A 54,944-nucleotide genomic window follows, 5' to 3' on the forward strand; every position below is an offset into this window, starting at 1 on the left:
TGAGTTCTCAAAGACCAGACACCACCCGTCACACCCAACCAAGGGAAGCTCCGAACAGCAACCTGTCATCTACCGCTGGGAGCAATACGCGCTCCAGCTGGACCGCCCTCGGGGCGTCCACCTTGCGGTGAGATCGAGTCTCTCACTTTACACGCCCGAGCCAGACTTTCGCAAGTCCTGCTCTCGGTGATCTCGAGAGAGCCGATGTCCGATTCGAATCTCGGCCGCTTTCGCGCCGTTTTCCGTTTCGCTGACAAGGGAATACATTACGGGGATCCTGGCTGCAGGGCAACTAGCGCCCACATCCCGGGCGTGTCTGCTGCGAGCGGCGCCGGATCTCGATGCCCCCGATCCCACGGCCACTCGCCCCGGGAAAAGCGAAAGGCCCCGACCTCATCGATTTCTCAATGAGGCCGGGGCCTTCAGTACTGGTGGCGGGTGAGGGATTCGAACCCCCGTAGGCGTTGCCAGCTGATTTACAGTCAGCCCCCTTTGGCCGCTCGGGTAACCCGCCATCGGTCACGCGAACGCAACCAGGAATCTACCCTAGCGGCTCCAGTGCGCGAACGGAAATCCTGGACGCACCGAGACGAGCCCGCACGCGCTGCGGACGCATGGGAGTATCGGTGCATGAGAGATCTTCCCGAGGAACTGACGCTGCAGGCCGCTCACGTCGCCGACATGTCCGCGACGACGTTCTACCGTGTCGCCGCACTTCGGCAGGAGGTCTTCGTGGTCGAGCAGGACTGCGTGTACCTCGATCTCGATGGACGCGATCTGGAGGGCGGCTCAGTTCAGATCTGGGCGGAAGAGGCCAGTGGGGCGATCGCGGCAACCGTGCGGATCCTCGTGGAAGAGCCCGGCGAGCGCGGCACCCGCAGCATCGGTCGTGTCGTCACCGCCCCGACGTGGCGGGGTCACGGTGTCGCCGCGGTGCTGCTCGAAGCGGCCATCGAACGGTGCGCCGGGCGACCGATCATGCTCCACGCGCAATCGCACCTGGTCGACTGGTACGCGCGCTTCGGTTTCATCAGCTGCGGCGCCGAGTATCTCGAGGACGGCATTCCGCACACTCCCATGCGCCTGAACTAACGCCTCACGGCTCGATCGCGTCATCGAGCCCCGGCACGGTCACCGCGAGCCCGTGCCGGTTCGCCCGCGCAGAGATTGCTTGCTCCCGAACCAGGGAGAGCAACTCGACCGGACCCGCCATCGTCACTGGCTCCGCCCAGATGGCGACGCGATCCTGCGGTCCGAGCCACTCCGCCGCCCGAACACGGTCACCGTCGATGAGGCGCACACGGAGGGCCCGGGTCCCGTCAGCGGCTACCGCCCCGGCCACCGCCAGTCGCTCGAGCCAGTCCTCATCGCGCTCGAGCGACAGCTCGATGTCGCGGTGCTCCAGGAAATCGGTGAGTTCGACGGGGAGCACCTCTCCGGTCGAGACCGTGATCGGTGCGCGGGCGAGCAGCGCGGCGGCGATGACGCGTGCGAGGGCGACGAGGGCTCCGCCTTCCGCGAGACGCACGTGCGTGGCGACGGGTCGGTGCCGGATGAGGTTCCGCTCGATCCCGAGCCCGATCGTGTCGCGATCGACGCCGAACGACGTGCGCCACGTGAAGGCGTCGGCGAGCGCGGCGCGCCTGAGCTCGTCGAACGCCTGATAGGGCAGCACGGGCTGCAGCGTCTCGATGAGCAACCGGATCTCGGGTTCGAGCCCGCGCAGATGCAGGGTCTCGCTCCGACTCCCCTCCCGAACGCGCCACGAGCCCAGGGCGATCAATCGGTTCGGCCCGCCGGCGAGGCCGGAGAGCCCCATGCCGGCATCGTTCCACCCTCCGCCCGGGTGCCGCTCCACGCGAACGTGCGTCGTCGCACGGTTGACAGACACTGCGGCCGCTTCGATGCCCTCCAGCCAGGCACCGATCTCGTCCCCGTCGTTGGAGTGGATCGCCGCCACGCCGCCGGTGCCCTCACGGTTCTGCAGCGCCAACGCCTCGGAGAGCGAATGCGCTGTGGTGATGCCGATCACGGGCACCGTCCGCGCGTCGTCCCAGAAGGTCGCATTCGCCGAGACCCCTGCCCGCACTCCCGGGCTCCACACCCGTCCCTCCGAATCGAGGGATTCGGGTTGCACGAGCCATTCCTCTCCGCGAGCGAGTTCGGAGAGCGCACGCCGCTCGGCCTCGTCGGCCGGGGCGTGCAGCGGGCCGACCCGGAGGCCCAAGACCGTGGCGTCGGACTCGCGCGCGCTGTCGCCGGCCCGGAGGGCTCGTACCGCATCGGCGAGCCCATCTCGGAAACGCCGCGATCGCGCCACGCTGCCGAGCAGGATCACGCCCCTGGCGGCGCGAAGACTGCCTCCCGAGCGGCCGAGCGCCGAGGCGACGACGTCGTCGATCGCTCGATCCAGGTCGGCGGACGGCGTGACGAGCACGAAGCCGCGCGACCGGAACTGCCCTTCGACCCGGAGGTCGGGCCGACGACGCGCGAGGTCGGTCGCGTCAGTACGGGATCCGACCACGACCGCGCGATCGACGCTTCGATGTGCCGCGAGCTCGGCAACGGTTCGGCCGACGACTGCGGCTTCGAGCCGCACCACACCGGGCGTCAGGCCACCGACCTCGCATTCTTCGATCACGGCCGACGCCGATGCCAGGAGGCGGTGCGGCACGAGCCAGAGCACCCCGCTTCCCGCTGCCAGCGCGGCGAAGACCGCTTCCGCCTGCACGGCGAGCGGGGTGGGCGCATCGGCGGTGACGAGCACGAGCCGCTCCGGGACGAACGTGGCGCCGCGCACCGCACCGAGCGCCTCGGCGAGCTGGCCGCTGTATCGGGCCGCATCCACCAGGTCGTCCACTTCGGCGTCGAGCTCGGCGATCGGGGCGCCCGTGTCGGCGGCCAGCAGCTGAATCAGTCGATCCCGTGCGGCGACCATCGCGAGTGCCGAGCGGCGCAGCCGTGACGCCCGCGTGCGGGTCGACTGGGCCGACCACGCTTCGGCTCGAGAACGCGCATCCTCCGCGACGAGTTCCGGATCGAGATCGGCTGCCGAGAGGGCAATCGTGGCGTTCGCGGCATCGTCGTCACCCGTCCGTGCACGGGCTTCCGCGAAGAGGTCTCGCGCCCACTCGCGATTCGCCGCCACGGTCGCGTCGGTGGCCGGCTCGTTCGCGAAACCGGATTCCGACACGGCGGGGATCGCGCGCGGCGGGGCGACGGCCTCGAGGGTGAACTCTCCCGTCGACCCCCTCGTCAGCCCCAGTACCGCAGCAGTGAGGCCACCGGTCTCGAATCGCGCCGGTTCGTCGGGGGCGCGGTAGAACAACGCACTGTCGCGCTCCGACGGATCCCATTCGCGCGCCCGGTTCTGGGTGCGGTGCGACGCCGGAGCCGGCTCCGCTGCCCGTGCGAGTGCGGTGCCGAACTCGGTGAACGCTTGCGACAGCGCCCGTTCGCGCGTCAGCTCAGCGGGTTCGCTCGCGATCTCTCCGGCGTCGTCCTCACCTCCCCCGGATTCGGGTTCCCGTGCGATGAGCGCCTCGAGTCTGGACAGTGCCGAGTCTGGATCGGCGGCTTCAGCTGCGATGCCGACGAGCAGATCGACGGCACCGCCGAATTCCTTCGGAGGGACGACGGGCACGACGACGCGCACATCGGGGAGGGTCTCGCGAAGCACCGATGCGAGCCCGGGGGCGACGCCGCTGCGCAACTGCACCGCGCTGAGTTCTCGCGATCCGAGCTCGTCAGCCAGGGCGACCGCGGCCGCGAGCACGAGCACGTCCTCTGTGGCGATCACGGGCCGCAGCACCGCCGCTCGTCCCGGGTGCAGCGCGAGTTCCGTCAGCCGCAGCAGCTGTGCGAGCACGTCCACGCGTTCTTCCAGCACCGGCACCGGGAGCCCCGATTCGATCGACGCGATGCGTTCGCCTCCGGCCACGCCGCCCACGCCGATGACGACTTCGGCCGGCGCCCCGCCCTCGGCGACGCGGCGCTGCGCCCAACGACTCAGACGGCCGTAGTACTCGCGCGACTCCGGCAGTTCGGCGAGCAACTGCACCCCGATGCGCGCCCGGTCGAGCGCGGGGTCGACGAGGGCACGAATCGCGATCTCGGGCAGCATGCGCGCCCACCGCACGTTTCGAGCGGACAGATGAATCGTGGTTCCGTGCTCAGCCGAGGCGCGCAGCACGGGTTCGAGTGCGGATGCGGCGCGCGCGACGTCGTCGTCGAACGTCCACTCCGTGCCGCCGGGGGCGATGCGCTCCGGTTCGACCACCAGATGCGCGACGGTTGGATGCGCTGCGAGCGCGGCGAGTCGCGCCACTTCCCCGGCAGCGCCGTCGGGCCCGTGCACGCCGTTGCCGAGCGGCCGCGTGACTGCCCGCAGTCCGGCGTCGGAGTACCTCCGATGCGCGTCGGCGAGCGCTGCTCCCGCGGCCGAGCTGAGCCAGGTCGCGGTTCCGGTTCCGCCCGCTGCGCCGGGCAGCCGAGCGGCGAGCACCAGCCCGGAGACGCGATCCCGGAGCCAGCGGCGAGCGACCGGCATGACTGCCCAGGGGAGCCCGAGAGATGTCGCTCCACCCGCCCGTACCGCGAACCGGTCACGCGCGGGCATGGAATCCGGTACTTCCTGCGACATGGCATGGAGTCCGACCGCCGAAGCGAACGCGTCTTCCGTTCCGGCGACGAGCTCGAGCAGCCTCCGTGTGAATTCGAAACTCTCGGGATCGCGGCGCAGCCCCTCGAGCAGGTGCCCGGATCCGCGGGGGTCCACCGTCTCATCCGGCGCCCGATCGCGCAGGGCTGAGATCCAAGCGTGCGCCAGCGCTTCGGATCGTTCGGACACGGCGTCCCACACCGACGCCGGGGCGATGGGTTCAGCTGCCATGACCCCACTGTATGAGTGGTCGCGCATGTTTGGCGGGAGCGCGCGCCGAAGCCGAGATGTCCCGGCTGTCTCGGCCGTCGGAGATCCCGCAGGAGACCCTGTCGGCGATGCGCCTCAGGCCAGCAGGGCGCGATCGTCGAGCTGCGCGCCCTTGATCTTCGCGAACTCCTCGAGCAGGCGCGGCACGGTGAGCTCGCGCTTCTGCTCCGCCGACGCCTCGAACACGATGTTGCCCTCGTGCATCATGATGAGGCGGTTGCCGAGTCGCAGCGCCTGCTCCATGTTGTGCGTCACCATCAGCGTCGTGAGCGCGCCCTGGGAGACGATTCGGTCGGTCAGCTCGGTGACGAGTGCCGCGCGCTGCGGGTCGAGTGCGGCGGTGTGCTCGTCGAGCAGCAGGATGCTGGGACGCGTGAATCCGGCCATGAGCAGCGACAACGCCTGCCGCTGGCCGCCGGAGAGCAGGCCGACCTTGGCGGTGAGCCGGTGCTCGAGTCCGAGTTCGAGCGCGGTGAGCTCTTCACGGAAGCGCTCGCGGAGCGTACGGCTGAGCGCGAGCCCGAGCCCGCGGCTCTTGCCCCGACGCTCGGCGAGCGCAAGGTTCTGCTCGATCGTCAGATCGGGAGCGGTGCCCGCCATGGGGTCCTGGAACACGCGGCCGATGAACTTGGCGCGCTGGTACTCCTTGAGCTTGTTGACGCGCTGGCCGTCGATCTCGATCCTGCCGGAGTCGACGCTGTAGCGACCCGAGATGGCGTTCAGCAATGTCGATTTGCCGGCGCCGTTGGAGCCGATGACGGTGACGAAGTCGCCTTCGTCGAGGCGCAGGCTGAGGCCGCCGAGTGCGCGGCGCTCGTTGACGGTGCCGGGGAAGAACGTCTTCTCGATGCGTTCAATGGTGAGCATGCGGCTACCTTCCGGCCTGGATGTCGGGTTCGGGCGTAGTGCCGGCCGCGGGCGACGCGGGATCAGCGCCGACGCGCGCGGTCGTGGCGCCGGCGGGCGCAGCACCGCTCGGCGAGGCGTCGGCGGAGGCCGGGGCGGTGACTTCCTCGAGCACCACGCGGCCGTCCTTGCGTCGCAGCATCGGGATCTTGCGCAGGAACCCCCACCGCGGCAGCAGGAGCGCCGCGATCACGAGGAGCGCGGTGATGAGCTTCATGTCGTTCGGATCGAGACCGGCGCGCAGAGCGAAGAAGATGATGAGGCGGTAGATGACCGCGCCGAGCACGACCGCGAGGCTCGCGAGCCAGATGAAGCGCTGGCCGAAGATGGCCTGGCCGAGGATGACGGATGCGAGCCCGACGAGAATCAGGCCGACGCCCATGCTGATGTCGGCGAAGCCCTGATACTGCGCGACGAGCGCCCCGCAAAGCCCCACGGATCCGTTCGAGATGGCGAGGGTGAGAATCGTCGTGCGATCGGTGTTCACGCCGAAGCTGCGGATCATCGGCCCGTTGTCTCCGGTCGCCTGAATGGCGAGCCCGAGGTTGGTCGAGAGGAACCAGTCGACCACGACCTTCAGCACGAGCACGGCGAGGAGAATGATGGCGACGCCGCCCCAGGTGCCGAGGAGCTCTCCTTCGCGCAGCGGGGTGAAGACCGTGTCGGCCCGCAGCAGCGGGAGGTTGGCGGCGACCGCGGTGCCCTCCTTCGCGGTGCCCATGATTCGCAGGTTGATCGACCAGAGGGCGATCATCGTCAGGATTCCGGAGAGGAGGCCGTCGATGCGGCCCTTCGTGTGCAGCAGGCCGGTGATGATGCCCGCGATGATCCCCGCCCCGCCACCGGCGAGGGTGGCGAGGACGGGGTTGTGACCGTTCGTGATCAGCGCGGCCGCGACAGCAGCGCCGGTGGTGAAGCTGCCGTCGACCGTGAGGTCCGGGAAGTTGAGCACTCGGAACGTCAGGTAGACGCCCAGTGCCATCACCCCGTAGATGAGGCCGAGTTCGAGCGCGCCGATCATGCGATGGTCATCCTGTTCGTGTCGTGTGCTGGAGAAACCGTGCGGGCCGGGGGCCCGGGGTTACTCGACGGTTTCCGCCTGGTCGAGGATATCCTTCGGGATCTCGACGCCCATGCGCTCTGCGGCGCCCGGGTTCACCACGTACGTGAAGCTCTTGGAGACCTCGACTGCCATCTCTGCAGGGTCGGCTCCGTCTTCCAGGATCTTGATGGCCATCTCACCGGTCTGATGCCCCAGATCCGTGTAGTCGATGCCGAGCGTCGCGACCGCGCCGCCCTCGACGGTGCCGGCCTCGGCCCCGATGACGGGGATCTGCTTCTCCTCCGCGACCTGCACGAGCGAGGCGATGCCCGAGACGACGAGGTTGTCGGTCGGCACGTAGATCGCGTCGACGGCTCCGAGCGCTTCGGTCGCCTGAGCGATGTCGTTGGCAGTGGTCACGGTCTTCGTGACGATCTCGAGGTCGAGGTCGCTCGCGGCCTCCTCGGCCGCCGAGACCTGCACCTCGGAGTTCACCTCGCCCGATGCGTAGACGATGCCGACCTTCTTCGCGTCGGGAACGATCTCCTGCAGCATTTTCAGCTGCTCGTCGAGCGGGGCCAGGTCGCTGGTTCCGGTCACGTTGCCACCGGGGGTCTCGTTGGAGTCGACGAGCTCTGCTGACACCGCGTCGGTCACCGCGGTGAAGAGGATCGGCTTGTCGGTGATCGCCTGAGCGGCCGCCTGCGCTGCCGGTGTCGCCACTGCCAGCACGAGATCGTTGTCGGAGGTCGCGAAGCCCTGCGCGATGGTGACGGCCGTGGCCTGCTCTGCGTTCGCGTTCTGCTCGTCGAAGTTCACCGTCTCGCCATCGACGTATCCCGCGTCGATGAACGCCTGCTTGAAGCCCTCGGTCGCGGAGTCGAGTGCCGGGTGCTGCACGAACTGGCTGATGCCGATGTTGAAGGTCTCCGCTGATCCTCCCTCGCCTGACGAGTCGGGTGAGGAGCAGGCGCTGAGGGTGAGTGCTGCCGCTGCGGTGACGCCGGCGATGGTGAGGGCGCGGCGGCGGAACGAGGTCTGTCGCATGGGTATCGAATCCTTTGTGGGGGACGTCGCCGGGTCAGTGCTTCGGCGAACTGAGCGAGTCGGCGAGAACTTACGCCGATTCAAGCATCGTAGACCGCGATCCCCCCGCGGGAGCAACTCGGGGCCCTCTTCGTGACCGAGGCGTTGTAATTCCTGACCGATCGATCGGTCAGTCGGCCTGGCCGAACTCTCCGGTCGCGACGATGACTGCCCTGGCCAGTACGGCATCGCGCATCATGAACCCCATGACCGCCGGCGTGAGATCCGGGTCGATGTCGAGGTGCTCGACGCCGAGCGCGTGCACGACGAACCAGTAGTGATGCACGCCGGTGCCCTCCGGCGGCGCAGCACCGGTGAACGCGCGCTCGCGCCGTTCATTCGGCATCGTCGTCGCAGCGGCCGGCAGCAGCGCGCCGCCCGGCGTGCCTGCGAGAGCGCCGGCACCGGCCGGGAGCTCGAGCGTACTCGCCGGCAGGTTCGCAACGGCCCAGTGCCAGAACCCCGACCCCGTCGGCGCGTCCGGGTCGAAGCAGGTGACGGCGAAGCTCTTCGTGCCCGCCGGGAAGTCGGCCCAGCTCAACTGCGGCGAGCGATTGGATCCCCCTGCCGCCTCGGCGTACTGCTCGGCAGGCAGTGGCTCGCCGTCTTGAATGTCGGCACTCCGCAACGTGAAGCCGGGTACCTGCCGCATGCGCGCATACGGGTCGATGTCGCCGCGGCTCGGATTCTTGTTCGTCATGGCACCCCCCTGATGTTCTGACCTCCAGACTACGGTCAGCGGCTGGCCGCTCCAATGGCCTCCGCGAACCGATCTTTCGCGCCCCGACGCCCTCGAAGACGCTCGATATACTGAGTTCTCGGCATCGGCGCACACGGCGCCCGACGAATCGGAGTGATCATGGCAGCGACCACAGGGTCAGATCGAGCACGCGCGACGCTCGCCTACCTGCGTCGCAAGATCACCACCGGCGAATGGCCGGTCGGCGGGCGCATTCCCATCGAGCCCGAGCTCGCGGAGCAGACCGGCGTCGGTCGGTCGACCGTGCGCGAAGCCGTGCGGTCGCTCGCGAGCATCGGGATGCTCGAGACGCTGCCCGGTCGCGGCACGTTCGTGCGCTCGGCCGCGCCGACGAGCACCCTCCTCAACGAGTTCCTCACCGACTTCACCCTCGAAGAGATCCTCAGCTATCGCCGGGCCCTCGAGATCGAAGCCGCGCAGCAGGCCGCCCTGCACCGCACCGATGAAGACATCGCGGCGCTCGAACGAGCCGCGATCGAAGAGGTCGGATGCACCCGCTGCCCCGTGCTCGGGTTCGCGGGCGACGTCGACACGGCCTTCGACAGCCGCTTCCACCGTCTCGTGTTCGACGCCGCGAAGAACCGTCTGCTCGCCGCGCTCTACGCCGGAATCAACGATCGCCTGCGCACTCCGGAGCACCGCGGTCGTCTCGCGAACGTCGCGACCGGCGCGGAGATGGAGCGCGACCACGCCCGCGTGCTCGACGCGATTCGACGCCAGGACTTCATCGACGCCGTCCATGCGATGGTGAACCACGTCGACCACGATGTCGTGATCGTGAACGATCAGCACGAGGTCATCCCTCCGCTCGCCCGCACGCCAGAGCAGCAGCAGCGCATCAATGAAGCGCAGATGGCGCAGGATCACGTGCTCGCGCGGGCGGAAGCCCAGTCGCGACTCTGACTCGTCCGGTGAAGACCGTCAGCGATCGCGCGTCGCGCCCCGTCGTGCGGACAGCCGCCGGAGCGGTTCGGGGGACCTGGGAGCCGTGCAGTCCGGGCGCGGCAGAGGGGTCGAGCGCCGCGGTATTCCGAGGCATCCCGTACGCGGCTGCGCCCGTGGGCGCCCTGCGATTCGCACCTCCGCAGCCGTGCGAGGCGTGGGACGGGATCCGGGACGCATCGGCGTTCGGGCCCACCCCGCAGCGCGGCGATACGGGTATCACGCTGATCCCCGAGCACTCGATTCCGGGCGACGACACACTGAACGTGAACGTGTGGACACCTGCGCCGGAGGCATCGGCGAAACTGCCCGTGATCGTCTGGATCCACGGCGGCGGCTTCATCTCAGGCTCTCCGGCGAGCCCGTGGTACGACGGCCGCGCGTTCGCCCGCGACGGAGTGGTGCTCGTGACGATCTCGTACCGGTTGGGCTTCATCGGGTTCGGCGCCGTCGACGGCGCTCCGGCCAACCGCGGGGTACTCGATTGGGTGCGCGCGCTGGAATGGGTGCAGCAGAACGTCGCAGGGTTCGGGGGTGATCCGGATCGCGTCACCATCGCGGGGCAATCCGCCGGAGGCGGCGCGGTGCTCACGTTGCTCGGCGTTCCAGCGACTGAGGGGCTCTTCGCCGCTGGCTACGCCATGTCGGCGGCCGTCGCAGCGCCGTCGCTCGACGCCGCTGCGGCTCGCACCCGGCACCTGGCCCGTCTGGGCGGAGTGACTCCCGATCTCGCCGGTCTCGGGTCGCTGCCCGAGGCGAGAATCATCGAGTTGCAGCGCCGGATCACGGCGCCTGCCGCGCCCCGCATCCTTCGCGACGTGCACGGCATGCTCCGGGACGGGCTCATGATCGGCCCGCTCCCGGACGGTGACGTGGTGCCGCTCGACGCGTTGCAGGGCACAGCGCACGGGCCCAGCGCGCACGTGCCCCTGGCGCTGAGCACCGCAGACGACGAGCTCATGGGAATGTTCACACCGCGCCCCATCCTCGACCGTGCGCCGCGCCGCGCCGTGCTGCGCGCCCTCGGAGCGTCCGCGGCGGTTGCGGATCGCTGGCTCGAGACGCCGGAGGTCCAGGCGACCGCGAGCAGCGTCGCGCTCGTCGGGCGGTACGCCACGGACGCCGTGTTCCGCTCATGGGTGCCCCGTGTCGCCCGTGCCCGCGGAGCGTCTGCAGTTGCGGGCACCACCTGGACGTCTCGCTACTCCTGGCACGCACCCGATACCGAGGCCGGCGCACCGCACTTCGCGGGGCACTGCAGTGATGTGCCGTTCGTCTTCGACCGCCTCGATGCCGTGGGCGTCGAGCGCGTCGCGGGCACCGCCCCTCCGCAAGCTCTCGCGGACGCCGTGCACGGCGCCCTGGTGCGCTTCGCGCGCGACGGGGACCCGGGGTGGGAAGCCGACCGCGACGGAACCGGCCCCGCACGGATCTTCGATGTTCCGGTGCGTGAGCAGCGCGATGCGTACGCGTCAGCCGTGGCCCTGCTCGAAGCGAGTCACTCGCGCGACGCGAGCGCGCACCCCTCGCGCTGACGCGCGCGAGATCACCGCGCGCCGCTCGCGCCCTCTGCGCGATCGTGGGCGATGTATTGCACCAGCGCGTCCCGCACGAACCCCGCCCCTGTCGCTCCGCCGTAGTTCGCGGCGAAGCGCTCGTCCGTGACGTACAACTCGCCGAGCCCGCGCACGTATCCGGCGAGATCACCCGCGGGGTCGGCGGCGGGGGTCCCAGGTATCCCCCGCAACCAGGCCACGTGCTGGGCGGCGAGTTCCTGCCCCTCGGTTCCCGCCGGGTCGAGCTCGCGTTCGGCGGCCATGCGCCACGCTGCGGCGAGGTCGGCGCTGCGGCGCTGCCACGCCTCGCGCGCACCGCTGCCGAGCCCCTGCCACCAATGGTCGCCCTCCGCGTACGCGCGGTCTCCCCAGCGCCGCTCCACCTCCTCACGGTGCTGTGCGTGGTCGAATCCGTCGAAGATGTTCTCAGTCATCAGTGCTCCTGCTGGTGCGGTGTCGGTCATGCCCGGGAGGGCGGCGATGGTGCGCTCCACGGCGCGGATCTGGCGGGTGATGCGCTCTCGCTCGCGGTGGAGGATCGCGAGGTGCGACCGCAGGATCTCGGTCTCGGCGGTCTGCGCCGTGCGATCCGACAGCGCACTGCGGCTGCTGGCATCCTGCGACGCGAGCACCCGGGCGATGGCGTCGAGGCCCAGACCGAGATCGCGCAGCAGCAGGATGCGCTGCAGGCGGAGCAGCGCCCGGTCGTCGTAGTAGCGATACCCGTTCGAGCCGATGCACGTGGGCGGCAGCAGACCGATGCGGTCGTAGTGCCGCAGCGTGCGCGAGGTCGTGCTCGCCGCGCGAGCCACCGCCTGCACACTGTGCAACGCACGCGTATTCGTGGTCGTCATGGTGTTCTCCGTTCCAGATGTCACGCTACGCGTTGACGCTGCGTCAATGTCAAGCGTTGGGCTGGTGCGGTTCGCTGCGCGCCTCCCGCGTACCATTGACGGGTGAGCGAGCCCAAGATCCTGCTGTACTACGTCTTCGCCCCCGTGGCCGATCCCGAGGCCGTGCGCTTGTGGCAGCGGCAGCTCTGCGAATCGTTGGGCCTGCGAGGACGCATCATCATCTCGCACCACGGCATCAACGGCACGGTCGGCGGCGAGCTCGACGCCTGCAAGCAGTATGTGCGGCGCACTCGCGAGTACGCCCCGTTCGCCGGGCTCGAGCCGAAGTGGAGCATGGGAACGGCACTGGTCGATGCCCCGGATGAGCGACTGCACGGCACCGAGCGCGGGCCGCGATGGCGGCGCATCAGCGACTTCCCGAAGCTCAGCGTGAAGGTGCGCGACGAGCTCGTGGCATTCGGAATCCCCGACGAAACCCGCGTCGACGACGACGGCGTCGTCGGCGGCGGCGTGCATCTCTCCCCGCATGAGGTGAACGAACTCGTGGCCGAGCGCGGTGACGATGTGGTGTTCTTCGACGGGCGCAACGCGTGGGAGGCGGAGATCGGTCGGTTCCGGGGCGCGGTGGTCCCCGATACGCGCACGACGCACGATTTCATCGCGCAGATCGACGCCGGTGACTTCGACGCGCTCAAGAACCGGCCCGTCGTCACCTACTGCACCGGCGGCATCCGCTGCGAGATCCTCTCTGCCGCGATGCGGGATCGCGGCTTCGACGAGGTGTACCAGGTCGACGGCGGCATCGTGAAATACGGCGAGGCCTTCGGCAACGACGGACTGTGGGAAGGATCGCTTGCCGTATTCGACGGCCGCGAAGCGCTCGACTTCGCGCCCGGCGCAGCTGTCGTCGGCAGGTGCCGTGTGTGCGACGCCCCCTCGAACACCGTGGCGAATTGCGCCGACCCTGCGTGCAAGCACCGCTTCGTGGTGTGCGACGAGCACGCCGGGGCCCCCTGCGAGGAGCACGCAGCGGTGTGAGGGAGCGCCCCGCCCCCTCCCCCACCTGCGAGCGAGTGAGTGGCGGACGGGCGCGACGGACGGGCGCGTCTGACGGGTCAGTCCGTCGGAAGGCGCGGGATCGCCGAGATCAGGCGCTGCGTGTACGCCTCTCGCGGCCTCGCCAGCAGATCACCGGTGGCGCCCGTCTCGACCACGCGGCCGCCTTCGAGCACCGCGGTGCGCTCGCAGGTCGCCGCAACGGCGCCGAGGTCGTGGGAGACCATGACGAGCGCGAGCCCGTGTTCGGCGCGCAGCTCGTTGATGAGCTCGATCACCTGCGTGCGGGTGCTGACGTCGAGCGCGCTGACGGGCTCGTCGGCGACGAGCACGCGCGGCCGAACGACGGTCGCGCGAGCGATCGCGATGCGTTGACGCTGGCCCCCCGAGAACTCGTGCGGGTAGCGGGAAGCGGCGTCTGCTGGCAGCCCGACGGATGCGAGCGCGGCGCGCACGCGTGCGCCCGCTTCCGCCCCCCGGGCGAGGCCGAGGGATTCGAGCGGTTCTGCGATGATGCGATCGACCCGCTGCCGTGGATCGAGCGACGAGTACGGATCCTGGAAGACGGCTTGGACGCCGCTGCGGAACCGGCGCATGAGCGTGCGATCCCGCAGGCGCAGCGGAGCGCCGTCGAAGCGGATCTCGCCGCGCGCTGGTGCCGCGAGCCCGAGCAGGAGTGAGAGCAGCGTTGACTTGCCCGCCCCCGACTCTCCGACGATGCCGACGGAGTCACCCGCAGCCACTGCGAGGTCGACGCCGGTCAGAATTCGCCGGGCGCCGTACGAGAAGTCGACGCCGCTCGCTTCGAGTACCGTCATCGCCTGCCCTCCACATCGGTCGGGCCAGAACCGTCGAGCGCCGCGTCGAGGACGCGCGCGTGCGCGACGAGCTGGGCCGTATAGGGGTGCTGCGGCGCGCGCAGGATCTGACGCACCGCGCCTTCCTCGACGACCGCGCCCCGCTGCAGCACGAGCACACGGTCGGTCATGCGCGATACGACGGCCAGGTCGTGGCTCACGAACAGCAGCCCCATGTCGCGCTCGGCCACCAGCCGGTCGAGCAGATCGAGCACCTCGGACTGCACGGTCACGTCGAGCGCGGTGGTCGGCTCGTCGGCGATGAGCAGTCGGGGGCGCGCAGCCAGCGCGATGGCGATCGCGACCCGCTGCCGTTGACCGCCGGAGAGTTCGTGGGGGAACGCACGAGCGAACCGCTGCTCGCCGAGCCGCACCTCGTCGAGCGCCTCGGCGACCGCACGGTCGAGTGCGCTGCCCCGAAGCCCGAGGTGGCGCCGGATCGGCTCCGCGATCTGCCTGCCGACGCGCATGAGCGGGTCGAGCGCCGTGAGCGGCTCTTGGAACACGACGCCGGCGGCCGGCCCTCGGAGCGGACGCACGCTCTGCTCGTCGGCGCCCACCGTCTCGACTCCGGCGAGCCGCACCGATCCCGTTGCGCGGAGGCCGTCGGGGAGCAGCGCGGTGATCGCGAGCGAGGTCAACGACTTGCCGGATCCTGACTCCCCGATGAGCCCGAGACGCTCACCGGCGGCGACCTCGAAATCGATTCCATCGACGAGCGCGGCGTCTCGTGAGCGCACGCGCAGTGCGCTCACGCGCAGCAGTGCTTCGGTCATGCGCTCCTCCCGCGTCGAGTCGGGTCGGCCGCATCGCGCAGACCATCGGCGACGAAGTTCACGCCGAGCACCAGCACGACGAGTGCGACGCCAGGGGCGATGGCGCCGATCGGAGCCGTGAGCACGGTGCCCTGCGCTTCCTGGAGCAAGCGCCCCCACGAGGCGTTGGGAGGCGGGGCCCCCAGGCCGAGGTACGAGAGACTCGCCTCCGCGAGTACCGCGGCGCCGAACTGCAGCGCCAGGGTGACCGCCAGCGTGGGAGCCATGTTCGGCAGCAGGTGACGGCGAATGATGCCGAGGGTGCGCGTACCGCTCGTGCGCGCAGCGATCACGTACTGCGATCCGACCGCGCGCTTGGCGAGGATCCGCGACACCCGCGCCACGATCGCCGACATGGCGAGCCCGATGGCGAGGATCGCCGACCCGAGCGACGGCGGCTGCAGCGCCACGATGAGCATCGCCGTGAGCAGCACGGGAAACGCGATCGCCACGTCGATGAAGGCCGAGATCGCATCGTCGAGCCAGGGCGCGGCGAGCGCGGCGAGCAGGCCGATGGCGACCCCGAGCACGGCGGCGATCAGCACGGATCCGGCCCCCACCAGGAGCGCGATGCGCGCGCCGACCATGAGTTGGCTGAGCAGGTCGCGCCCGAGCTTGTCGGTGCCGAGCAGGTGCTCGCCGCTCGGGCCGGAGAGCCGCCCGCCCGAAGTGTCGTCGAGCGGATACGGCAGCCAGACGAGGGAGACCAGCGCCATCAGCACCACGATGCCGACGAGCACGAGTCCGGCCGTGAGCGTCGCACTGCGCCGAACGCTCCGGCCCCCGCGCCGACGAGTCGGAGCCGTCTCGGAACCCGGATCCGCGGATCCGGGTGCGACCGTGCCGCTGAGCTCGCTCATGCCCCCACCCCTACCGTTCGCCTCAACCGAGGATCGACGATGCGCTGCGCGACATCGGCGACGAAGCCGACCAGCAGCACCAGCAGCGTGGTCACCACGAGCACACCCTGAATCGCGGAGAAGTCATGGCGCGAGATGCCGTCGACGAGGTAGCTCCCCAGGCCGGGAAGCGCGAAGACGCTCTCCACGACCACGGCGCCGAGCAGCGTCGACGCCAGTTCGATCCCGAGCACCGAGATGACCGGCACGGAGCCGTTGCGCAGCCCGTGACGCCAGAGCGCCTCGCCGAATCCAGATCCGTGCGCGCGGGCCGTGCGCAGATAGTCGCTGCCGAGCACATCGAGCGTCGCCGAGCGCACGTAACGAGTGAGCGATGCACCCATGACGCAGGCGATCGCGATCGCGGGGAGCGCGAGCGACGAGACCGCGCCCGCCGGGTCGTTCCAGTCGTCGATCGGGAAGCCGCCGGTCGGGAACCATCCGAGCAGCAGGCCGAACACCCACACGAGGATGATGCCGACCCAGAACACGGGCACCGCGATCCCGAGCTGCGCCACCCCGGAGAGCACCACGCCGTACCAGCGATCCGCGCGCACGGCGGCGGTGACGCCGGCGAGCAGCGAGCCGACGACCGCCAGTGCGAAGGCGAACACCGTGAGCGGGAGGGTGACGGCCAGGCGCGCGGAGATCTCATCGCCGACCGAAGCGCCCGTGATGAGCGATTCGCCGAGGTCGAGCCGAAGCATCTGCGCGACCCACGCACCGAACTGCACCAGAATCGGCTGATCCGACCCCACCTGCGCGCGCGCTGCGGCGATCTGCTCCGGCGTCGCGTTCACCGAGAGCAGCGCATTCGCCGGGTCACCGGGAAGCAGCCGGAGCAGCACGAAGATGAGCACCATCGCGATGGCGAACGAGGCGATGAGCAGCAGGCCGCGCCGGATCACATATCCGGTCATCGGCCCTCCCCTTGCAGTGTCTGTAACGGCGGTGCGCGGCGTGCCGCGTCGATCGCGGGTGCGCGCGGCGCCCGGCCGACGTGCCGGGCGCCGACGCCACTACTCCTTGACGATGTTATAGGCGAAGAACTGCGAGTTGAGCCCATTGACCGGGTAGCCCGACACGGTATCGGCCGCGACCACGATCTGCGGGTACAGGTAGAGCCACGCGCTCGCGGCATCTCCGGCGATCTGACGGTTGGCCTGCTTCAGCAGCTCGGTCTGCTCGGCCTCGGTCTCCGCCTGCTCCGCCTGGTCGATCCACTGCGCGACCTGCGGGTTGTCGTAGCCCCAGTAGAAGTCTGGGTTGCCGTACCAGACGACGTCGCGGTCGTTGACGTGCTCCTGGAGCGTGGCCTCGAAATCATGCTCCTGGAAGACCTTGGTGTACCACTCGTCGGCGCTGATCGTGTTGATGTCGACCGTGACGCCGACCTTCTTCAGCTCCGACTGCAAGAACTCGGCGACGGCGGGGTGCGGATCGTAGCTCGGCGTATCGAGGGTGAACTCGAATCCGTCGCCGAGGCCGGCCTCCTCCAGCAGGCTCTTCGTGCGGTCGGGATCGTAGGCGTTGAGGTCGTTCAGGTCTTCGTACCACGGGTCGGTCGGGGGCACCATGGAGCCGATCACGGTGCCGTAATCGCCCCAGATCGCGCCCAGCAGCTTCTCGCGGTCGATGGCGGAGTAGATCGCCTGGCGCACCTTCACATCGTCGAACGGCGCCACGCGGTCGTTGAATGCGAGCAGTTCCTTCGTCGTCGACTGGCCGTCGGTGATGGTGAAGTTGCCCGAGTCTTCGAACTGGGGCAGCGAGTCGGGGTTCTGCACGCTCGTGATGAGATCGATGCGGCCGCTCTGCAGCGCCGTGTCCTCTGCGGTCGCGTCGGTGAAGTAGTTGTAGACGACCTCGGCGTTCTTCGCCGCGTCGCCCCAGTAGTCGTCCCAGCGCTCGAGCGTCAGGGTGCTGCCGCGCTTCCACTCGCCGAGGGTGTACGGCCCCGTGCCGTCTTCCGAGTTCTCGAGGTCGGTCGCCTCCGAGTTCACGATCCAGATGTACGTGAGCAGGTAGGGGAAGGAGATCGAGCGCTCGTTCAGCGTGAAGACCACCGTCTGGTCGTCCGGCGTGGCGATATCGGCGACGACCTCGAGACTCGACTTGCGCGCCGACTGCGACTCCGGTGCGACGACGGCCTCGACGCTCGATTTCACATCGGCCGAGGTGAGCGCCTTGCCCGAGTGGAAGGTCACGTCGTCGCGCAGGGTGAACGTGTAGGTGAGCCCGTCATCGCTCACCTCGTACCCGGTCGCGAGCAGCGGCTCGGTCGTGCCGTCGTCATTCAGGCGGTACAGCGCTTCGTACACGTTGCCGGTGAGCGCCTCGGTCACTCCCTGCCCGCCGCCCGCGGTGTTGCTGAGGTTGACGGGCTCGTACAGCGACCCGATGCGGATCGTGGCGTCGGCGCCGCCGGCGGAGGCGCCGCCGTTCGAGGCGCACCCGGTGAGCGCCAGCGCAGTGACAGCGAGCGCGCCGATCGCTGCGAGCGCTGATTTCTTGAGGGAGGGCATGGGTTTCCTTCGAGTGGTGGGGTGGAGCTTCGGGTCTGGCGTCGTCAGATCGTGTAGATGTCGAAGCCATCGGTGAAACGCGGCAAGCGCTCCCCCGCGTGCACGGGCCAGGGCAGGCGGTTCTGAGGTGGCGGCATCGGGCAGTTGTACTGGGCGGAGAAGCCGCACGGCGGCACGAACGCCCGATTGAAGTCGAGGCGCACGTGCCCCGCTTCTCCGAACTCGGCAGCGTCGCGCTCGACGAAGAGGAAACGACCGGACCCGTACGTGCCGGTGTCGTCCGTCAGCCCGTTCGTGGGGTCGCCGAACACGAGCAGCAGCTGGCCGGCGTCGTCGAACGCAGCGAGGGTGAACCGCTGCCCGTCGCGCTCGAACGTGATGTCGCCCGGCACGACGAGGTCGCGGCTGCCACCGGCGTCGCGGATGTGCTCGAATGGCACGGTGCGGTCGGACGAGACCGGCGTGAACTCGGCCTCGATGATCCAGCTCGGATCGAACGGGAACGTCTCGATCTCCTCGAAGGCGCGGATCGCCGGTGCGTTCGCATCCCATACGCGCAGACCGTGCTCGGCACGGCCGCTCGCGATGTTCTTCCGCTCGACGGAGGTGACCGTGACGCCCTCGGGCGCGGCATCGCGTTCGGCTGCGACGAGGCGCGCGGCCGCTTCTTCGTCGACGTCGCCGGGGAACCATCGCGTTTCGATCAGACTCAGATTGCCCGTGGCGGAGGTCACCGACGCGCGCCGACCCGCCCGCCAGGCCTCGTGCGCCGACTCGGGCGTCGGAACCGCGGCGGGCTGCGAGGCTGCGTTCATGGTGTCTCTCCTTCTGACGTCGACGGTCGTGCGCTCCGCAATGAAGCTCCCCGAATGCGACGCATTCACAATCCGCAAGTATCTCGCATTCGCGCGAGGCGCGCGAACGCTTGTGCAGTCGAACGACACATGGTGCGGAGGTATTCCAGCCCGCCGGCTCCCCCTGAGTGCTCCGGGCCGACCGGGCCGGCCGGCACCGGGTGCGCTGGCGCAAGCCCTGTTCGCTTCTGGCATGCGCATGCGCCGATCGCGCAGGGTGGTGCTCTACGATTCCCGCATGAGCAGACCTCCCCGGCGCGAACGCATGATCACGCGCTTCACCCAGCCGCGCACGAGCGCGAGCGGCGAACCGCGCCCCGTCGTCGAACGCTCACTCGACCGACTGCTCGCGGTCCAGCGCCCGCCCGTGCTCGCCCATCTCCGCCGCATCCGCAAGAAGTACCCGCAGGCCACGCCGGAGCAGATCATCCACGTGCTCGAAACGCGCTACATCGCGACCGTCACCGCAGGCGGTGCTGGAGTCGGAGCCGCCGCGGTGATCCCGGCCGTCGGCACCGGCATCGCCCTGGGGCTGGCCGGCGCCGAGACGCTCGGCTTCGTCGAGGCGACGGCGCTGTTCGCGCACTCCGTCGCCGAGGTGCACGGCATCACGATGACCGACCGCGAGCGCACCAGAGCGCTGGTGCTCGCGCTCATGCTCGGCAACGAGGGAGCCGACCTCGTGCGCCAGGTCACCATGCAGGCCGTCGGAGGCGGCGGCACACGCCGGGACTACTGGGGCAAGATGCTCACCTCCGCGATTCCGCGGTACGCGATGGGGCCGTTGCTCGATCGCCTGAAGACCTCGTTCATGCACCGGCTCGCCGGAGTCGGCGGCGCCTCCGTGGTCGGCAAGGCGCTTCCGTTCGGCATCGGCGCGGTCGTCGGCGGCACCGGCAATCATCTCCTGGCGCGACGCGTCACCAAGGCGGCCCGTCAGGCGTTCGGCCCCGCGCCGTTCGCGCTGCCGATCGAACTCGAGTTCGTGCCCGGCCCGCTCGCAGCGGGTCCGGACGCGGGCGCGAGCCCGGCACCGGCCGCACCCAGGTACGCGCCGCCCCTGCCGCATCCGGAGCCCGCCAGTGCGAGCGCCGACCACTACGACATCACGTCGTTGCCGCCCGGCAGGTGACGAGAGCCGGGCTGAGCGCTACCAGATCGAGACGCGCTCCGCCGGATCGAGCCACAGGCCATCGCCCGCCCGCGTGTCGAACGCCTCATGGAACGCATCGAGGTTGCGCACGATCTGATTGCAGCGGAACTCGTTCGGCGAGTGCGGGTCGATGGTGAGGAGCCGGACGGTCTCCTCGGGGCGCGACTTCTGCTGCCACGCCTGCGCCCAGGCGAGGAAGAAGCGCTGGGCGCCGGTCAGCCCGTCGATCACGGGAGGCTCGGCGCCCTCGAGTGACCGGAGGTACGCCTTCCAGGCGATCTCGAGGCCCGACAGGTCGCCGATGTTCTCGCCGATCGTGAGCTCGCCGTTCACGGTCTGGCCGTCCGCCCCCTCCGGCGACAGCTCGTTGTACTGCCCGATCAACGCACCGGTGAGCGCCTCGAACGCCGCTCGGTCGTCTTCCGTCCACCAGTCCGTGAGGCGGCCGTCGCCGTCGTAGCGCGAGCCTTGATCGTCGAAGCCGTGGCCGATCTCGTGGCCGATGACGGCGCCGATCGCACCGAAATTCGCCGCGGCGTCCCAGCTCACGTCGAAGAACGGCGGCTGCAGAATCGCGGCGGGGAACACGATCTCGTTGAAGCCCGGGTTGTAATAGGCGTTCACGGTCTGCGGGGTCATGAACCACTCGTCGCGATCGATGGGCTTGCCGACCTTCCCGATCTCCCGGGCGAACTCGACCTCTGACACGCGGCGGGAGTTCCCCACCAGATCGCCCGCGTCGACGGCGAGCGCGGAGTAGTCGCGCCACTTCGTCGGGTATCCGATCTTGGGTGTGAACCGGTCGAGCTTGTCGAGTGCCCGGGCGCGGGTCTCCGGGCTCATCCACCCGAGCTGCTCGATGGAGTCGCGGTACGCCTCGATGAGATGCTCGACGAGCCCGTCCATCGCGGCCTTGGCGCGCTCGTCGAAGTGCTGCTCGACGTACAGACGCCCGACCGCCTCCCCCATCGCGCCCTCGACGAAGGAGACGCCGCGACGCCAGCGCTCGCGCTGCTGAGGCGCACCCGTGAGTGCCGTGCCGTAGAAGTCGAAGTTGGCGCGGGAGATCTCCTGCGAGAGCAGCGCGGCCGACGAGCGCACGAGGCTCCAGATCAGCCACGCCCGCCAGGCGTCGAGCTCTGCGTCGACCAAGAGCGCGGCGAGCCCCTCGATCGCGTCGGGCTGCGCGGCGACGACCTCTGCGAACGCGGATTCTGGCGCGCCCATCGCAGCGAGGTACGCCTTCCAGTCGAGCTGCGGCGTCAGCTCCTGCAGCTCGGCGAACGTGCGCAGGTTGTAGAGCTTCTGGATGTCGCGGCTCGCCACCTTGTCCCAGTGCGTCGCGGCTATGCGGCGCTCGAGGTCGTAGGCGAGACCGGCGAGGCGATCGGCATCGGCGACGCCCGCGAGCCCGAGCATGCGCGCGATGTGCGCCTGGTACTGCTGGCGGATCTCGGCGAACTGCTCTTCGCGATAGTACGACTCGTCGGGCAGTCCCAGGCCCCCCTGCATGACGAAGACGATGTACCGAGCCGGGTCGCCCGGGTCGTTGTCGATGTACATGCCGTAGAACCCGCCGAGACCCTGTCGTTCGAACTGCGCGACGACGGTGAGCAGCTCGCCGACGGAGCCGATCTCCCGCACCCGCTCGATGTCTGCGGCGATGGGATCCGCCCCTTGGGCATCAGCGCGCTCGACGTCCATGAAGCTCGCGTAGAGGGCTGCGACCTTGTCCGCCTCGGTCGCCGCCTCCGCGCCCGCCTCGGGAGGCTCCGTCCCGGTGATGATGTCGCGCACGGCCTCTTCGGCGTTCTCGGCGAGCACAGCGAACGAGCCGTATCGCGCCTTATCCGAAGGGATCTCGGTACGGTCGATCCACTTGCCGTTCACATGACGATAGAGGTCGTCCTGCGGCCGAACCGCAGGATCGAGTTCGGAGATGTCGATGCCGGAGACGGGCGCTGCGTTGCTCATGCGACCACCCTACTGGTGGTGTCCGCGGTGGGGGCTACCGTTGTCGCATGACCGCAAACGGCCCACGAATGCAGCGCAGGAGCGTCGATCGCAGTATCGCGCATCTCGCCATACCGGCGCTGGGTGCGCTCATCGCGGAGCCGATGTTCCTGATCGTCGACTCCGCGCTCGTCGGCCACCTCGGCGCCGTCCCGCTCGCAGGTCTCGCCGTCGCCAGCGCGGTGCTCCAGACGACCGTGGGGCTCATGATCTTCCTCGCCTACGCGACGACGCCTCTCGTCGCCCGTACGCGGGGCGCCGGCGACCTGCGCGGCGCCGTGCAGTTCGGCGTGGACGGCCTGTGGCTCGCCCTCGGCATCGGCGTCGCGGTCGGCGGAGCGCTCTGGCTCGCGAGCGGCCCCGTCGTCGCCGCCTTCGGGGCCACCGAGGCGGCGACGCGGCAGGCCCTCGCCTACCTCACGGTCTCCTGCCTCGGCATTCCGGCGATGCTGGTGGTCTTCGCCGCCAGCGGACTGCTGCGCGGATTGCAGGACACGCGCACCCCGCTCGCGGTGGCCGCGGTCGGGTTCGCGTTGAACGCACTGCTCAACTGGTGGTTCATCTACGGTCTGGGCTTCGGCATCGCCGGGAGCGCATGGGGCACCGTCATCGCGCAGTGGTCGATGGTCGCCGTCTATCTGGTCGTCGTATTGCGCCACGCGACGCGTGCGGGAGCGCGTCTCCTCCCGCGCCGCGAGGGCCTGGGCCGGGCGGGGCAGAGCGGCGGGTGGCTCTTCGTGCGCACCGTCGGCCTGCGCGCCGCACTCCTCGCGACGGTCTTCGCAGCGACGAGTCACGGCACGGCGGCGACGGCGGGGTACCAGGTCGTCTTCACGATCTTCTCCACTGCCGCGTTCGCGCTCGATGCGCTGGCCATCGCGGCTCAGGCACTCATCGGCGACGCGCTCGGCGCGGGCGACTCGCGTCGTGCTCGGCTGATCGTGCGGCGCAGCGTGTTCTGGGGCATCGGCTGCGGCGTCGTCTTCGGCGGCGCACTGGCTGCGGCAAGCCCCGTGGTGGGGCGGGTGTTCACGGACGACGCAACGGTGCTGTCGATCCTGCCAGCTGCGATTCTCGTACTCGGACTCTCGCTGCCGCTCGCCGGGTTCGTCTTCGTGCTCGACGGCGTGCTCATGGGCGCCGGTGACGCACGGTACCTCGCGTGGACCAGTCTCGTGAACCTCGCCGCCTACCTGCCGGTGCTCTGGATGCTCACGGTGCTCGTCCCGACGGGCACGGGCGGCCTCATCGCACTCACCGTCGCCTTCACAATCGTGTTCATGGCGGCGCGCGCCGTGACGCTGGGCGTTCGCGCCAGGGGCGACAGCTGGGTGCGGCTCGGCGTGTAGCGGGTGGAACCGCACGTGCAGTGCCCCGCAATTGATAATCTGAGATTTTCACCCCCTCATCTCGCACAGGAGCAGCTTGCCTCGTTCGTTCGACAATCGTTTCGCGGTGCGCTGGACCTCCGGCGTGCTCGTCATCTTCGCGCTGCTCGGCTTCGGCTTCGGCAGCTGGCTGGGGCGCATCCCGGCGCTTCGCGACCATCTCGGCGCGAGCACGCTCGAGATGAGCTGGTTCGGCCTCTCACTCGCACTGGGCTCGCTCACCGGCCTCGTCTTCTCAGGCCGCACCGTCTCCTGGCTCGGGCCCCGTCGCACGCTGGTCATCGGGATCATCGGTCAGACACTCATGCTGCCCGCCGCGGCGACCCTCTTCTGGGTCGACGCCACCGCTCCGGCGATCGCGTGCCTGGTGGTCTACGGCCTGATGTTCGGCACGTCCGACGTCGCGATGAATGTCAGTGGCGCTGGGGCCGAGCGCGCGCTCGGAAAGCCGCGCATGCCCTTGCTGCACGCCGCATACAGCCTGGGCAGTGTCAGCGCGATGGGTGTCTCCGCGATCTCGGAATCGGCCGGGATCATCGTTCCGGTGCACCTCGGAGCGACGTACGCACTGATCCTGATCGTGTCGATCTTCGCGCTGCCGAACCTGCCTCGGGGCAACTTCGAGGACTCGGCATCCGAGAGCCTGCCGAACGTGCACACCGGTCCGATCCCCGTGACTCCGGCGACGGGCGGCGTTCCCACCCCGGGCGCGCGCTACTCGCCCTGGCGAGAGCCGCGCATCCTCGTGATCGGTCTCATCGCCATGTCCATGGCGCTGGCCGAGGGCACGGCGAGCGACTGGCTGCCTCTCGCGCTCGCGGACGGGCGCGGATTCGCGAACGAATCGGCGGCGCTCACGCTGGGCGTCTTCTTCGTCTCGATGACGCTCGTGCGCATCGCCGGCTCCTGGCTCCTCATCCGGTTCGGGCGTGTACGCGTGCTTCGCGGCGGCGCAATCCTCGTCATCGTCGGGCTCGTCTTCGTCATCCTCGTCCCATTCGCCTGGGCGTCGGTGGTCGGCGCCGTGCTCTGGGGCGTCGGATGCTCGCTCGGATTCCCGGTCGGCATCTCGGCGGCCGCCGACAACCAGGCGACCGCGACCCGTGACGTCGCGGCCGTGTCGGCGATCGCCTACACCGCGTTCCTGCTCGGCCCGATGGGCATCGGTTTCCTCGGCGAGCACCTCGGTCTGCTGCAGGCCTTCTGGCCTCTCGCGGCGTTCTCCGTGTTCGTCTTCATCATGGCCCGCGCCGCTCGCGAGCCGCGTCAGGGGTCCGGGTCCACGCACTAAGCCCGACCCGGTAAACTCCTGCGGGTGCGAATCGTTGTTGCAGACTGCTCAGTCGACTATGCAGGCCGCCTCTCGGCGCACCTGCCGCGTGCGAAGCGCGTGCTCATGTTGAAAAACGATGGAAGCATCCTCGTGCACTCGGACGGCGGGTCGTACAAGCCGCTCAACTGGATGAGCCCGCCGTGCTCGCACGCGCAGCTCGAACTCGACGAGACGCAGACGAGTGCTGGAATCGTCGAGGCCTGGCAGGTCACCCACAAGAAGACCGCCGACAAGCTGATCGTCTCGATCTTCGAGATCCTCCACGACAGCGCGCACGATCTCGGTGTCGATCCCGGCCTCATCAAGGACGGCGTCGAAGCGCACCTGCAAGAGCTGCTCGCCGATCAGATCGAGCTCGCCGGCGCCGGCCACACCCTCGTGCGCCGCGAGTACATGACCCCGATCGGTCCCGTCGACATCCTGGCGAAAGACGCCGCCGGCGGATCAGTCGCCATCGAGATCAAGCGACGGGGCGGCATCGACGGCGTCGAACAGCTCACCCGCTACCTCGAGCTCATGAATCGGGACCCGAAGCTCGCTCCCGTGACCGGGGTCTTCGCGGCGCAGGAGATCAAGCCGCAGGCGCGAACGCTCGCAGAGGATCGCGGGATCCGGTGCCTGCTCCTCGATTACGACGCGATGCGCGGCATGGAAGACCAGAACACCCTGTTCTGAGCCACGCCGCGCGCGGGTGCCGCGTCAGGGGACGCGTGACCTCAGGCGCAGTTCGTGCACTCTCGTTGTTCGTTCATCAGGTAGCGGCATTTCGGGCACGGCGTGCGCATCCATGAGGGCTTCTTCTCCCGCGCGCCGGCTCTGACGGCACCGCCGTTGCCGGCCCGCTCCGGGAGTTCCACTGACCAGGATCCGGGTCGCGACTTGCTCAGCACCGCATGCGGCGCACCGGAGAGCCGCAGAGCTTCCTTCTCCGTCGAGTAGCCGCAGATGATGCTGCGATAGATCCGCAGATCCGCTCCGTGCCCGCGGACGACTTTCACGTAGGACCGTGTTTCGACGATCTCGATGACCTCGACATCGTCGAAGGCATGAGCGATGAAGTCGCGGTTGGCCGCGGGCGTGTTGCGGGCTTGGAACATCTCCGCCAGCGTCGAGAACGTGCGCTTGTCTTCGTGGTCAGTTTTCATGTGTTTCCATCCGGGGGCGCGAGCCCGCCTGTTCCATGGTCGTATCCCCAGTGGGCGTCGGTAGCACGGGACCTCGGTGCGCTAACGAACGTTGCAGGGTGCTTCTCGTGAATGAATCCGTGCGCCGCAGCGATCGCTGACTTCGTCGTGCAGAGAACATGTCACGGCGCCGGATAGAGGAGGCGTTCCCACGCCTGGGGACAACTCTACCCGTCGCCGCGCTCACTCCTGGGCTGGCGACAGAAACCGCGCAAGGGGTATCCCATCGGCTTCACGCACGAGTACGCTTTCGTCCATGAGGAACCTCTGGACTGTCGTCGTCATCCTTCTCGTCCTCTGGGCGATTCTCTCCGTGATCGGTTTCGTGTTCAAGGGGCTGCTCTGGCTCGCGATCATCGGCATCATCCTCTTCCTGGGGACATTGATCGTCGGCGCCATCAAGGGTCGCGTCAAGAAGCCCTGATCGCCCGAGCGCTGTCGACGCGCGCCAGGTATCCACCCCGATCTCCCCCAGGGACTGCATGTTCCAGCATGGAGACCACTAGCTGACCCTCGAGTTTGACTGAACTCCGGCCTCCCCGCGTCGGGATATGCAATGCTTCGGGCATGGGGTATTTGATTTTCGGGGGACAAGAGTTCGAATTCGAAGACCGATTGCTACTGCATCTGAAGTTCGTGATCGGGCAGAAGCTGAGAAAGCAGGAGTGCTTCTTCCTGAGCTGGCATCGGGGCGCCGATGACGGCAGCGGCAGATTCTCCCTCTGGATGTCGCCCTACGCCGAACTCGCCTTCCGCTTCTCGGGCGGCCGCGAACCGGAGTACAACCAGCGATGGTTGAAGGTGCTGAACGCCCTCTCGCACACGCCTCGCGGCCTGGTCGTCATCTCCGAGGAGGAGGCCGAGAAGTACGCGAAGAAGAATCCCGACCTCAGCTGAGCGGTGAGCGGTGACCCACACGCGCTCGCCCTCTCCGCCGGATTATTCGGCGAAGAGGGCGAGCGCGTTCCACCTCGCGTCAGCGCGGTTTCGTGCGACTACTCGGATTCGGTTGCCGCGCCCGGGTCCTGCTGATCGGGCACCCCCGGAGCAACCGGGCTGTCCAAGCCGGTGCCCTCCTCGTGCTCTTGCGCGAGCGGCTGCTCGGGGGAATCAGGATCGACCAGCGGCCCGTTGCCCTCGGCTCCCAGGTGGGCGCCCTCGGCGTCCGCGCGGTCCGGATCATTCAGATTCGTCGACATGATGCTGCTCCTCTCCAGAAACGGACGATCGATGAGGATCTGTGCTCAGTCGGTCGTCGTCTCGGACTCGGCGTCCCGCGGGGACTCCCCGGGCTGAACGCCCTGGTCCTTCTTCCGGTCCTCCGCGGCTTCGTTCCGTGCGTGCTTCACGGCGTTCTTGGTGTCGTCCGCAGCGTCATCGAGCATGCTCATAGTGAACTCCTTTCCGGTTGGAGTTCCAGCCTCCGTCGCCCGGCGCGTTTCGAACAGGGGGTTGCGTCGCCGGTGCTGGCAGGGGATCGGCGAACGGGGGCGGCCTCGACGACCATGACCGCGAGTTCTTGGTGCCGTTGTCGCAGAGCGGCCCAGAGGCTCACCTCGCGAGGCGCTCCGCGATCCAACGCACCCCGTCGCGTCTCACTGCGAGCTCGACGCGCTCTGCCCCGCCGTCGCGCCGCACCGTGCATCGCCACCCTGTGTGCCGCTCGGCGACGTGCGTGATCAGGGGGTGGATGTGCTCGTCGGGTACCTCGACGATCGGGCGAGGTTCGCCCTCCACCCGCCATCGCGCGCGCTCGAACACGAGGCGAGCCGGCCTGCCGTCGACCATCCAGACGACCACCGTGTCGTCGTGAAGCGGCATCTTCGGGCCGATGACTGATTCGAACATATGTTCGATTGTAGACGATGTCAGCGGGAGCCGTGCGCGGGCGTTCGGCGAGCGTTCGACGGCGGCAGGCCGGGCAGTTGCGGCGAGCGCGACGGCCACGGCACAGCCGCTTCGGCCTCCTCCCGCGAGCTGTAGATGCCGACCATTCGTTGCCGATGACGCACCGGATGCCACGCCAGGAGCAGGTATCGCGCTTCTCCCGAGGTGTCGCGAATTCCGCGAATGACGGCCTTCGGATACTGCGCGAACTCTCGCATGACGATCCACTCGTCGCTCGCCACTTGGATCAGATTCGACCGTTCCCCCACGGGCAGCAGCGTACGAGCAACCTCCGACGTTGTGATTATTCGCGCTCGGGGCACCGGCTCCGCACGAAATCGAGGATCATCGACGCCACAGGCTCTGGACTGCGGATGATCGCCTCATGCCCTCGCTTCGGGATCGGCTCGAACGTGCCGGCGGGGAGGGCGGACGCGACCTGACGCGCCCACTCGCGCGGGCTCACGCAATCGGTCTCTCCGCTGAGCACGAGCGCCGGCGCCTCGATGTCGGGGCAGATCTCCTCGAGGCGATGGGCGAGCATGAATCGGAGCTTGTTGAGGAACCAGCGGGGACTCGTCTTCACATACTCGCGAAGCCCGAGCAGCAGCACCCTGGGCGATTCCCCCACCAGATCCTGAGCCATGCGCAGGCCCTGCCGGATCGCGCTGCGCTCGCGCGGATTCACCGTTGGCGCGATGAGCACGAGGGCTTCGACGAGTTCGGGATGACGATAGGCCACTTCCGCGACGATCTGCGTGCCCATCGAGTGCCCGACGAGCACAGCGGGGCCGGTGGCGCGATCTCGCACGAACTGCGCGACGACTTCCGCGGTCTGCTCGAGCGTCGCTGCCGTGCCCGGCTCGGGCGAGTTGCCGAAGCCAGGAAGGTCGACCGCGAGCACCCGCCCTTCGGCAGCGAGCTTTCCGCTGATTCCATCGAAGACGACCCGCCCCATCCCGATGCCGTGCACGAGAACGAACGTGCGGTGCATGGAGTCGGAGGGCGCGGTTGTCTCGCCGTACGACATCGCCACCGGGTCGAGGTCGTACGTGAGGTCGCGCGAGGTCATCAGAGCAGAATACCGTTCGTCGGCGCCCCGGTTGCTCGGTGCTCCGATTCGAGTCCGGTGAGGATGATGTCGAGCCCGCGTTCGAACGATGCGTCGAGTTCGAGCACCGGATCCGATGGCGCTCCGTTCGTTCCGCTCCGCTGACCGGCGCGCCCGCTCTCCGGCCCGATGAGCGCTCCCAGCGATGCCGCATGCCGATGGGTCTGCGTCGACTGCGCTTGCCCGAAGGTGTAGAAGAGCAGCGTGCGGGCCCCGTCGGCCCCAACCCACTCGGCGAGCCGCTGCTCGACCGCGGACGCGCCGAGCCTGAAGGCGGCTGCCGTCGCGACCACGTCTGCCCCGTCTCGCACGGCGAGCATCGCACTGCGCATCGCGAGGCATGCGTTCCGCGCGAGGGCCATTCCCGAGTGCCCTCCGCCGTCCTCGCCCGGGACGCCAGCGTCCCGCTCGCCCACCCCGTCGACGATGACATCGGCCATGAGCGCCAGCAGGCTCTGCTTGTTGGGCACGTGATGGTACAGAGCGCTCGGCTGCACGTCGAGCTCGGCTGCGACGCGGCGCATCGAGCATCCCTCGAGCCCGTGCTCGTCGAGTACGCGCAGTGCCGCGGAGACGACGTCGGCGAGCGTGTTGCGCATCCGCTCAGCCTAGCGCTAACCTGAACAGCGTTCACCAGAACACTGTTCAGGTTCGACCGCCGGCGCGATATCCGGGTCGCGCCGACATCGACACCGCCGCAAGACGGCCAGACCACGGAGGCATCGTGACCGCTGCAGACCTCACCGCCGCACGACAGGAATCACCCAACGCCCCGCGTCGCCACGTCGCCACCGATCTCGCGCTCATCGCCACATTCGCGGCCCTCATCGCCGTGTGCTCGATCATCCCGGGCATCAGCCTCGGACCCGCGTCGATCACGCTGCAGACACTTGCGGTGATGCTCGCGGGCGCCGTACTCGGGGCGAACCGCGGCCTGCTCGCCGTGCTGCTCTTCATGGCGGTCGGCGCCGCCGGCCTTCCTGTGTTCAGCGGAGGATCAGCAGGGCTCGCGCCGTTCGCCGGCCCCACCGTCGGCTACCTCGTGAGCTTCCCGCTCGCAGCGTGGCTCATCGGCTTCATCGTCGAGCGGCTGCCGCGCCGCAAGGTCGCCACGAGCATCCCGCTCATCTTCGTCGCCGGACTGATCGCGAACCTCGTCTTCGTGCACACCCTCGGCCCGCTCGGCCTCGCTTGGCGCGCCGAAATGGGCATCGGGGCCGCGTTCGTCTTCGATCTCGCGTTCTGGCCGGGCGACCTCGTGAAAACGCTCATCGTCGCGATCGTCGCGACCGCCGTGCACCGGGCGTTCCCCGCCCTCCTCCCGCGACGATGACCGCCCTGGGAACGGGCTCCATCGCGAGCAGTTCGATCGAACTGCGGAACGTCGTCGTCTCGGCGCCGACCGCGAACGATGACGTCACGATCCTCCACCCCACCTCGCTCTCGCTCGGCGAGCACCGCGTCTCCGTCATCGGCGGCAACGGTTCAGGCAAGTCGACGCTCGCGCGGCTCGTGAACGGGCTCGTCGCGCCGAGCGCCGGCACCGTGGGCATCGAGCTCGCCGAGGGCGGTGCCCGGCGCTCCCTCGACACGCGTCGCGACGGGGCAGCCGTGCGGCGAAACGTCGGCTTCGTCTTCACCGACCCTTCCGCGCAGCTCATCATGCCGACCGCCATCGAAGACGTCTCGCTCTCGCTCCGTCGCAGCCACCGAGACCGAGCGGCCCGGCAGGCGGCGGCATCGGCCGCCCTCGAGCGGTTCGGACTGCAGCACCTCGCCGACCACAGCGTGCACACCCTCTCCGGCGGCCAGAAGCAGCTGCTCGCCGTCGCTTCGGTCCTCGCGACCGACCCGGCGATCCTCGTCGCCGACGAGCCCACGACCCTGCTCGACCTGCGCAATGCGCGAATGATCGGCGATCTCCTGATGTCACTGCCGCAACAGGTCGTCGTGGTGACCCACGACCTCGATCTCGCGGCTCGCGCCGACCGCACGCTCGTGGTCGACGACGGCCGCATCGTCTTCGACGGTCACCCGGCAGCGGCGATCGCGCACTACCGGGACACGGTCTCGCAGTGACCGCGTCGTCGCCGCTGGGCGAATACATCGCCCGCGAGGGGCCCCTGCACCGCGTGCGACCCGGCCTGAAACTCATCGGCCTCTTCGTCTTCGCGTGCGTCGTCATGGCGACGGGCGGCCCGATCTCGACCACGCTCGGCCTGCTCGCCGCCGTCGCGCTCGCGCTCATCGCGGGCCTGCGCGGACGGGAGTTCTGGCGAGCGGCACGGCGATTCTCGCTCATCGCCGTTCCACTGCTCGTATTCACCGCGGCGAGCGCGGCGTTCGGTCAGGACGGCGGCTGGGGGCCGGGAGGCGTCGAGCTGCCGAACGCCGCTGCGTGGGCGTCGGGTTTCGCGCGGGGGTACTCCGTCATCGGCGACCTCTTCGCCCTCGTGCTCGTCGCGAGCGCGGTGACGGCGAGCACGGCGGTCGAGGACATGCTCGACACGATCACCCGGGCCCTCGGCCCGCTGCAACGCTTCGGCGCCAAACCGGAGCGCGCCGCACTCGCGTTCTCCCTGGTGATCCGCGCCATCCCCAGCATTCTCGGCATCGCCCGGGAAACGGCGTTCGCGGCTCGGGCGCGCGGCCTGGAACGGGATCCGCGGGCCCGCGTCGTGCCGCTCGTGCTGCGAACGGTGGCGCATGCGCAATCGACCGGGGAGGCCCTCGCCGCGCGGGGCATCGGCGAGGAATGAGCCCGTAGGCTAGAGCACATGACCGAGCAGTCGCCGATTCCTGATGACGTGCACGCCGACTATGCGAACGAAGCGGTGCGCGAAACGCTGACCGCGCTGCAGCAGCAGCCCGACTATGCGCACCTCGCGTCGTTCTTGACCGCTTTGCGCGACGGGTACCTGGTGGTCGACGTCACAGGTGCACCGTCGAAGAAGAAGGGGCACCGCGTGCGCATGATCCGGTCGACGACGGGTCAGCCCGTGCTGCCGATCTTCACCTCGATGGCCGAACTGCGCGCCGTGGCTCCGACGAGCCGCGGCGACCAGGTGAAGGGCGCGGTCATGCCGGCCCGCGATGCGCTCGCCCTCATCTCCAGCGACCGGTTCGTCGCAGCTGAGTTCGACAAGGCTTCGGCGTCACTCGTGCTGCTGCGCAAGTACGTCGCGCTCGCCGCCGGCGACGAGGAGATCACCGCCGAGCTGCTCGAGGGCATGAGATAAGGCGCCCCGACGTCACACCGCGGGCTTCATGCCGAAGGCGCGCACGGCCTGCACGATGCCGAGCACGAGCATCGAGATGCCGAGCAGGAGCCAGAGCGTCACAGCGGCGAGCAGCGGGGTGACGATGAGCGTCGCACCCGCGAGGACGCTGATCACACCGTGAATGATGCTCCACGCGCGGTTCGGCGACTGCTTCACCGTGCTGAACGCGAGCACCCCCTCGAACAGCCAGAGCGCGCCGATGGTGACCGACAGGAAGATCGCGAGCAGAGCGGCCGTCGCACCGAGGTTCACGAGCATCACGACGCCGCCGATGACGTAGAGCAGGCCGAGCACGATGCGGCCCGTCCTCGCCCATCCGCTGATCATCCGGGTGAACACCGCCGTAGCGATGTACACGACGCCGACGACGAGGGCGTAGGCGGCCGCGAGTGCCGCGACGATCTGCATGGTCACGGCACCCGACTTCGCCGGGAAGAAGATGATGAGCAGGCCGAGCACGATGGCGATGAGCCCGCCGATGCCGAGCGCGGTTCGGATTCCGTCGCCCGGTGCGTGCCTGGCGGAAGTTTCAGTGGACATAGCGGCCTCCCCTACCCGAGGTGCGGGAACGCCGATCAGCGCTCCCTGAGCCCATTGTGGCCGAACATCACCTCGAGCACGAGCGTGCACCGAGCCGGATCTCGGCCCGGGCACGCCCATTCACCGCGTGTCGCCGTTGAATGTCCACTGCTCCCTCGGCACGCCTTCGACGGTCACCCACGTATCCGGCCGCTTGCCGTCGGGCCCGGTGCAGTACTCGGCCACCACGTCGTCGATGGCGACGGCGAGCCGCCTCGCCAGGTCCGGGTCCTGCTGCAGGCGGTGCTCGAACATTTTCACGTTCACGAGTGGCATCGTGCGCTCCTCACTCCCAGACCCGCGCGAAGCGGGCGTTCCGTTCGGCTCGAGCCGCGAGCGCCTCGTCCATCGTGACGGCCACGAAGCGCACTTTCGTACCCGGAGCCATGCGCGCGAAAAGGTCCATGTCGGCGCTGATCACCGTCGCCGCTTGCGCGTACCCGCCGCCCGAAACGGCATCGCAGTGCAGCACGATCGGCTGCGTGCCGCCGGGGATCTGGATCGAGCCGACCGCGTACCCCGCATCGGTGATGTTCGACGGGTCCTGCCCGGCGCCGAACGGCTGCTCCTCGCGCTTCCACTCCGCCCCCGGGCCGTCGAAGCGGAGCCCCATGCGGTCGGCGACCGGAGTCAGCGTCCAGTCCGCCCCCGTGAGATTGGCGAGCCCCTCCTCCGTGAGCTTGTGGTCGTACAGCCCGAGCATGATGCGGACGGCCACCTCGCGGTCGTACGTCGGCAGCAGATCCTCGGGAATCGATTCCATCACGGCCAGTTCGCGAGGCATCGCTTCGCCGACCGGCAGCACGTCTCCCGCCTGCACGGCGCGCCCCTCGAACCCGCCCAGCTTGCCGATGGGATAGGTGGATCGAGAGCCCAGCACGCGGGGAACGTCGATGCCTCCGGCCACCGAGACGAAGAACTTCGAACCACCGCGGAGCATGCCGAAGGAGAGCTCGTCTCCCGCTTCGAGCACGAGACGCGCGTTCTGCCGCGCGGGTTCACCGTTGACGAGCACCTCGACGGGCGCACCGGTGACGGCGATCACCACCCGGGCATCTGTCTTGAGCTGGGGTCCCAGGTAGGTGCATTCGAGCACGGCGGCATCAGCGGTGTTGCCGACGAGGCGGTTGCCGAGTGCCGCCGCGTACTGGTCCATCGCGCCGCCCTGCGGGATCCCGAAGCGGTAGTAGCCGAAGCGACCGCGATCCTGCACGGTCGTTGCGAGTCCGGGGGAAAGTACCTCAAGCGACATCGAGAGCCTCCAGGAGAGTGCGGTTGTACGCGTCGGGATCGGCGAGCGCTTCGGCCAGGGTGAAGCGCACCGGCGCCTGCTTGTAACGGTAGGTTCCGGCCTCGACCTCGGCCTGGATCTCGGTGTACTCGGCTTCGTCGATCGGACGGTACTTCACGATGTCTCCGGTGCGGAACAGCACCATGAAGTCGGCGAAGTCGGCGAGCTTCTGCTCCGGGTCGAAGATCGGGCTGGGGGTGATGCCGAGCATCTGGTATCCGCCGGCTCCGCGGACGGAGTAGTGCGCGGTGAAGCAGCCGCCGTACCCCAGTGTGAGCGGCGGCGTGTCGGTGCGCGGGCTCAGGTACTTTGGCACCTGCAGCTGCCGCTCCCTCGGGGTCAGCTGGAAGAGGAACGGGAGGCCGGCGACGAAGCCGACCATGGAGACCAGCCAGGGCGTCTCGTGGTGGCGCTGAATGAACTCGGCCGCGTTCGCGAGTCCGTTCACCTCGGCGCTGTAGTCGAGGTCGGACCCCTCCGGTCGTTGGTGGTAGCCCTCGCGGAACCGGGTCTCGGTCTCGCTCGTGAACGGGTCGTCGTACCAGACGGGAACCTCGATGATGCGGGTTTCCAGCTCCTGCACCGTCGCCTGCTTGACCTCCGCTTCGAGAGCTCGCACAGCGCGCTCGAGGTCGGCGTGCGGCAGTTCGTCCGGGTTGAAGCGGATGAGCAGTGATGCGTTCGCGGGGCAGATGTCGACGATGCCGTCGAGCTCCTGCTCTTCGAGTCCCGCTGCCATGGCGTTCGCGACGAAGTTCGCCTCGAGCGACATGTCGGGGGCGATTTCGACGAGCAGGAACTCGTCGCCGCCCCAGCTGTATCGCGCGTGCTCGGTGAGCGTCATGCGGATTCTCCTAACAGGCCGGGAACCGATTCGATGGTCGTCGTGTGATGCATGGCCGAGCGGAAGTCGTCGAGGGCGACCAGCCGGCGCATGAGGGGCACCGTCGTGTTGATTCCTGCGATCTCCGTTTCATCGAGCACCCGAGCGGCGCGCGCGAGCGCGTGGTCGCGGTCGACGTCCCACACGATCAGCTTGCCGAGCAACGAGTCATAGAACGGCACGACGGTCTGGCCCGCCCGGAATCCGAAGTCGGCGCGCACGCCCGGCCCGCCCGAGAGATCGAGCGATTCGATGCGGCCGGGGCTCGGCATGAAGTTGTTGTTCGGATCTTCGGCGTTGATGCGGAACTCGAAGGCGTGTCCGTCGAGACGGATATCCGCCTGGGTGTACCCGAGCTTCTCACCCGCCGCGATGCGCAGTTGCTCGCGCACGAGATCGATGCCGGTGATGGCCTCGCTGATCGGGTGCTCCACCTGCAGTCGCGTGTTCATCTCGATGAAGGCGATCTCCTGACGCTCGGGATCGTACAGGAACTCGACGGTGCCGGCGCCGGTGTAGGCCGTCTGACGCGCGAGCTGGACCGAGGTCGCGCGCATCAGCTCGCGCAGATCGTCCGGGAGCCCGGGGGCCGGAGCCTCTTCGATGACTTTCTGCTGCCGACGCTGCATCGAGCAGTCGCGATCGCCGAGGTGCACCCAGCTCTCGCCGTCGCCGAAGATCTGCACCTCGACGTGCCGCGCGTGCGTCACGAAGCGTTCGAAGTACACGTCGCTCGAGTTGAATGCTGCGAGCGCCTCGGCCTGCGCGACCTCCACCGTGCTCCGGAGATCGGCGCGGGCATTGATGCGACGGATCCCCCGGCCCCCTCCGCCCGCGGATGCCTTCACGACCAGCGGATAGCCGATGCCCTCTGCGAGCGCTTCGAGATCCCCTGAGACGTCGAGCACTCCGTCCGTGCCGGCGAGCACGGGCACCCCGGCCTCGATGGCGGCCTGGCGTGCGCGCGCCTTGTCTCCCATCAGGTCGATCGAATCCGGGTTCGGGCCGACCCAGATGAGGCCCGCCTCCTGCACCTTGCGCGCGAATCCCGCGTTCTCGGAGAGGAACCCGTATCCGGGGTGCACTGCGTCGGCGCCGGTGTCGACGGCGGCGGCGATCACCGCGTCCTGGTTGAGGTAGCTGAGCCCGGCGGGAGCGGGGCCGATGACCACGCATGCGTCGGCGTACCGTGCCGCGTCCGACTCCCGGTCGGCCTCGCTCGCCACCGCGACGGTCGCGATGCCCATCTCCTTCGCCGCTCGGATGATCCGCACAGCAATCTCGCCGCGGTTCGCGATCAACAGTTTCTTCAAGGTGTGTCCTTCACTCGATTCGGAGGTCTTCGGTGGACGAGCGGCGGCTGTCAGTCGATCGTCGCGATGACGTCGCCCGGGCCGACCATGCCGAGATCCTCGACCGCGAAGGATGCCAGCACGCCGGCGGTGTCGCTGCGCACCTCGGTGAACTGCTTCATGATCTCGATGACGCCGACGGTCTGACCGGCTTCGACCGAGTCGCCCTCCTCGACGAACGGATCCTTGTCGGGGGCGGGGCGGCGATAGAAGATGCCGGGAATGGGGGCGATGATCTGTGAACTCATGGAATCTGCTTTCTTCAGGGGGTCGAGGAGGGGTCGCGGCGGAACCGTGGGGTCGCGGCGTCGCCGGTGGGCGGCGGCCGAGTGGCGGCGCGCGGCTACCCGTCGACCACGGCGCGCACGGCCGTCGCCACTTCGACGGCGTTCGGGGTGTCCGAGTGCACGCAGATGCTGCCGAACGAGATCGGAAGCTCGGTGCCGTCGATCGCCAGGATGGTTCCGGTATCGAGCGCGCGGCGTGCCCGTTCCGACGCCGCGACGATGTTCGTCTCGTGCGGCTGCCGCAGGATGATCAGCCCTCCGTCGGCGTTGTAGTCGAGGTCGACGTACAACTCGCCGACGAATTCGACGCCCTCGCGCTCCGCGACGCGCTGATGCGCGGAACCCGCGATCCCGAACACGGGAACGCCGAAGTCGCGCGCGACCTTGACGGCGCCGAGCATGAGCGCCTCATCGCGCGCGAGCATCCCGTAGAGCGACCCATGAGGCTTGATGTGGTTGAGAGGCAGGTCGTACTTCCGCAGGAATCCGGCGAGGGCGCCGACCTGGTACCGAATGAGGCTCTCCACCTCGTCGGGCGTGAGCTTCATCTCCCGGCGTCCGAACCCGACGAGATCGGGGAGCCCGGGGTGGGCGCCGACGCGAACGCCGTGCTGCTGCGCGAGCGCCACCGTCGCATCCATGGTTCCCGGATCGCCCGAGTGGAAGCCGCACGCGACGTTCGCGACGTCGATGAGCGACATGAGGGCCGGGTCGTTGCCGAAGGTGTGGAGACCGAAGGCCTCGCCCATATCCGAGTTCACCGAAACCGAGTCACTTCGCTGTGATGTCATAGCCCCCAAGCTACGCGGAGCGTCAAGCGAACGTTATTATGCAGTTGCAAGAAATTTCTGATGTGATTTGTGCAAGCGCGAGAGGATGCCCGATGCGCGTCGCCGACCTGCTGACTGAGCACTCCCTGCAACTGCGGCTGGAGACGCCGACCGGACCCGACCGACTGAGCCAGGAGATCGTGCGCTGCGCGCCGACCGAGCACCTGGATCCGACCCCGTTTCTCGACGCCAACGTGCTGCTCCTGACCTCGGGGATCGGCATGAACTTCTCGGAGGAGAGCATCTGGGACGGCTACGTGGAGCGGCTCACCCGCGTGCCGGTCGCCGCACTGGCGTTCGCGGTCGGCGCCGCGCACGATTCGCTGCCCAAAGGCCTGATCACGGCCTGCACGGCTCACGACCTGCCGCTGCTCGAAGTGCCGACCACCGTCCCCCTCCTCAAGATCGATCAGCACGTCGAGGGCATGCTGCAGGCGGAGCGCATCGCCCTGCTCGACCGCGGCTGGCTGCTCGCCGACGAATGCGCGCGCCTCGCCAGCCAGGGCGCGGAGATCTCGACGCTGCTCGCGGCCATGTACGCCGCGCTCGAGCTCCCCATCGCCGTGTACGACGCGTTCGATTCGCTCATCGCGCAATACCCGGAGACGGTGACGTGGCGCACGGGCGCCGCACGAGCGTCGCAGCCGGACACCATCACCGTGCCGCTGCCGATGGGCCTCAGCAACTCCTGCCAGCTCGCGGTGCGGCTCTACGGCTCATCCGCGGAGGTCGAGGCGCTCCTCGCCCCGGTCACCTCGATCCTCGCCCTGCAGCTGAACCGTTCGGTCGTGGTCGATGCGAGCAGCCACCAGGACATGCTGCGTTTCGTGAACCGGTGCGTCGCCTGGTCGGAGTCGACGCGGAGCGACGTGGCGAACGCGTTCCACGAACTCGGGCTGAGCCGACGCGCCGAGACGACGCTGCTCGTCGCCGACATGAGCGGTGAGCATGCCGCAGCAGCCTGGAAGCTCCGCGTCGCACTGCACGACACGTTCCACGACGTTCGCGTCGCCGAACTCGATGAGCAGCTCATCGCCTTGGCCCAGTTCCCGCGGGAGGCGTTCGACGAGGTCTCGAAACGACTGCTCGGAATCGAGCCGGTGCTGCCGCTCGTGCTGCGCGGGCCGGCCCGCACGATCGACGAGCTGCGGATCGCACTCGTCCATGCGCTCAACCTGATCCGGCACGTGTCGGCTCCCGTGCTGGCGCCCGTGCTCGGCCTCAGCGCGGTCGTGGCCGCCGCAGCCGGGCGGGGGGCCCGTGAGGCGGCGGAGCGATTTCTCGCCCCCCTGCTCGATCACGACGAGCACCGCGCGACCGAGTTGCTGCCGACGCTGCGGATCTGGCTGCGCAACGACGCTCAGCCGTCGCGAACCTGCGAGGAGCTCTACATCCATCGCAATTCGCTGAGCTACCGGCTGCGCCGCATCGAGGAGCTGCTCGGCATCTCGCTCGACACGCTCGACGGCCGCGCCACGTGCCTCATGGCGCTGCGGCTGGTGGAGATCGAGCCGTACTAGCCGCTCCTTCCGGACGCACACGGGAGCGCGTGCCGCACTGCGCATCTCTGTCGCAGCACGGCACGCGCTCTCCGAGTCGAACTCCCGGGAGTCAGGATCCCGCGATGCTCAGGCTCCGACCACCTTGATCAGGCCGGTGCGGCTCACCGGGTTGGTCTTCCACAGGATCCCGTAGACGAGCGCCGCGGAGACCGCCGTGAGGATCGGCCCCCAGGTCGCGCCGATGCCGGCGAGGTCTGGGTTGAACGTGCCGAGTTGCAGCATCACGATGCCGACGAGCGTCGCCACCACCCAGGCGATCAGACCGTTGTTGTTGAACGCCTTGTAGTGCTGGTCACCGATCGCCGAGTGCTCCTCGTTCTGCCAGCGACCGAGCAGGATGTGGGTCAGCGCGATCGCGACCCAGGCCGTGACGAGCACGCCCTGCCAGGCGAGTGCGATGAGCAGGTACTCCACGACGGGCAGCAGCATGAAGAGGAAGATGATGACGGAGGACAGCAGCACCCACACGATGTTCGGCATGTTGATCTTGAACACCTTCTCCCCGAACGCCCGCAGGTTCGCGGCGCCGAGGAAGTAGTTCGCGGTGTTGATGCGGGTCTGCGTCGCGATCACGACGATCAGGCCCAGGATGCCCATGAGGCTCACGAGGCCGCCGGCGAGACCGGTTTCCGAGGCTTCGAGCCCGGGGATCGTGAAGGTCAGGAAGATGCCGACGAACGCCGAGAATCCGTAGGCGAGCACGTAGAACAACGGGCCGAAGGTGACGCGCTGGTGGTACGCGATGTCCTTGCGCTTGCCGAGCGAGGCGAAGTCCATGGTGAACATCATCATGATCCAGACGCCCATGTACCCGGCGAAGGTCGCCAGCCAGCCAGGGCCGCCCATCGACAGCGGGACGGGAACGTCGGGCGCCTGCGTGAGCCACGTATCCGTGAACCCGTACTGCACCCCCGCCCAGATCACGGCGGCCACGAGCCCGAAGAAGTAGATCGGCATCAGAATGCCGTTGATCTTGTCGAGGAAGCGTCGCACTCCGCCGATGATGAGCGGTGTCGAGTAGACGACGACGACGAGGCTCCACACCCACATCTCGCCGCCGAACGCGGTCATGAACGCGTAGGCCACGATGGAGCCCTCGAAGACCGCGTAGTAGATCGCGATGAGCGCGAAGATGATCATCGCGATGGCCGACCCGGCGTTGCCGAGGATCGTCCGCGAGAACTGGGCGACCGTTGTGCGGTTGTTGATCGCGTAGCGCGACAGCACGCTGTTGATGAGGCCGTAGGCGATGATCGTCAGCACGATGCCGATGATGGCGTTCACCGTGCCGTACGCCGAAGCCATCGCGGCGCCGATGTAGACGAAGAAGAAGGCGCTCGCCGTGCCGTACCACGCCATCGTCAATCGGCCACGGCTCATCTGGTCTTGGTCGTCGCCTGTTCGGGCGAGTGCATCGGTCGCTTCGACGTCGTCGTTGCTCCCGGTGAGGTTGATTGTCACGGTCCGTACCTCCATTGGTATTGGGTGTGAGTGGGCGTCGCCATCTCATTGTGATAAGTCGAGACCCGATGAAGTACTGTGCAGGAGCCGGAAGGGCCGGGACATTCTCTGGCATTTGCACAAACCGCAACGAGCGGCGTGCCCCATCGAATACCGGCCCTTCCCTCCCCTCCGGGATCAGACGCGCCGCAGCAGCGCGCTAGGCAGCCCAGTGCGAGGCGGATCGCCGCACCATCTGCTCCCGGTGCTGTCGCGTGGTCTCGACGAAGAGCTCGCCGGTGCCCCAGTCGAGAATCACGCCGTGCCGCCGAATGACATCGAGCAGATCGATCTCCCCGGCGCGGTACTGCTCGGCGATGCGCTCGGGGTCCTCCTCGAGCCACCCCCGGCGATGCGTGCGGATGTGCGCTCGCTGCTCGGCGGTGCGCTCCCGATCGATCTCGTACTGGTCGAGATCGGGATCGATCGGGATGACGACGACGCCGTAATCGGCCGCTGCCCGCTCGATCGAGACGTAGTCGTCGATCACGTCTTCCAGCACCTCATCCGGCGTGCGATCGAGGGGATCTCCGAAGCCGCCCCCGCCCGCCGAAGGCCGGTAGAAGGTGTCGCCCGGCTGCACCGGGACCGAGGAGAAGATGGAGCCGAGGAACCGTTCGTTCTCGGTGTCGCGATTGAGCCAGACGCCGTGCGGGATCGATGGCAGGCCGCCCTCGATGCCCCACGTGATGGAGCGTGCGCGGTCGCAGCAGTAGCTCATCACCGAGGCGTCAGCATCCGTGAGCGTTCCGCCCTTCTCGACGCCGCACCCGCCGCGGAACCGGCCTGGGCCGCCTGAATCGGTGCCGATGCGGTGCATGGTGGTGAGGACCGGGGTGAGTCGTTCCTGACCCTCGCACGCCTGCACCGCGAGCCCGACGCCGAACACTGGCGCCGTCGCCGTCGAACCGTCTTTGGAAGAGCGGCCGCCCCAGCCGCCGGCCATCCAGTCGTACCACATGAAGTACGGGTTCTCCTCGCGTCGGGAGTCGCGCCCGCCCACGAGCAGATACTCGAGGTTGAAGGCGCACGCCATCGCCCGCTCCGGCATGATCTGCGACCAGATCTCGAAGATCCCGTTCATCAGCTTCTCGTACGGCCCGGAGCAGAAGCCGGTCACGGCGTGCGGCCAGCCGGCGTTCACCACCGTGCCCTCCGGCCCGATCTCCGCCGTGACCGCCGCGTAGAAACCGGAGTTCAGCGGCACATCGGGAAAGAACGTCTTCGTGCCGGCGTAGATCGCGGAGAATGTCGTGCCGTAGCCGGAGTTCAAGAAGGTGTCGACGACGCCGGCGCTGCCCTCCAGGTCGTAGTGGATCCCTTCGCCATCGAGCGTCATGACGATCTTCACCGGCACGAGCCCCTCGGCTTTGCCGGGATCGAGGTCGAGGTAGTCGACGGTCTCCCACCGGCCGCGGGGCAGGTCGGCCAGACGGCGCCGCACGGTCCGCTCCACGTAGTCCTGCGTCTCCTGCATCGCGAGTTCGACGGTCTCGGTGCCGTACCGTTCGACGAGCCGCAGCACCTCCCGTTCGCAGACCGCCGTGGCCTCCGATTGAGCGTGCAGGTCGCCGAGCGCCTGCTCGGGCGCGCGGGTGTTCGCGACGAGCAGCTGCGCGACATCGTGCAGGAAGACGCCCTTCGACCACACGCGGATCGGGGGGATGCGCAGCCCCTCCCCGAAGTGCTCGGACGCCGAGACGTCGAAGGAGCCCGGCACCTTCCCGCCGATGTCGGCCCAGTGACCCTTGTTCTGCGCGAAGGCGATGATGCGCCCCTGGGAGAACACGGGACGCACGAAGGAGACGTCGTTGAAGTGCGTGCCGCCGCGATAGGGGTCGTTGATCGCGAACACATCGCCGGGGTGGATGTCTCCGTCGAACTGCTCGATCACCGCCTTCGCCTGGAAGTGAAGGGTGCCGACATGCACAGCGATGTCGCCGGAGCCCTGCATCACGGTGTTGCCGCGCGCATCGCAGAGCGCGGAGGAGAAGTCCCGCGAGTAGATGACGAACGAATAGCACGTGCGGAGGATCTGCTCGCTCATCAAGTCGACGCTGGTGGCGAAGGCGTTCTTCAGCACCTCGAAGGTCACCGGGTCGAGGGTGGTGCTCCGGGCGGGAGCGGCGCCCGTCGCCGGCGCCTGGATCAGGGTGTCGCTCATGAGTTGATCTCCTCGAGGTGGATGCGGATGTTGAGCCATTCGTCGATCTCCGCGTTCGTATGCGGGGGCACGACGGTGGTCGAGTCGAGCTGGTTGATGATGGCGGGCCCGCTGAACACGGTGCCTGCGGCGAGCGCGTCGCGATCGTAGACCGGCGTATCGAGCCAGCCGTCGGACCCGAAGTAGACGTCGCGGCGATCCTCCGGCTCACCCGGAGCCTGTTCGACCACCTCCGCCGGCCTGAACGACGGCTTCGGGATCTTGCCGACGGCCGTCAGGTGGAGTTGATAGACCTCGACCGGCGCGTCATCCTGCCGGAACGCGAACTCCCGCTCGTACTGCTCGTGGAACGTGCGCACCGCCTGCTCAACGGCGCCCGGACCCGAGCCCATCGGCACCTGGAGCGACCGCCATTGCCCCTGGTACCGCATCGAGATCTTGCGCTGCAGCAGCCCGTCCGCTTCGGCGACGCCCTCGTGGCGCAGGCGGGCCGACGCCTCGTTCTCGAGTGCGACGAACTCCTGCTCGATGCCCTCCTCATCAGCCCCCGAGGCGAGACCGGTGTACATATGCGCGAAGTCGTGCTGAATGTCGACGAGCAGGCACCCCATGGCGGAGGTCACACCGGGACTGGGCGGGACGACGACCGTCGGGATCCCGAGCTCTCTGGCCACGTCGGCACCGTGCAGCGCTCCGGCGCCGCCGAAGGCGAGCAGGGCGAAGTCGCGGGGGTCGTACCCGCGTCGGATCGAGACCAACCGCACCGCGTCGGCCATATTGGCGTTCGCAACAGCGACGATCGCGTGGGCCGCCTCTGCGAGCTCCATGCCCAGCGGCTCGGCGATCGCGCGGGTGATCGCGGCCTCGGCGAGCGATTTCTGCAGGTGCTTCGCGCCACCGGCGAGCGACGTGCCGAGCCGGCCGAGTACAACGTTGGCGTCCGTGTTCGTGGGTGCGTCGCCGCCCGTGTCGTAGCACGCCGGGCCGGGGTCGGCCCCAGCGGACTGCGGGCCGTTGCGCAGCGAGCCGGCGATGTCGATGTGCGCGAGCGAGCCGCCGCCCGCGCCGATGGTGAGCACCTCGATCGAGGGGAAGATGATCGGGTGGCCGTACTCGACCTGCCACTCCTGGGAGACGCGCAGTTCGCCGTCCGCGACGAGCGCGATGTCGGTGGACGTTCCGCCCATGTCGAGGCTCACCGCGTTGTCGTACCCGCACTGCTGCGCGATGTGCTTCGCCGAGATCGCTCCGGCTGCGATGCCGGAGGCGGCGAGCCGCACCGGGAATTTCTCGACGAGTCGAGGCGTCATGGAGCCGCCGCCCGAGTGGAGGAGCAGGAGATCGCCCCGGTAGCCGCCGTCGGTGAGGCGCGCGGCCAGGCGGTTCACGTACCCCGAGACGAGGGGGGCCAGCACGGCGTTCGCGACGGCGGTGTTGAACCTCGGGTATTCGAAGATCTCGGGGAGCACCTCGGCCGATGTTGAGACGGTCGCATCGGGAATGGTCTCCTCGATGATCTCCCGCATGCGGGTCTCGTGAGCGGCGTTCGCGTAGGAGTTGAGGAAGCACACGGCGATGGTCTTCACCCCGCGGCGATGCAGCAGCTCGGCGAGTGCGCGCGCCTCGCCCTCGTCGAGGGCGGTGATGGTGTGGCCGTTGTAGTCGATGCGTTCTGTGACCTCGAAGCGATCCCGGCGCCTGATGTACGGTTCCGAGACGTCGTTGTACGCATCCCAGAGATCGTCTTTCGTGCCGTCCCGGATTTCGAGTACGTCGCGGAACCCGCGGGTGGTGACGAGAGCGGCGGCCGGGAAGTTCCGGGTGATGAGGGCGTTCGTCGCGACGGTCGTGCCGTGCGAGAACTGGACGACCTGCGACAGATCGATCTCTCCGCGAGCGACGCCGTGCATCACCGCCTCCATCGGATCGCTCGGCGTCGAGGGGACCTTCGTGATGCGCATCTGCTGCGTATCGTCATCGAAGATGCACACATCGGTGAACGTGCCTCCGACGTCGACTGCGACACGGACATGGTTCATGGGCTCCTCCTGGAGTTCATCGTTGAGTTCCGGATGCCTCAACCTTGCTGCGCCTCGTCGCCGGGGTCACTAGAGAATACGAAGCTTTCAGAGCGCCCTCTTGTAGAATCTCCAAAAATCGCATCGAAACTCTCCCTGAAATCTCCCGTTCACACAATGCTCGGAGTACCGCATGACGACGCCGTCCGTTCCGATCACCGAGATCGATCGCCTCCGCACCACGCTCGACATCACGAACGCCCTGCTCTCCGCGGTCGCCTCCACCGACCCGGTGCACGCCCTGACGTCCCGCATCGCGACGCTCTGCAAGGGCACCGCCGTCATCTACGATTTCGAGGGCACGATCGTCGCGAGCACCGGCGAGGCACCCACCCAGCTCATTTGGAACGAGGTGGCGGCGACGCACCGCCGCGAGCTCCAGCTGTCGATCGGGCGGTGGGCGGTGCGCACGCGGCGGGTCGCGCTCAGGGACGGCGTGCACGTCATCGCGATCGCCAGCCGGGGCGCCGACACGCTCGACCAGCTCGGCGAACTCCTCCTCGACACCTCCGAGCGATTGCTCGGCGCCGTCCACGGCATCCAGTACGGCGCGACCCAGCGCGATCGGCGGGACAACGAGCAGCTCATCTCATCGCTCTACGACGGGGTGCTCCCCGCTCGCGAGCACCGCTTCTGGAGTCGGCTCGCGCAATTCCGGTTCCCCGCATACGCCGCCATCCGCACGATCGAGGCGGCGCCGATCGACGGCACGACCGCCACGGAGGGGCACGTCACCCAGTTCCACGCCCGGGCGAGGTCGGAGGAGCTGCCGCTCCTCGCGATGCTGCGACGGGTCGGAATGGACGCCCCGGCGACGCTCTCCGCGATCGTGCCGGATACGCCGGCGAGCGAGCGGTGGCTCGCAGACATCTCACGCCAGTATCTCGTCGGCGTCTCCGCGCCGTTCTCCGCGCTCTCCCGCATCTCCGAGTGCGTGCGCGAAGCGGAGACGGGTCTCGGCATCGCACGTCAATGGGCCGCAGCGGCCACCGCCCCGGAAGGGCTGGGCCCCGTGCTCATCGACCGCATCGACCTCGCCACCTGGCTGCTCTCGCACGTCGACGCGCGCCAGCTGGAGGAGCGGATCCGCAGCACGCTTGCCCCCGTCGCCGCGCCGCAGCTGCGGGAGACTCTCGTCACGTACCTGGCCACCGAGCAGAACGTCACCCGCACCGCTGCAGCACTCTTCGTGCACCCCAACACCGTCCGGTATCGCCTGTCGCGCGTCGAGCAGGCGCTCGGGCAGCCCATCACGTCGTCGTTCGTGCTCTCGAACGTGATCCTCGCCCTGTATCCCGAACTCATCGGACTCCGATCCAGTCTCGGCGACGCCGAGCGGGCGTAGGCTGAGGAGCAGGTTCTGCGGTGCCGGCCTCCCGGCGAAGACCGCACCACGTTCGAGGAGGATGCATGAGCAGCGACGCACACGGCACGGGATCACAGGGCGAGGTGCAGCTCGAGAACGAGTTCTTCAGAGTCACGCGATGGACGATCCAGCCCGGGGGCGCGATCCCCATGCACCGGCACGACTTCGAGTACGTCGTCGTGCCGCTCGTCACCGACACGATGCACGTCGTCGCGGCGGACGGCAGCGAGATCGTCGCTGAACTGGTATTCGGGCAGAGCTACACGCGACCCGCCGGTTCCGAGCACCGCGTCGAGAATCGCGGCGACGGCGCGCCGATCGTCTTCGTCGAGACGGAGCGCCTCGCATGAGCGACGGGGCGACCGCCGGCCGCGTCCGCGTGCGCGATGTCGCACCCGACGACCGGGAGACGTGGGCGGAGCTGTACCGCGGCTATCGCGACTTCTACGAGAAACCGCACGACCCAGCGGTGTACGACACGGTCTGGGGGTGGCTCACCGACCCGGCCCACCAGACGCGCGGGCTCATCGCCGAGGTCGACGGCACGCCGGTCGGGCTCGCCCATTACCGCGCCTACGCCCGCCCGATCTACGGCGACAGCGGCCTCTACCTCGACGACCTGTTCACCGCGCCGGATGCGCGCGGCACGGGAGCGGGCACCGCGATCCTGCACCGCCTGGCCGAGATCGCGCGAGACGAGGGCGCATCGCTCGTGCGGTGGATCACCGACGAGAGCAATACGACCGCCCGCAGCCTCTACGATCGGGTCGCGACGCTGACGCCGTGGGTCACCTACGACCTGCGACCCGCCGAGTAGTCGGCGTCACTTCGACGACTCGCGGAGGCGCTCAGTGCCCGGCGTCGGGGCGGTGCGCCCGTGCACGACCGGAGCGCCCGTCGCATCGACCGCGACGAAGACGATGCGCTCGAGCGTGAGGATCTCGGCACCGGTGACCGCGTTCTCCACACGGCACGCCAAGGTGACCGAGGTGCGGCCGTAGGCGACGATCGAGTAGACGAGCTCGAGCAGGTCGCCCCGGTCGGCGCGCGCCGAGAAGTCGATCGCCGACATGTGCCTGGTCACGACGTCGATGGTGCCGAGCTGCGCGACGGCGACGATCGCCGCCTCCTCGTCGACCCACTGGAGCAGGCGGCCGCCGAACAGCGCCCCGTGCTGATTGAGGTCTTCCGGCTTCACCCATTTGCGGACGATCTGGCGGTACTCGTTCATGCCGTCAGCCTAATGGGGGCGCTCAGGCGTGACGCGGCTGGTACGCCGGGAACACCGGCGGGAAGAGCTCGGCCTCGCTCGACCCGTGCGGCCCGGCGAGTGCGTCGCGCTCGGGATACGCGGCTCGCAACTGCTCGAAGACGCGCTGGCCCTCGCGTCGCAGCGCATCGAGATCGATCCCCGGAATCGCCGCGTCCCGCATCACGACGCGGCCCGCCACCATGCTGAAGTGCGCATCGCGACCCGACCCCGCGAGCACGAGCGTACGAATCGGATCGTCGACCGCTCCCATCCGAACGTCGTCGAGCGCGAAGGCGACGAGATCGGCAGCTGCGCCCCGTGCGATGCGTCCGAGGTCGGGCCGGTGCAGCGCCCTGGCCCCGCCATCGACCATGCTGCCGGTGCCGAAGGGGCTCCACGAATCGCGGACTCCGTCGGAGCCGGCGACCAGTCGAACGCCGTGGCGCTCGAAGCGGTCGAGCTCGGGCACCGGATCCGGCCCCAGTGCGCAGGTCGCGATCCAGATACCGGCTTCTGCGACGAGATCGAGCGTCTCGCCGAGGCTCGGCAGCTCGGTGTCGCAGAGCGCGAAGGCGTGCCCGATCGTCACGCGACCGTGACGCCCGGCGGCTGTCGTCCGGCGGGCGATCTCGCGGATCTGCGCGAGGCCGTCTTCACCGCCGTCGTGCAGGTGGATGTCGATGTCGCGCCCCGCGCGGTCGGCCAGACCGAACACGGCATCGAGATGCCCGTGCAGATCTCCCTCGATACCGCCCGGGTCGATGCCTCCGACGAGATCGGCGCCGGTGTCGAGCGATGCAGCCATCGCCTCCAGCGTGCCGGGGTTGGTGACCAGGCCGAATTGGGGGAACGCGACGATCTGCACTGTGAGGCCGGGGAGCCGCTCGGCCGCGGCGCGCACGCCCTCGACGTTCGCGGTGCCGAGCTCGGAGGAGACATCGACGTGCGCACGCATGCCGAGCGTGCCGTTGGCGAGCGCGTGAGACAGCAGGGCGTACGCGCGCTCCTCGACGCTCCGCGCGTACGAGAACTGCGTCGCCCGGTCGTTCTCGATGAGCTCCGCGAGCGTCGAGGCCGGCCGGCGCGACATCCACGGAGCGCCCCACGACGATTTGTCCGGGTGGACGTGGCCATCGACGAGGCCGGGGGTGCGGAGCCGGGTCGGAGTGGGGGTCGCCGTCATTGGAGAGCCTTTCATGCGTCCGTGCAGGTTCGGGATAGCGCCGGTTAAACGTAAGACAGATGATAACCAGACAAGTACCCGAATCTGCAAGGATGGTGACGTGCGACATATTCAACGGCGCTCACTCGTCGACACGGTGGTCGATGAGCTGAAGCGCGAGATCAGCGAGGGGCGCTGGGTGCTCGGCACCCGCATCCCCTCGGAAGCCGAGCTCACCGTGGTGCTCGGCGTCAGTCGCCCCTCGGTGCGGGAGGGGGTTCGCGCCCTCGTGCAGCTCGGCCTGCTCGAAACCCGGCAGGGCGACGGCACCTACGTCATCGCGACCGATCCGACGCAGGTGGCCCTGCGCCGGGCGCTCCACTCGGCCGACAGCCGCGAAGTCATCCGCGTGCGCCGCGCCCTCGACGCCCTCGCAGCATCGGAGGCGGCGACCTCGCGCACCGACGAGGATCTCGCGCGCCTCACAGAGCTGCTCGAGCAGCGCCGTGCAGCGATCGCGGCGCGCGATTCGGAGGCGTTCACCGAGGCAGACGTGGCGTACCACCTCGCCATCGCATCGGCCTCCGGCAATCAGCTGCTCTTCGACATCTACGCGAGCTTCGACACTTCCCTGCGCGAATCCGTTTCGGATGCCTCGTGCCTCGCCGCAGGCGGGGATCCGGATCGCGCGGATCAGCACGAGTCCCTGCTTCGGGCGATCGCCGCCGGTGATCCCGAACAGGCGCGCGACGCCGCGCTCGGCGTGCTCGCCCAGCAGGAACGTCTGCTCGATGAGCGGCCCTAGCCGCAGTCAGGGGATCGCAGCAGGAATACTCGTCGTCGCCGTCGGGCTGAGCGTACGCTACCCGATCACCAGCGTGTCGCCGCTCCTCGGCGAGATCGGCGACGCGTACCGGCTGTCGCACACGGCGATCGCGGTGCTGACCTCGATTCCGGTGCTGCTCTTCGGCATCGCCTCGCCCCTCGCACCGGTCCTGGTGTCGCGCCTCGGCCTGACGCGGGCGATCTCACTGCTCCTCGCCGTGCTCGCCGTCGCAACGCTGCTGCGGCCGCTGGTTCCGGCGTCCCTGTTCATCGGCACCGTCGCCGTCGGAGCGTCCATCGCACTCCTCGGGATCCTGGCCCCTCAGATCATCCGCCACTCCCTCTCCGCGCGAGGCGGATTCTGGACCGGGGTGTACACCACCTCCTTCGGCGTCAGCGCCGCAACGGGTGCCGCACTCTCCATTCCGCTGTTCCACGCGCTCGGCGAGCACGTCGGCCCGGCGCTCGCAGCAGGGGCGGTACCGCTCCTCATCGCCTGCGCCCTCGCCATCGCGTTCGGGCGTCGCGTCGACGGCGGCGGGCGCTCTGGAACGGTCGTCACCGCGCAGCCGCGCGAGTCGATCTTCGCGGCACGCGGACTGTGGCCGGTCACCGGGTTCTTCGAATGCCAGGCTCTGATCTACTTCTCGCTCACCGCCTGGCTGCCGACCATCGCGATCGCACGCGGCGCGGATCCGGCTCAAGCGGGCCTCCTCCTCGCGTGGATGAGCATCGCCGGCCTCCCCGCATCGCTGATCGCCCCCAGCCTCGCCTCGCGTGCGCGCTGGCGCATCGGCCTGATCGTCGCGGCTGCGCTCCTCGCCATCGTTGGCCTCGTCGGCCTCGGGTTCGCACCGGTGGCGCTCATGCCGGTGGCCATCGCGATTCTCGGCGTCGCGCTGAGCTCCGCATTCGGTCTCTCGATCGCGCTCATCGTGTTCACCTCCCCGAACGTCGCGCAGACCGCCGCCTTCTCCGCGGTCAGCCAGGGCATCGGGTACGGCGGTGCGGCGGCCGGTCCGCTCGTACCCGGGCTTCTCGTCGAAGCCGGAGTGACCTGGCCGGCGGTGCTGCTCATGCTGGCGGCCGTCGCCCTCTGCGAACTCGGGTTCGGGATCGCGAGCGCCCGCGCCTCCCGCCCCCCGAGCGCGTGAATGCTGCCCGCGTGCGCGACGATGCACGCGCGCCCGCGGGCATTTACACTGATCAGATGGTCGTCTTCGCCGGAATCCTGCTGCTCGTCAACGCCTTCTACAACGTGGTGGTGTGGCCGCGGTTCTGGACGCGCATCGCGAAGGATCCGCGCGCACGCGACGAGCAGGGCCGGGCCACCACATTCTTGACGGTGCACGCCGTGCTCATCGGCATCGCTTTGCTCATCGCGATCGCCTCGGCGATCGCGGGGGTCTGGGTGCTCGTCGCCTGAGTCCTCGCCGACGCCGCGAACCGTACACTGGGAGGATGAAGCGGATCCTGACCTATGGCACGTTCGACCTGCTGCACTGGGGCCACATTCGACTCCTGCGCCGGGCCAGAGCGCTCGGCGACTACCTCGTCGTCGCGGCATCATCCGAAGCGTTCAACGCCGGCAAGGGCAAGCAGACGTACCACGACTTCGAGACGCGCAAGAACATGCTCGAGGCTGTGCGCTACGTCGACCTCGTGATCCCGGAGGAAGCGTGGGATCAGAAGATCCGCGACGTGCAGAAGTACGAGATCGACACCGTCGTGATGGGCGGCGACTGGGAGGGCGACCCGCGCTTCGAGATCCTGCGCGACTACTGCGAGGTCGTCTACCTCGATCGCACCGAGGGCGTCTCCACCACCAAGATCAAGAACGACCTCGGCGAGGGCGCGTAACGCGCAGTGCGGGGGCGGAAGACCAGCTCCCGCCCCCGCACTGACCCTGCCAGCCGGTTAGGCGCCGGTCTCCTGTGCGAGACGCTTGCGACGCGCTACCAGCACTGCTCCGCCACCGAGCACCAGCAGCAGTGCGAGCGCGATTCCACCGGTGAGCTCCATGCCGCCGGTGTTGCTGAGCTCGCCGCGGCCGCCGTCAGCGGCACCATTCGCCGATGCGGCGTCGGCCGATGCCGATGCCCCGCCGGCCGATGCTCCACCGGCGGACGCGCTGCCGTCGGCCGCACCAGCGGCCGCGCCGCTCGCGCCGCCGTCGGCTGCACCGGCAGCACCGCCTGCCGCGGCGCCGTCGGCTTCAGCACCCGGGTCTCCGCCCGGAACCTCGGCAGCGACCGCGACCGTGTCGTCCCAGCCGATGAGCACGGCGCCCGCGTCCCGCGTCGCCGCGATCCGCAGCTCACCGGGCTCGATGCCCTCTGGCAGCGCATCGACGGTGAGCGTGTTGCCGGTGACGGTGCCCATCGCGAGGAGTGACATCGCGGCCGGTTCCGTCGAGTCCGAGGCCGGCACGCCTGCACCGAAGTAGCTCAGCGCGACTTCGGTGCCGTCGGCGATGTCCGCGAAGGTCACGTCGAACGATGCGCCGATCTCGATCTCATCGGGCACCTGCACGCCACCGCGGGTGTCGTCGGTGAGGTGCTCCTCGCCGAGCGTCACCGGGACCGCGGTGCCGACGTTCGCATTCACCTCGAAGAGCGCGCGAGCGATCCACGGGTAGCTGCCGACCGGGTGCGTGCGGTAGTTGACCGACGTGCCGAACATCACGAGCTCGCTGCCCGACTCGGCGACCGCCGATACCGCGGACGCCTGGCCTGCGGCCGCTGCACGGCCGGTGCCCTCGCCATCTGCCCAGTGCCCCGAGACGAAGAGGTTCTCCGCCGCGTAGCTCTGCTCGATCACGGCGTTCTCGGCCAACCCGGTGTACCAGACCGCCGGAGTGACGAAGGCCGTGTCCTGCGGATAGGTCGAGAGCAGGCCGCCCTCGGTGTTGTCCACGCGGACGATGCCGTTCGAGCTGTTCGTTCCGGCCGTCGCGGTCACCTGGGTCAGACCGAAAGCGTTCGCGACATTCGCGACCGCCGTGCCGCGGCCCGCGACGCCGTTGCCGGCCGCGATGAACGCGGCCACGGCGTCGGCTCCCGCCGTCTGGGCAGCGGTGAAGGCGAGGTTGCCGCCGACCCACAGCACGTCGACGTCGTCGAGCAGCGACGGGTCGGCCGTGAGCGACGCCGCGTCGACGCGCACCTGGTCGGTGAACCCGAGCCGGTTCAACGTCACGCGGTCATCCTGGTTGCCGGTGTAGGCGACCCGCAGCGGCTTCAATGCGGTGCTCGTCTCGGTGAGGAGTCGCACCCCCGTCGTCGCGGTGAACTGCACACCGTAGGCGTCGGCCACGGCCAGCGCTGCGGCGCGTGTCGCCTCGTCGCCGCCGATGATCACGGATCCGTCGGCGAACGACGACACGGCGACGCCCTGCTCGAGCAGCACGTTGATCGCCTGGTACTCGGCGGCTCCGGGAGTTTCGAGTTCGAGGTAGCCGGCTGCATCTGGCAGCACGCCCGTCGGTACGGCCGCCGCGACGGCCTCCAGCCCGACTCCGTCCAGCGAGGCGTCCTGCGACGCGCCGACGGGGAAGACGTCAGCGCCCCACAGCAGAGACAGGCTCCACGCCGACATGTCGTACATGTCGGGCACGCGCTCCGTGATGTCCGAGCCGTCTGCGAGCAGCACATTCGCCATTCCTCGGAGCGGCTGGTGCATGTCGACCACATAGCTCCCGGCCGGATACGTCGTGTCTCCGGCGGTCAGCGGCGAGGTCGCGCGCGACACCTCGACCCCGTTGGCGATGAGTTGGTCGACCAGTCGCGCAGCGTCGGTCACCGACCGCTGCTGATCCGTGTTCTCCGGGATCACGTAGGCGCGCGGGAACTCCGCGCCGTACACGTCGGTCTCGTCCCAGACTTCGATCCACTCGTGCGGCATACCGGGGTAGTCCGCGGGATTCGGGTCGGCCGGAATCGACTTCAGCGGCTCGCCCGCGTCGCCCCGGCGGAAGATCTCCATCTGGTTCTGCAGCAGGGCTGCCGAGTTCGTGGCGAAGTAATCCGTCGCGCTCTCGACCGTGACCATGCCGACCTCGACATTCACGTCGGTGCGGCGCTGGCTCTCGGCCTGATCCGGGTTGCCGCCGCGTCCGAGAGGCAACTCGACCGTGTTGGTGACGGCGCCCTGGTATGCGAGGAACTGGGGCGTGAAGAGCGGGGGCCAGTCATCCCAGCCCGAACGGATGTCGCGGTACGGAATCAGGATCTTGCCCGTGTTCTCCGTCGTCGCGTTGCCGTCGGCGCCCACGTAGGTGTTGCCCTCGATGTTCGCTCCGACCACGGCTTGCTCGATCGCGAGCGCTGCCGAGTAGGCGTGCGGCAGGAAGAGGTCGTACTCGTAGTTCTCACCGTGCGGCGGGCCGCAGGGCTCGATCTGGAGCACGTCGGTGTACCCGTGGAGGTCGACGTAGAAGGTCGGCTGGATGATCCCTGCGAGGTCGCGGATCACGCGGGACTCGGGGGTGACGCCGGTGATCATGTCGCGGTTCGCGTCGAAGCCGTCGGCGTTCGCGCGGGTGCCGTTGACGCGCCCGTCGGGGTTGTTGGTCACGGTGAAGTAGAACCGGTACTGCTCGAGCATCTCGACGATCGCGGGATCCTCGGAAGTGGCGAGCTTCTCGATGTACTCGAGAATGATGTCCGCGCCCTCCCACTCGTTGCCGTGGATGTTGCCGTTGAACCAGATCGGCACCTTGTAGCCCTCGGTGAGGGCGGTATCGGCCGAGGCTCCGGCGGGGTCCTGCTTGATCCGCTCCTTCCAGGCGCGCTGCTGCGCGGTCTGCTCGGCCGTCTCCGGCGACGTCAGCGTGACGAGCTGAATGTCGCGCCCCTGCACGGAGCTGCCCACGACCTGCGCGGAGACACGATCGCTCTCGGTCATCAGGCGGTTCACCGCGCGGGCCACCTCCGCGTACGGCACGGCACCGCGCGCGATGGAGCGATCGTTCGCATCATCGGGCGCTTCGGGCAGCGGCGACTGCACCGGATAGCTGGCCGGCCCCTGCACGCGGTCGGAGATCTCATAGGTGATGGGAGTGGGCGCATCGCCCGGAGCTGCAGTGGCCGCGGTGGGAATCCCCCCCACGAACAACGCCGCGACCAGTGCTCCCGCACCGATCATGGCCGTTGATGACCGTTTCGTAACCATCGTTGCCTTTCTGTTCAGTCGTCATTGACTCCAACCGCGTCGGAAGACTTCTCCGATGCGGCCGGGTATTGCACACGTGGCGGGGGCCCGAACGGGCCCCCGCCACGATCCCGCGCCGACGCCGCGGCGTCGAGCACTGAGGTTCTCGGCGTCTACAGCACCTTCGACAGGAAGGCCTTGGTGCGCTCGCGCTTCGGATTCGCGAGCAC

General features: G+C 68.8%; 56 protein-coding genes and 1 tRNA gene (1 of these 57 running past the window's edge). 22 read left to right on the forward strand and 35 right to left on the reverse strand.

Annotation, left to right across the window (positions count from 1 at the left end):
* Positions 1–429 precede the first annotated feature (429 nt).
* Positions 430–514 (reverse strand) — tRNA-Tyr (locus tag ABFX18_RS01550).
* A 116-nt stretch (positions 515–630) separates the two neighbouring features.
* Between ABFX18_RS01550 and ABFX18_RS01555 the strand changes: the two genes are divergently transcribed.
* Entirely contained in the window at positions 631–1,092 is a 462-nt protein-coding gene (locus tag ABFX18_RS01555; RefSeq protein ID WP_090147226.1) for a GNAT family N-acetyltransferase, read from the forward strand.
* 4 nt (positions 1,093–1,096) lie between these two features.
* Here the strand turns inward: ABFX18_RS01555 and ABFX18_RS01560 are convergent, their stop codons facing one another.
* The 5 genes from ABFX18_RS01560 to ABFX18_RS01580 all read right to left on the reverse strand — a co-directional run bounded on the left by ABFX18_RS01560 (position 1,097) and on the right by ABFX18_RS01580 (position 8,664).
* Positions 1,097–4,891: an aldehyde dehydrogenase family protein gene (locus ABFX18_RS01560; protein WP_346057154.1), complete on the reverse strand. Its 3,795-nt coding sequence runs from the start codon at positions 4,889–4,891 to the stop codon at positions 1,097–1,099.
* A gap of 114 nt (positions 4,892–5,005) precedes the next feature.
* Positions 5,006–5,797 carry an ABC transporter ATP-binding protein gene (locus ABFX18_RS01565; RefSeq protein WP_346057155.1) on the reverse strand — a complete coding sequence of 264 codons (792 nt, stop codon included), beginning with the start codon at positions 5,795–5,797 and terminating at the stop codon, positions 5,006–5,008.
* Between the two features lie 4 nt (positions 5,798–5,801).
* Positions 5,802–6,857 carry an ABC transporter permease gene (locus tag ABFX18_RS01570; protein WP_346057156.1) on the reverse strand — a complete coding sequence of 352 codons (1,056 nt, stop codon included), beginning with the start codon at positions 6,855–6,857 and terminating at the stop codon, positions 5,802–5,804.
* Positions 6,858–6,917: 60 nt separating this feature from the next.
* Entirely contained in the window at positions 6,918–7,925 is a 1,008-nt protein-coding gene (locus ABFX18_RS01575; protein ID WP_346057157.1) for an ABC transporter substrate-binding protein, read from the reverse strand.
* Between the two features lie 169 nt (positions 7,926–8,094).
* Entirely contained in the window at positions 8,095–8,664 is a 570-nt protein-coding gene (locus ABFX18_RS01580) for a YbhB/YbcL family Raf kinase inhibitor-like protein (protein WP_346057158.1), read from the reverse strand.
* A gap of 159 nt (positions 8,665–8,823) precedes the next feature.
* Between ABFX18_RS01580 and ABFX18_RS01585 the strand changes: the two genes are divergently transcribed.
* Both ABFX18_RS01585 and ABFX18_RS01590 read left to right on the forward strand, forming a co-directional pair.
* On the forward strand, positions 8,824–9,627 hold the full coding sequence (locus ABFX18_RS01585; protein ID WP_090147232.1) for a FadR/GntR family transcriptional regulator: 804 nt from the start codon (positions 8,824–8,826) through the stop codon (positions 9,625–9,627).
* A gap of 8 nt (positions 9,628–9,635) precedes the next feature.
* A complete protein-coding gene (locus ABFX18_RS01590) occupies positions 9,636–11,201 on the forward strand; it encodes a carboxylesterase/lipase family protein (RefSeq protein WP_346057159.1) in 1,566 nt (521 codons plus the stop codon).
* Positions 11,202–11,212: 11 nt separating this feature from the next.
* On the opposite strand, the gene ABFX18_RS01595 is transcribed toward ABFX18_RS01590, so the two are convergent.
* On the reverse strand, positions 11,213–12,076 hold the full coding sequence (locus tag ABFX18_RS01595) for a MerR family transcriptional regulator (RefSeq protein WP_346057160.1): 864 nt from the start codon (positions 12,074–12,076) through the stop codon (positions 11,213–11,215).
* Between the two features lie 102 nt (positions 12,077–12,178).
* Here ABFX18_RS01595 and ABFX18_RS01600 point away from each other — a divergent pair, with 102 nt between their 5' ends.
* Positions 12,179–13,114 (forward strand): tRNA uridine(34) hydroxylase, encoded by a 936-nt coding sequence (locus tag ABFX18_RS01600; protein WP_346057161.1) that lies wholly within the window; start codon positions 12,179–12,181, stop codon positions 13,112–13,114.
* A gap of 77 nt (positions 13,115–13,191) precedes the next feature.
* Here ABFX18_RS01600 and ABFX18_RS01605 read toward each other — a convergent pair whose 3' ends face one another.
* From ABFX18_RS01605 to ABFX18_RS01630, 6 genes are all read right to left on the reverse strand, one after another.
* Positions 13,192–13,950 carry an ABC transporter ATP-binding protein gene (locus tag ABFX18_RS01605; RefSeq protein ID WP_200330914.1) on the reverse strand — a complete coding sequence of 253 codons (759 nt, stop codon included), beginning with the start codon at positions 13,948–13,950 and terminating at the stop codon, positions 13,192–13,194.
* Positions 13,947–14,765: an ATP-binding cassette domain-containing protein gene (locus ABFX18_RS01610; protein ID WP_346057162.1), complete on the reverse strand. Its 819-nt coding sequence runs from the start codon at positions 14,763–14,765 to the stop codon at positions 13,947–13,949. Before ABFX18_RS01610 ends, ABFX18_RS01605 begins: the two co-directional genes overlap by 4 nt.
* Positions 14,762–15,664, reverse strand: a complete 903-nt coding sequence (locus ABFX18_RS01615; protein WP_200330910.1) for an ABC transporter permease — start codon at positions 15,662–15,664, stop codon at positions 14,762–14,764. Before ABFX18_RS01615 ends, ABFX18_RS01610 begins: the two co-directional genes overlap by 4 nt.
* Entirely contained in the window at positions 15,661–16,623 is a 963-nt protein-coding gene (locus ABFX18_RS01620) for an ABC transporter permease (protein ID WP_211649554.1), read from the reverse strand. Before ABFX18_RS01620 ends, ABFX18_RS01615 begins: the two co-directional genes overlap by 4 nt.
* A 99-nt stretch (positions 16,624–16,722) precedes the next feature.
* A complete protein-coding gene (locus ABFX18_RS01625; protein ID WP_346057163.1) occupies positions 16,723–18,228 on the reverse strand; it encodes an ABC transporter substrate-binding protein in 1,506 nt (501 codons plus the stop codon).
* A 44-nt stretch (positions 18,229–18,272) separates the two neighbouring features.
* The gene (locus tag ABFX18_RS01630; RefSeq protein ID WP_090145522.1) at positions 18,273–19,043 is read right to left on the reverse strand and encodes a DUF1684 domain-containing protein; all 771 of its coding nucleotides are present in this window, start codon (positions 19,041–19,043) and stop codon (positions 18,273–18,275) included.
* Between the two features lie 277 nt (positions 19,044–19,320).
* Here ABFX18_RS01630 and ABFX18_RS01635 point away from each other — a divergent pair, with 277 nt between their 5' ends.
* Complete coding sequence (locus ABFX18_RS01635; protein ID WP_141653184.1) at positions 19,321–20,214, forward strand: hypothetical protein; 894 nt, start codon at positions 19,321–19,323, stop codon at positions 20,212–20,214.
* 18 nt (positions 20,215–20,232) lie between these two features.
* On the opposite strand, the gene ABFX18_RS01640 is transcribed toward ABFX18_RS01635, so the two are convergent.
* Positions 20,233–22,209 (reverse strand): M13 family metallopeptidase, encoded by a 1,977-nt coding sequence (locus ABFX18_RS01640; protein WP_336662163.1) that lies wholly within the window; start codon positions 22,207–22,209, stop codon positions 20,233–20,235.
* 47 nt (positions 22,210–22,256) lie between these two features.
* Between ABFX18_RS01640 and ABFX18_RS01645 the strand changes: the two genes are divergently transcribed.
* The 3 genes from ABFX18_RS01645 (at position 22,257) to nucS (ending at position 25,644) form a co-directional block, all read left to right on the forward strand.
* On the forward strand, positions 22,257–23,597 hold the full coding sequence (locus tag ABFX18_RS01645) for an MATE family efflux transporter (RefSeq protein WP_346057164.1): 1,341 nt from the start codon (positions 22,257–22,259) through the stop codon (positions 23,595–23,597).
* A gap of 76 nt (positions 23,598–23,673) precedes the next feature.
* Positions 23,674–24,927, forward strand: coding sequence for an MFS transporter (locus tag ABFX18_RS01650; RefSeq protein ID WP_346057165.1), 1,254 nt, complete (start codon positions 23,674–23,676; stop codon positions 24,925–24,927).
* Between the two features lie 24 nt (positions 24,928–24,951).
* Complete coding sequence (nucS, locus tag ABFX18_RS01655) at positions 24,952–25,644, forward strand: endonuclease NucS (protein ID WP_211649560.1); 693 nt, start codon at positions 24,952–24,954, stop codon at positions 25,642–25,644.
* Positions 25,645–25,685: 41 nt separating this feature from the next.
* Here the strand turns inward: nucS and ABFX18_RS01660 are convergent, their stop codons facing one another.
* Positions 25,686–26,114 carry a hypothetical protein gene (locus ABFX18_RS01660; RefSeq protein ID WP_346057166.1) on the reverse strand — a complete coding sequence of 143 codons (429 nt, stop codon included), beginning with the start codon at positions 26,112–26,114 and terminating at the stop codon, positions 25,686–25,688.
* A 295-nt stretch (positions 26,115–26,409) separates the two neighbouring features.
* Between ABFX18_RS01660 and ABFX18_RS01665 the strand changes: the two genes are divergently transcribed.
* Positions 26,410–26,577, forward strand: a complete 168-nt coding sequence (locus ABFX18_RS01665; protein WP_346057167.1) for a hypothetical protein — start codon at positions 26,410–26,412, stop codon at positions 26,575–26,577.
* A gap of 143 nt (positions 26,578–26,720) precedes the next feature.
* Complete coding sequence (locus ABFX18_RS01670) at positions 26,721–27,050, forward strand: DUF7882 family protein (RefSeq protein WP_346057168.1); 330 nt, start codon at positions 26,721–26,723, stop codon at positions 27,048–27,050.
* 98 nt (positions 27,051–27,148) lie between these two features.
* Here the strand turns inward: ABFX18_RS01670 and ABFX18_RS01675 are convergent, their stop codons facing one another.
* The 6 genes from ABFX18_RS01675 to ABFX18_RS01700 form a co-directional block, all read right to left on the reverse strand.
* A complete protein-coding gene (locus ABFX18_RS01675; RefSeq protein WP_090145551.1) occupies positions 27,149–27,352 on the reverse strand; it encodes a hypothetical protein in 204 nt (67 codons plus the stop codon).
* Positions 27,353–27,397: 45 nt separating this feature from the next.
* The gene (locus tag ABFX18_RS01680) at positions 27,398–27,544 is read right to left on the reverse strand and encodes a hypothetical protein (protein ID WP_176698231.1); all 147 of its coding nucleotides are present in this window, start codon (positions 27,542–27,544) and stop codon (positions 27,398–27,400) included.
* Between the two features lie 160 nt (positions 27,545–27,704).
* Positions 27,705–28,001, reverse strand: a complete 297-nt coding sequence (locus tag ABFX18_RS01685; RefSeq protein ID WP_090145552.1) for a hypothetical protein — start codon at positions 27,999–28,001, stop codon at positions 27,705–27,707.
* Positions 28,002–28,021: 20 nt separating this feature from the next.
* Positions 28,022–28,309 carry a hypothetical protein gene (locus ABFX18_RS01690; protein ID WP_346057169.1) on the reverse strand — a complete coding sequence of 96 codons (288 nt, stop codon included), beginning with the start codon at positions 28,307–28,309 and terminating at the stop codon, positions 28,022–28,024.
* A 35-nt stretch (positions 28,310–28,344) separates the two neighbouring features.
* Positions 28,345–29,112, reverse strand: a complete 768-nt coding sequence (locus tag ABFX18_RS01695) for an alpha/beta fold hydrolase (protein WP_346057170.1) — start codon at positions 29,110–29,112, stop codon at positions 28,345–28,347.
* Positions 29,112–29,750, reverse strand: coding sequence for a TetR family transcriptional regulator (locus tag ABFX18_RS01700; RefSeq protein WP_346057171.1), 639 nt, complete (start codon positions 29,748–29,750; stop codon positions 29,112–29,114). Before ABFX18_RS01700 ends, ABFX18_RS01695 begins: the two co-directional genes overlap by 1 nt.
* Before the next feature lie 125 nt (positions 29,751–29,875).
* On the opposite strand from ABFX18_RS01700, the gene ABFX18_RS01705 reads away from it, so the two are divergent.
* Genes ABFX18_RS01705 through ABFX18_RS01720 form a run of 4 tightly spaced genes read left to right on the forward strand, consistent with a single transcriptional unit; the run spans position 29,876 to position 32,390 of the window.
* A complete protein-coding gene (locus tag ABFX18_RS01705) occupies positions 29,876–30,484 on the forward strand; it encodes a biotin transporter BioY (protein WP_090145561.1) in 609 nt (202 codons plus the stop codon).
* The gene (locus ABFX18_RS01710; protein ID WP_346057172.1) at positions 30,481–31,230 is read left to right on the forward strand and encodes an energy-coupling factor ABC transporter ATP-binding protein; all 750 of its coding nucleotides are present in this window, start codon (positions 30,481–30,483) and stop codon (positions 31,228–31,230) included. Before ABFX18_RS01705 ends, ABFX18_RS01710 begins: the two co-directional genes overlap by 4 nt.
* Positions 31,227–31,910: an energy-coupling factor transporter transmembrane component T family protein gene (locus tag ABFX18_RS01715; protein WP_211649568.1), complete on the forward strand. Its 684-nt coding sequence runs from the start codon at positions 31,227–31,229 to the stop codon at positions 31,908–31,910. Before ABFX18_RS01710 ends, ABFX18_RS01715 begins: the two co-directional genes overlap by 4 nt.
* Before the next feature lie 18 nt (positions 31,911–31,928).
* Positions 31,929–32,390 carry an SseB family protein gene (locus ABFX18_RS01720; protein ID WP_346057173.1) on the forward strand — a complete coding sequence of 154 codons (462 nt, stop codon included), beginning with the start codon at positions 31,929–31,931 and terminating at the stop codon, positions 32,388–32,390.
* A gap of 12 nt (positions 32,391–32,402) precedes the next feature.
* On the opposite strand, the gene ABFX18_RS01725 is transcribed toward ABFX18_RS01720, so the two are convergent.
* The 7 genes from ABFX18_RS01725 to pxpA all read right to left on the reverse strand — a co-directional run bounded on the left by ABFX18_RS01725 (position 32,403) and on the right by pxpA (position 37,615).
* Entirely contained in the window at positions 32,403–32,972 is a 570-nt protein-coding gene (locus ABFX18_RS01725) for an HdeD family acid-resistance protein (protein ID WP_346057174.1), read from the reverse strand.
* Positions 32,973–33,092: 120 nt separating this feature from the next.
* Positions 33,093–33,287: a tautomerase family protein gene (locus ABFX18_RS01730; RefSeq protein ID WP_090145576.1), complete on the reverse strand. Its 195-nt coding sequence runs from the start codon at positions 33,285–33,287 to the stop codon at positions 33,093–33,095.
* Positions 33,288–33,297: 10 nt separating this feature from the next.
* Entirely contained in the window at positions 33,298–34,263 is a 966-nt protein-coding gene (locus ABFX18_RS01735) for a 5-oxoprolinase subunit C family protein (RefSeq protein WP_346057175.1), read from the reverse strand.
* Positions 34,253–35,146 (reverse strand): 5-oxoprolinase subunit B family protein, encoded by an 894-nt coding sequence (locus ABFX18_RS01740; RefSeq protein ID WP_346057176.1) that lies wholly within the window; start codon positions 35,144–35,146, stop codon positions 34,253–34,255. Before ABFX18_RS01740 ends, ABFX18_RS01735 begins: the two co-directional genes overlap by 11 nt.
* Entirely contained in the window at positions 35,143–36,498 is a 1,356-nt protein-coding gene (locus ABFX18_RS01745; RefSeq protein ID WP_346057177.1) for an acetyl-CoA carboxylase biotin carboxylase subunit, read from the reverse strand. Before ABFX18_RS01745 ends, ABFX18_RS01740 begins: the two co-directional genes overlap by 4 nt.
* Before the next feature lie 50 nt (positions 36,499–36,548).
* Complete coding sequence (locus ABFX18_RS01750; protein WP_090145587.1) at positions 36,549–36,785, reverse strand: acetyl-CoA carboxylase; 237 nt, start codon at positions 36,783–36,785, stop codon at positions 36,549–36,551.
* Positions 36,786–36,880: 95 nt separating this feature from the next.
* Entirely contained in the window at positions 36,881–37,615 is a 735-nt protein-coding gene (gene pxpA / locus ABFX18_RS01755) for a 5-oxoprolinase subunit PxpA (RefSeq protein ID WP_090145589.1), read from the reverse strand.
* A gap of 92 nt (positions 37,616–37,707) precedes the next feature.
* Between pxpA and ABFX18_RS01760 the strand changes: the two genes are divergently transcribed.
* Entirely contained in the window at positions 37,708–39,174 is a 1,467-nt protein-coding gene (locus tag ABFX18_RS01760) for a helix-turn-helix domain-containing protein (RefSeq protein WP_346057178.1), read from the forward strand.
* Positions 39,175–39,282: 108 nt separating this feature from the next.
* Here the strand turns inward: ABFX18_RS01760 and ABFX18_RS01765 are convergent, their stop codons facing one another.
* From ABFX18_RS01765 to ABFX18_RS01775, 3 genes are all read right to left on the reverse strand, one after another.
* Positions 39,283–40,677 (reverse strand): purine-cytosine permease family protein, encoded by a 1,395-nt coding sequence (locus tag ABFX18_RS01765; protein WP_090147237.1) that lies wholly within the window; start codon positions 40,675–40,677, stop codon positions 39,283–39,285.
* Between the two features lie 199 nt (positions 40,678–40,876).
* Positions 40,877–42,880 (reverse strand): hydantoinase B/oxoprolinase family protein, encoded by a 2,004-nt coding sequence (locus ABFX18_RS01770; protein WP_090145595.1) that lies wholly within the window; start codon positions 42,878–42,880, stop codon positions 40,877–40,879.
* Entirely contained in the window at positions 42,877–44,919 is a 2,043-nt protein-coding gene (locus ABFX18_RS01775) for a hydantoinase/oxoprolinase family protein (protein ID WP_090145598.1), read from the reverse strand. The genes ABFX18_RS01770 and ABFX18_RS01775 overlap by 4 nt, the downstream gene beginning before the upstream one ends.
* A 172-nt stretch (positions 44,920–45,091) precedes the next feature.
* Here ABFX18_RS01775 and ABFX18_RS01780 point away from each other — a divergent pair, with 172 nt between their 5' ends.
* From ABFX18_RS01780 to ABFX18_RS01790, 3 genes are all read left to right on the forward strand, one after another.
* Positions 45,092–46,303 (forward strand): PucR family transcriptional regulator, encoded by a 1,212-nt coding sequence (locus ABFX18_RS01780; protein WP_211649582.1) that lies wholly within the window; start codon positions 45,092–45,094, stop codon positions 46,301–46,303.
* A 65-nt stretch (positions 46,304–46,368) separates the two neighbouring features.
* Positions 46,369–46,674 carry a cupin domain-containing protein gene (locus ABFX18_RS01785; RefSeq protein ID WP_090145604.1) on the forward strand — a complete coding sequence of 102 codons (306 nt, stop codon included), beginning with the start codon at positions 46,369–46,371 and terminating at the stop codon, positions 46,672–46,674.
* The gene (locus tag ABFX18_RS01790) at positions 46,671–47,141 is read left to right on the forward strand and encodes a GNAT family N-acetyltransferase (RefSeq protein ID WP_211649584.1); all 471 of its coding nucleotides are present in this window, start codon (positions 46,671–46,673) and stop codon (positions 47,139–47,141) included. The genes ABFX18_RS01785 and ABFX18_RS01790 overlap by 4 nt, the downstream gene beginning before the upstream one ends.
* Before the next feature lie 6 nt (positions 47,142–47,147).
* Here ABFX18_RS01790 and ABFX18_RS01795 read toward each other — a convergent pair whose 3' ends face one another.
* The gene (locus tag ABFX18_RS01795) at positions 47,148–47,555 is read right to left on the reverse strand and encodes an acyl-CoA thioesterase (protein WP_346057179.1); all 408 of its coding nucleotides are present in this window, start codon (positions 47,553–47,555) and stop codon (positions 47,148–47,150) included.
* A gap of 22 nt (positions 47,556–47,577) precedes the next feature.
* Positions 47,578–48,759 carry an amidohydrolase family protein gene (locus ABFX18_RS01800; protein ID WP_346057180.1) on the reverse strand — a complete coding sequence of 394 codons (1,182 nt, stop codon included), beginning with the start codon at positions 48,757–48,759 and terminating at the stop codon, positions 47,578–47,580.
* Between the two features lie 100 nt (positions 48,760–48,859).
* On the opposite strand from ABFX18_RS01800, the gene ABFX18_RS01805 reads away from it, so the two are divergent.
* Genes ABFX18_RS01805 through tagD form a run of 4 tightly spaced genes read left to right on the forward strand, consistent with a single transcriptional unit; the run spans position 48,860 to position 51,423 of the window.
* Positions 48,860–49,543, forward strand: coding sequence for an FCD domain-containing protein (locus ABFX18_RS01805; RefSeq protein ID WP_090145626.1), 684 nt, complete (start codon positions 48,860–48,862; stop codon positions 49,541–49,543).
* Positions 49,530–50,717, forward strand: a complete 1,188-nt coding sequence (locus tag ABFX18_RS01810) for an MFS transporter (protein WP_346057181.1) — start codon at positions 49,530–49,532, stop codon at positions 50,715–50,717. Before ABFX18_RS01805 ends, ABFX18_RS01810 begins: the two co-directional genes overlap by 14 nt.
* 56 nt (positions 50,718–50,773) lie before the next feature.
* Positions 50,774–50,989 carry an SCO4848 family membrane protein gene (locus ABFX18_RS01815; RefSeq protein WP_200330861.1) on the forward strand — a complete coding sequence of 72 codons (216 nt, stop codon included), beginning with the start codon at positions 50,774–50,776 and terminating at the stop codon, positions 50,987–50,989.
* Between the two features lie 35 nt (positions 50,990–51,024).
* Complete coding sequence (gene tagD, locus ABFX18_RS01820) at positions 51,025–51,423, forward strand: glycerol-3-phosphate cytidylyltransferase (RefSeq protein ID WP_090145630.1); 399 nt, start codon at positions 51,025–51,027, stop codon at positions 51,421–51,423.
* A 57-nt stretch (positions 51,424–51,480) separates the two neighbouring features.
* Here tagD and ABFX18_RS01825 read toward each other — a convergent pair whose 3' ends face one another.
* Positions 51,481–54,735: a M14 family zinc carboxypeptidase gene (locus ABFX18_RS01825; protein WP_346057182.1), complete on the reverse strand. Its 3,255-nt coding sequence runs from the start codon at positions 54,733–54,735 to the stop codon at positions 51,481–51,483.
* A gap of 152 nt (positions 54,736–54,887) precedes the next feature.
* On the reverse strand, positions 54,888–54,944 hold the final stretch of the coding sequence (locus ABFX18_RS01830) for an amino acid ABC transporter ATP-binding protein (RefSeq protein ID WP_305068652.1). 723 nt of this gene lie beyond the right edge of the window; the window shows 57 of its 780 coding nt (coding positions 724–780); its start codon lies off the right edge, out of view; its stop codon occupies positions 54,888–54,890.

The organism is Leucobacter alluvii (assembly GCF_039530485.1).
GTDB lineage: Bacteria > Actinomycetota > Actinomycetes > Actinomycetales > Microbacteriaceae > Leucobacter > Leucobacter alluvii.

Bases quoted from the DNA above. Each gene is read 5' to 3' on its own strand.
- ABFX18_RS01555 (WP_090147226.1), top strand. From the start codon at position 631: ATGAGAGATCTTCCCGAGGAACTGACGCTGCAGGCCGCTCACGTCGCC.
- ABFX18_RS01560 (WP_346057154.1), bottom strand. From the start codon at position 4,891: ATGGCAGCTGAACCCATCGCCCCGGCGTCGGTGTGGGACGCCGTGTCC.
- ABFX18_RS01565 (WP_346057155.1), bottom strand. From the start codon at position 5,797: ATGCTCACCATTGAACGCATCGAGAAGACGTTCTTCCCCGGCACCGTC.
- ABFX18_RS01570 (WP_346057156.1), bottom strand. From the start codon at position 6,857: ATGATCGGCGCGCTCGAACTCGGCCTCATCTACGGGGTGATGGCACTG.
- ABFX18_RS01575 (WP_346057157.1), bottom strand. From the start codon at position 7,925: ATGCGACAGACCTCGTTCCGCCGCCGCGCCCTCACCATCGCCGGCGTC.
- ABFX18_RS01580 (WP_346057158.1), bottom strand. From the start codon at position 8,664: ATGACGAACAAGAATCCGAGCCGCGGCGACATCGACCCGTATGCGCGC.
- ABFX18_RS01585 (WP_090147232.1), top strand. From the start codon at position 8,824: ATGGCAGCGACCACAGGGTCAGATCGAGCACGCGCGACGCTCGCCTAC.
- ABFX18_RS01595 (WP_346057160.1), bottom strand. From the start codon at position 12,076: ATGACGACCACGAATACGCGTGCGTTGCACAGTGTGCAGGCGGTGGCT.
- ABFX18_RS01605 (WP_200330914.1), bottom strand. From the start codon at position 13,950: ATGACGGTACTCGAAGCGAGCGGCGTCGACTTCTCGTACGGCGCCCGG.
- ABFX18_RS01610 (WP_346057162.1), bottom strand. From the start codon at position 14,765: ATGACCGAAGCACTGCTGCGCGTGAGCGCACTGCGCGTGCGCTCACGA.
- ABFX18_RS01615 (WP_200330910.1), bottom strand. From the start codon at position 15,664: ATGAGCGAGCTCAGCGGCACGGTCGCACCCGGATCCGCGGATCCGGGT.
- ABFX18_RS01620 (WP_211649554.1), bottom strand. From the start codon at position 16,623: ATGACCGGATATGTGATCCGGCGCGGCCTGCTGCTCATCGCCTCGTTC.
- ABFX18_RS01625 (WP_346057163.1), bottom strand. From the start codon at position 18,228: ATGCCCTCCCTCAAGAAATCAGCGCTCGCAGCGATCGGCGCGCTCGCT.
- ABFX18_RS01630 (WP_090145522.1), bottom strand. From the start codon at position 19,043: ATGAACGCAGCCTCGCAGCCCGCCGCGGTTCCGACGCCCGAGTCGGCG.
- ABFX18_RS01635 (WP_141653184.1), top strand. From the start codon at position 19,321: ATGAGCAGACCTCCCCGGCGCGAACGCATGATCACGCGCTTCACCCAG.
- ABFX18_RS01640 (WP_336662163.1), bottom strand. From the start codon at position 22,209: ATGAGCAACGCAGCGCCCGTCTCCGGCATCGACATCTCCGAACTCGAT.
- ABFX18_RS01645 (WP_346057164.1), top strand. From the start codon at position 22,257: ATGACCGCAAACGGCCCACGAATGCAGCGCAGGAGCGTCGATCGCAGT.
- ABFX18_RS01660 (WP_346057166.1), bottom strand. From the start codon at position 26,114: ATGAAAACTGACCACGAAGACAAGCGCACGTTCTCGACGCTGGCGGAG.
- ABFX18_RS01665 (WP_346057167.1), top strand. From the start codon at position 26,410: ATGAGGAACCTCTGGACTGTCGTCGTCATCCTTCTCGTCCTCTGGGCG.
- ABFX18_RS01670 (WP_346057168.1), top strand. From the start codon at position 26,721: ATGGGGTATTTGATTTTCGGGGGACAAGAGTTCGAATTCGAAGACCGA.
- ABFX18_RS01675 (WP_090145551.1), bottom strand. From the start codon at position 27,352: ATGTCGACGAATCTGAATGATCCGGACCGCGCGGACGCCGAGGGCGCC.
- ABFX18_RS01680 (WP_176698231.1), bottom strand. From the start codon at position 27,544: ATGAGCATGCTCGATGACGCTGCGGACGACACCAAGAACGCCGTGAAG.
- ABFX18_RS01685 (WP_090145552.1), bottom strand. From the start codon at position 28,001: ATGTTCGAATCAGTCATCGGCCCGAAGATGCCGCTTCACGACGACACG.
- ABFX18_RS01695 (WP_346057170.1), bottom strand. From the start codon at position 29,112: ATGACCTCGCGCGACCTCACGTACGACCTCGACCCGGTGGCGATGTCG.
- ABFX18_RS01700 (WP_346057171.1), bottom strand. From the start codon at position 29,750: ATGCGCAACACGCTCGCCGACGTCGTCTCCGCGGCACTGCGCGTACTC.
- ABFX18_RS01710 (WP_346057172.1), top strand. From the start codon at position 30,481: ATGACCGCCCTGGGAACGGGCTCCATCGCGAGCAGTTCGATCGAACTG.
- ABFX18_RS01720 (WP_346057173.1), top strand. From the start codon at position 31,929: ATGACCGAGCAGTCGCCGATTCCTGATGACGTGCACGCCGACTATGCG.
- ABFX18_RS01725 (WP_346057174.1), bottom strand. From the start codon at position 32,972: ATGTCCACTGAAACTTCCGCCAGGCACGCACCGGGCGACGGAATCCGA.
- ABFX18_RS01730 (WP_090145576.1), bottom strand. From the start codon at position 33,287: ATGCCACTCGTGAACGTGAAAATGTTCGAGCACCGCCTGCAGCAGGAC.
- ABFX18_RS01735 (WP_346057175.1), bottom strand. From the start codon at position 34,263: ATGTCGCTTGAGGTACTTTCCCCCGGACTCGCAACGACCGTGCAGGAT.
- ABFX18_RS01740 (WP_346057176.1), bottom strand. From the start codon at position 35,146: ATGACGCTCACCGAGCACGCGCGATACAGCTGGGGCGGCGACGAGTTC.
- ABFX18_RS01750 (WP_090145587.1), bottom strand. From the start codon at position 36,785: ATGAGTTCACAGATCATCGCCCCCATTCCCGGCATCTTCTATCGCCGC.
- pxpA (WP_090145589.1), bottom strand. From the start codon at position 37,615: ATGACATCACAGCGAAGTGACTCGGTTTCGGTGAACTCGGATATGGGC.
- ABFX18_RS01760 (WP_346057178.1), top strand. From the start codon at position 37,708: ATGCGCGTCGCCGACCTGCTGACTGAGCACTCCCTGCAACTGCGGCTG.
- ABFX18_RS01770 (WP_090145595.1), bottom strand. From the start codon at position 42,880: ATGAGCGACACCCTGATCCAGGCGCCGGCGACGGGCGCCGCTCCCGCC.
- ABFX18_RS01775 (WP_090145598.1), bottom strand. From the start codon at position 44,919: ATGAACCATGTCCGTGTCGCAGTCGACGTCGGAGGCACGTTCACCGAT.
- ABFX18_RS01780 (WP_211649582.1), top strand. From the start codon at position 45,092: ATGACGACGCCGTCCGTTCCGATCACCGAGATCGATCGCCTCCGCACC.
- ABFX18_RS01785 (WP_090145604.1), top strand. From the start codon at position 46,369: ATGAGCAGCGACGCACACGGCACGGGATCACAGGGCGAGGTGCAGCTC.
- ABFX18_RS01790 (WP_211649584.1), top strand. From the start codon at position 46,671: ATGAGCGACGGGGCGACCGCCGGCCGCGTCCGCGTGCGCGATGTCGCA.
- ABFX18_RS01795 (WP_346057179.1), bottom strand. From the start codon at position 47,555: ATGAACGAGTACCGCCAGATCGTCCGCAAATGGGTGAAGCCGGAAGAC.
- ABFX18_RS01800 (WP_346057180.1), bottom strand. From the start codon at position 48,759: ATGACGGCGACCCCCACTCCGACCCGGCTCCGCACCCCCGGCCTCGTC.
- ABFX18_RS01810 (WP_346057181.1), top strand. From the start codon at position 49,530: ATGAGCGGCCCTAGCCGCAGTCAGGGGATCGCAGCAGGAATACTCGTC.
- ABFX18_RS01815 (WP_200330861.1), top strand. From the start codon at position 50,774: ATGGTCGTCTTCGCCGGAATCCTGCTGCTCGTCAACGCCTTCTACAAC.
- tagD (WP_090145630.1), top strand. From the start codon at position 51,025: ATGAAGCGGATCCTGACCTATGGCACGTTCGACCTGCTGCACTGGGGC.
- ABFX18_RS01825 (WP_346057182.1), bottom strand. From the start codon at position 54,735: ATGGTTACGAAACGGTCATCAACGGCCATGATCGGTGCGGGAGCACTG.